Source organism: Actinomadura sp. NPDC048955 (assembly GCF_040649435.1).
Classification (GTDB): domain Bacteria; phylum Actinomycetota; class Actinomycetes; order Streptosporangiales; family Streptosporangiaceae; genus Spirillospora; species Spirillospora luteofluorescens.
The window spans coordinates 55,239-109,454 of sequence record NZ_JBEZJI010000028.1; the positions used below are offsets into that span (position 1 = coordinate 55,239).

The 54,216-nt window shown below is 69.7% G+C and carries 65 protein-coding genes and 1 tRNA gene (1 of these 66 cut by a window edge); 41 read left to right on the forward strand and 25 right to left on the reverse strand.

The annotated features are described in order from the left end of the window. Window positions 1–515: 515 nt before the first annotated feature. Complete coding sequence (locus tag AB0C84_RS25270) at window positions 516–1,232, forward strand: Shedu anti-phage system protein SduA domain-containing protein (protein ID WP_361070759.1); 717 nt, start codon at window positions 516–518, stop codon at window positions 1,230–1,232. Between the two features lie 204 nt (window positions 1,233–1,436). Here AB0C84_RS25270 and AB0C84_RS25275 read toward each other — a convergent pair whose 3' ends face one another. From AB0C84_RS25275 to AB0C84_RS25300, 6 genes are all read right to left on the reverse strand, one after another. Next, on the reverse strand, window positions 1,437–2,078 hold the full coding sequence (locus AB0C84_RS25275; protein WP_361070762.1) for a protein kinase family protein: 642 nt from the start codon (window positions 2,076–2,078) through the stop codon (window positions 1,437–1,439). Then, entirely contained in the window at window positions 2,060–2,608 is a 549-nt protein-coding gene (locus AB0C84_RS25280; RefSeq protein ID WP_361070765.1) for a hypothetical protein, read from the reverse strand. Before AB0C84_RS25280 ends, AB0C84_RS25275 begins: the two co-directional genes overlap by 19 nt. A 356-nt stretch (window positions 2,609–2,964) precedes the next feature. Continuing rightward, window positions 2,965–3,363: a DNA-directed RNA polymerase subunit alpha C-terminal domain-containing protein gene (locus AB0C84_RS25285; RefSeq protein WP_361070768.1), complete on the reverse strand. Its 399-nt coding sequence runs from the start codon at window positions 3,361–3,363 to the stop codon at window positions 2,965–2,967. After that, the gene (locus AB0C84_RS25290; RefSeq protein ID WP_361070771.1) at window positions 3,348–3,554 is read right to left on the reverse strand and encodes a hypothetical protein; all 207 of its coding nucleotides are present in this window, start codon (window positions 3,552–3,554) and stop codon (window positions 3,348–3,350) included. Before AB0C84_RS25290 ends, AB0C84_RS25285 begins: the two co-directional genes overlap by 16 nt. Further along, entirely contained in the window at window positions 3,538–3,930 is a 393-nt protein-coding gene (locus tag AB0C84_RS25295) for a hypothetical protein (protein ID WP_361070774.1), read from the reverse strand. The genes AB0C84_RS25290 and AB0C84_RS25295 overlap by 17 nt, the downstream gene beginning before the upstream one ends. Further along, complete coding sequence (locus AB0C84_RS25300; RefSeq protein WP_361070777.1) at window positions 3,927–4,172, reverse strand: hypothetical protein; 246 nt, start codon at window positions 4,170–4,172, stop codon at window positions 3,927–3,929. Before AB0C84_RS25300 ends, AB0C84_RS25295 begins: the two co-directional genes overlap by 4 nt. Window positions 4,173–4,526: 354 nt before the next feature. Here AB0C84_RS25300 and AB0C84_RS25305 point away from each other — a divergent pair, with 354 nt between their 5' ends. The 16 genes from AB0C84_RS25305 (at window position 4,527) to AB0C84_RS25380 (ending at window position 16,217) form a co-directional block, all read left to right on the forward strand. Then, a complete protein-coding gene (locus tag AB0C84_RS25305) occupies window positions 4,527–4,835 on the forward strand; it encodes an antibiotic biosynthesis monooxygenase (RefSeq protein WP_361070780.1) in 309 nt (102 codons plus the stop codon). After that, entirely contained in the window at window positions 4,832–6,034 is a 1,203-nt protein-coding gene (locus AB0C84_RS25310; RefSeq protein ID WP_361070783.1) for a helix-turn-helix transcriptional regulator, read from the forward strand. The genes AB0C84_RS25305 and AB0C84_RS25310 overlap by 4 nt, the downstream gene beginning before the upstream one ends. Before the next feature lie 314 nt (window positions 6,035–6,348). Continuing rightward, window positions 6,349–6,702, forward strand: coding sequence for a hypothetical protein (locus tag AB0C84_RS25315; RefSeq protein WP_361070786.1), 354 nt, complete (start codon window positions 6,349–6,351; stop codon window positions 6,700–6,702). Window positions 6,703–6,716: 14 nt separating this feature from the next. Next, window positions 6,717–8,057 carry an FtsK/SpoIIIE domain-containing protein gene (locus AB0C84_RS25320; RefSeq protein ID WP_361070789.1) on the forward strand — a complete coding sequence of 447 codons (1,341 nt, stop codon included), beginning with the start codon at window positions 6,717–6,719 and terminating at the stop codon, window positions 8,055–8,057. Window positions 8,058–8,147: 90 nt separating this feature from the next. Continuing rightward, the gene (locus tag AB0C84_RS25325; protein WP_361070792.1) at window positions 8,148–8,432 is read left to right on the forward strand and encodes a hypothetical protein; all 285 of its coding nucleotides are present in this window, start codon (window positions 8,148–8,150) and stop codon (window positions 8,430–8,432) included. Beyond that, entirely contained in the window at window positions 8,432–8,716 is a 285-nt protein-coding gene (locus AB0C84_RS25330) for a DUF2637 domain-containing protein (protein ID WP_361070795.1), read from the forward strand. The genes AB0C84_RS25325 and AB0C84_RS25330 overlap by 1 nt, the downstream gene beginning before the upstream one ends. Further along, complete coding sequence (locus tag AB0C84_RS25335) at window positions 8,661–9,260, forward strand: hypothetical protein (protein ID WP_361070798.1); 600 nt, start codon at window positions 8,661–8,663, stop codon at window positions 9,258–9,260. Before AB0C84_RS25330 ends, AB0C84_RS25335 begins: the two co-directional genes overlap by 56 nt. 20 nt (window positions 9,261–9,280) lie before the next feature. Next, window positions 9,281–9,691, forward strand: coding sequence for a hypothetical protein (locus AB0C84_RS25340; protein ID WP_361070801.1), 411 nt, complete (start codon window positions 9,281–9,283; stop codon window positions 9,689–9,691). Then, a complete protein-coding gene (locus tag AB0C84_RS25345; protein ID WP_361070804.1) occupies window positions 9,691–9,828 on the forward strand; it encodes a hypothetical protein in 138 nt (45 codons plus the stop codon). Before AB0C84_RS25340 ends, AB0C84_RS25345 begins: the two co-directional genes overlap by 1 nt. 17 nt (window positions 9,829–9,845) lie before the next feature. Then, a complete protein-coding gene (locus tag AB0C84_RS25350) occupies window positions 9,846–10,001 on the forward strand; it encodes a hypothetical protein (RefSeq protein WP_361070807.1) in 156 nt (51 codons plus the stop codon). Window positions 10,002–10,094: 93 nt separating this feature from the next. After that, window positions 10,095–11,519 carry a replication initiator gene (locus AB0C84_RS25355; RefSeq protein ID WP_361070810.1) on the forward strand — a complete coding sequence of 475 codons (1,425 nt, stop codon included), beginning with the start codon at window positions 10,095–10,097 and terminating at the stop codon, window positions 11,517–11,519. Continuing rightward, entirely contained in the window at window positions 11,501–11,680 is a 180-nt protein-coding gene (locus tag AB0C84_RS25360) for a helix-turn-helix domain-containing protein (protein ID WP_361070813.1), read from the forward strand. The genes AB0C84_RS25355 and AB0C84_RS25360 overlap by 19 nt, the downstream gene beginning before the upstream one ends. After that, window positions 11,680–12,903, forward strand: a complete 1,224-nt coding sequence (locus AB0C84_RS25365; protein WP_361070816.1) for a tyrosine-type recombinase/integrase — start codon at window positions 11,680–11,682, stop codon at window positions 12,901–12,903. Before AB0C84_RS25360 ends, AB0C84_RS25365 begins: the two co-directional genes overlap by 1 nt. Window positions 12,904–13,321: 418 nt before the next feature. After that, window positions 13,322–13,822 (forward strand): hypothetical protein, encoded by a 501-nt coding sequence (locus tag AB0C84_RS25370; protein WP_361070819.1) that lies wholly within the window; start codon window positions 13,322–13,324, stop codon window positions 13,820–13,822. 647 nt (window positions 13,823–14,469) lie between these two features. Next, the gene (locus AB0C84_RS25375) at window positions 14,470–15,024 is read left to right on the forward strand and encodes a DUF4365 domain-containing protein (protein ID WP_361070822.1); all 555 of its coding nucleotides are present in this window, start codon (window positions 14,470–14,472) and stop codon (window positions 15,022–15,024) included. Continuing rightward, window positions 15,021–16,217 carry a hypothetical protein gene (locus AB0C84_RS25380; protein ID WP_361070825.1) on the forward strand — a complete coding sequence of 399 codons (1,197 nt, stop codon included), beginning with the start codon at window positions 15,021–15,023 and terminating at the stop codon, window positions 16,215–16,217. Before AB0C84_RS25375 ends, AB0C84_RS25380 begins: the two co-directional genes overlap by 4 nt. A gap of 33 nt (window positions 16,218–16,250) precedes the next feature. Here the strand turns inward: AB0C84_RS25380 and AB0C84_RS25385 are convergent, their stop codons facing one another. Beyond that, a complete protein-coding gene (locus AB0C84_RS25385) occupies window positions 16,251–16,880 on the reverse strand; it encodes a 2'-5' RNA ligase family protein (protein WP_361070828.1) in 630 nt (209 codons plus the stop codon). After that, the gene (locus AB0C84_RS25390; RefSeq protein ID WP_361070831.1) at window positions 16,877–18,256 is read right to left on the reverse strand and encodes a hypothetical protein; all 1,380 of its coding nucleotides are present in this window, start codon (window positions 18,254–18,256) and stop codon (window positions 16,877–16,879) included. Before AB0C84_RS25390 ends, AB0C84_RS25385 begins: the two co-directional genes overlap by 4 nt. Window positions 18,257–18,686: 430 nt before the next feature. Here AB0C84_RS25390 and AB0C84_RS25395 point away from each other — a divergent pair, with 430 nt between their 5' ends. The 11 genes from AB0C84_RS25395 (at window position 18,687) to AB0C84_RS25445 (ending at window position 26,374) form a co-directional block, all read left to right on the forward strand. After that, entirely contained in the window at window positions 18,687–19,076 is a 390-nt protein-coding gene (locus AB0C84_RS25395; protein WP_361070834.1) for a hypothetical protein, read from the forward strand. 5 nt (window positions 19,077–19,081) lie between these two features. Next, a complete protein-coding gene (locus AB0C84_RS25400; protein ID WP_361070837.1) occupies window positions 19,082–19,309 on the forward strand; it encodes a hypothetical protein in 228 nt (75 codons plus the stop codon). After that, window positions 19,297–19,722: a hypothetical protein gene (locus AB0C84_RS25405; RefSeq protein ID WP_361070840.1), complete on the forward strand. Its 426-nt coding sequence runs from the start codon at window positions 19,297–19,299 to the stop codon at window positions 19,720–19,722. The genes AB0C84_RS25400 and AB0C84_RS25405 overlap by 13 nt, the downstream gene beginning before the upstream one ends. A 157-nt stretch (window positions 19,723–19,879) precedes the next feature. Continuing rightward, on the forward strand, window positions 19,880–20,611 hold the full coding sequence (locus tag AB0C84_RS25410; protein ID WP_361070950.1) for a GntR family transcriptional regulator: 732 nt from the start codon (window positions 19,880–19,882) through the stop codon (window positions 20,609–20,611). Between the two features lie 141 nt (window positions 20,612–20,752). Then, window positions 20,753–21,181 (forward strand): plasmid replication, integration and excision activator, encoded by a 429-nt coding sequence (locus tag AB0C84_RS25415; RefSeq protein WP_361070843.1) that lies wholly within the window; start codon window positions 20,753–20,755, stop codon window positions 21,179–21,181. Further along, window positions 21,181–21,459 (forward strand): hypothetical protein, encoded by a 279-nt coding sequence (locus AB0C84_RS25420; protein WP_361070845.1) that lies wholly within the window; start codon window positions 21,181–21,183, stop codon window positions 21,457–21,459. Before AB0C84_RS25415 ends, AB0C84_RS25420 begins: the two co-directional genes overlap by 1 nt. Continuing rightward, window positions 21,456–21,764, forward strand: coding sequence for a hypothetical protein (locus tag AB0C84_RS25425; protein WP_361070849.1), 309 nt, complete (start codon window positions 21,456–21,458; stop codon window positions 21,762–21,764). The genes AB0C84_RS25420 and AB0C84_RS25425 overlap by 4 nt, the downstream gene beginning before the upstream one ends. Window positions 21,765–21,853: 89 nt before the next feature. After that, window positions 21,854–23,311 carry an FtsK/SpoIIIE domain-containing protein gene (locus AB0C84_RS25430; RefSeq protein WP_361070852.1) on the forward strand — a complete coding sequence of 486 codons (1,458 nt, stop codon included), beginning with the start codon at window positions 21,854–21,856 and terminating at the stop codon, window positions 23,309–23,311. Beyond that, window positions 23,308–25,011, forward strand: coding sequence for a replication initiator (locus AB0C84_RS25435; RefSeq protein ID WP_361070855.1), 1,704 nt, complete (start codon window positions 23,308–23,310; stop codon window positions 25,009–25,011). The genes AB0C84_RS25430 and AB0C84_RS25435 overlap by 4 nt, the downstream gene beginning before the upstream one ends. After that, window positions 25,008–25,217: a helix-turn-helix domain-containing protein gene (locus AB0C84_RS25440; protein WP_361070858.1), complete on the forward strand. Its 210-nt coding sequence runs from the start codon at window positions 25,008–25,010 to the stop codon at window positions 25,215–25,217. The genes AB0C84_RS25435 and AB0C84_RS25440 overlap by 4 nt, the downstream gene beginning before the upstream one ends. Next, on the forward strand, window positions 25,214–26,374 hold the full coding sequence (locus AB0C84_RS25445; protein WP_361070861.1) for a tyrosine-type recombinase/integrase: 1,161 nt from the start codon (window positions 25,214–25,216) through the stop codon (window positions 26,372–26,374). The genes AB0C84_RS25440 and AB0C84_RS25445 overlap by 4 nt, the downstream gene beginning before the upstream one ends. A 79-nt stretch (window positions 26,375–26,453) precedes the next feature. Here the strand turns inward: AB0C84_RS25445 and AB0C84_RS25450 are convergent. Further along, window positions 26,454–26,526 (reverse strand) — tRNA-Thr (locus AB0C84_RS25450). Between the two features lie 183 nt (window positions 26,527–26,709). Between AB0C84_RS25450 and AB0C84_RS25455 the strand changes: the two genes are divergently transcribed. Together AB0C84_RS25455 and AB0C84_RS25460 are read left to right on the forward strand one after the other, a co-directional pair. Next, entirely contained in the window at window positions 26,710–27,057 is a 348-nt protein-coding gene (locus tag AB0C84_RS25455) for a YciI family protein (protein WP_361070864.1), read from the forward strand. After that, a complete protein-coding gene (locus AB0C84_RS25460) occupies window positions 27,054–28,226 on the forward strand; it encodes a sigma-70 family RNA polymerase sigma factor (protein ID WP_361070868.1) in 1,173 nt (390 codons plus the stop codon). Before AB0C84_RS25455 ends, AB0C84_RS25460 begins: the two co-directional genes overlap by 4 nt. Here AB0C84_RS25460 and AB0C84_RS25465 read toward each other — a convergent pair. From AB0C84_RS25465 to AB0C84_RS25495, 7 genes are all read right to left on the reverse strand, one after another. Further along, complete coding sequence (locus AB0C84_RS25465) at window positions 28,195–29,100, reverse strand: EamA family transporter (protein WP_258940642.1); 906 nt, start codon at window positions 29,098–29,100, stop codon at window positions 28,195–28,197. The two genes, AB0C84_RS25460 and AB0C84_RS25465, sit on opposite strands and share 32 nt — an antisense overlap. Before the next feature lie 40 nt (window positions 29,101–29,140). Continuing rightward, entirely contained in the window at window positions 29,141–30,055 is a 915-nt protein-coding gene (gene rlmB, locus AB0C84_RS25470; protein ID WP_361070873.1) for a 23S rRNA (guanosine(2251)-2'-O)-methyltransferase RlmB, read from the reverse strand. A gap of 125 nt (window positions 30,056–30,180) precedes the next feature. Next, entirely contained in the window at window positions 30,181–31,575 is a 1,395-nt protein-coding gene (gene cysS, locus AB0C84_RS25475; protein ID WP_361070876.1) for a cysteine--tRNA ligase, read from the reverse strand. Between the two features lie 80 nt (window positions 31,576–31,655). Next, on the reverse strand, window positions 31,656–32,480 hold the full coding sequence (locus AB0C84_RS25480; RefSeq protein ID WP_361070879.1) for an alpha/beta fold hydrolase: 825 nt from the start codon (window positions 32,478–32,480) through the stop codon (window positions 31,656–31,658). Beyond that, window positions 32,467–33,720, reverse strand: a complete 1,254-nt coding sequence (locus tag AB0C84_RS25485) for a sigma-70 family RNA polymerase sigma factor (protein WP_361070882.1) — start codon at window positions 33,718–33,720, stop codon at window positions 32,467–32,469. The genes AB0C84_RS25480 and AB0C84_RS25485 overlap by 14 nt, the downstream gene beginning before the upstream one ends. Continuing rightward, the gene (locus AB0C84_RS25490; RefSeq protein WP_361070885.1) at window positions 33,717–34,133 is read right to left on the reverse strand and encodes a YciI family protein; all 417 of its coding nucleotides are present in this window, start codon (window positions 34,131–34,133) and stop codon (window positions 33,717–33,719) included. Before AB0C84_RS25490 ends, AB0C84_RS25485 begins: the two co-directional genes overlap by 4 nt. A 46-nt stretch (window positions 34,134–34,179) precedes the next feature. After that, a complete protein-coding gene (locus AB0C84_RS25495) occupies window positions 34,180–34,920 on the reverse strand; it encodes a DUF6585 family protein (protein ID WP_361070888.1) in 741 nt (246 codons plus the stop codon). Between the two features lie 207 nt (window positions 34,921–35,127). On the opposite strand from AB0C84_RS25495, the gene AB0C84_RS25500 reads away from it, so the two are divergent. Together AB0C84_RS25500 and fahA are read left to right on the forward strand one after the other, a co-directional pair. Continuing rightward, entirely contained in the window at window positions 35,128–36,195 is a 1,068-nt protein-coding gene (locus tag AB0C84_RS25500; RefSeq protein ID WP_361070891.1) for a DUF2637 domain-containing protein, read from the forward strand. Between the two features lie 277 nt (window positions 36,196–36,472). Next, window positions 36,473–37,690: a fumarylacetoacetase gene (fahA, locus tag AB0C84_RS25505; RefSeq protein WP_361070894.1), complete on the forward strand. Its 1,218-nt coding sequence runs from the start codon at window positions 36,473–36,475 to the stop codon at window positions 37,688–37,690. A gap of 7 nt (window positions 37,691–37,697) precedes the next feature. Here fahA and ispF read toward each other — a convergent pair whose 3' ends face one another. After that, the gene (ispF, locus tag AB0C84_RS25510; RefSeq protein WP_339156563.1) at window positions 37,698–38,168 is read right to left on the reverse strand and encodes a 2-C-methyl-D-erythritol 2,4-cyclodiphosphate synthase; all 471 of its coding nucleotides are present in this window, start codon (window positions 38,166–38,168) and stop codon (window positions 37,698–37,700) included. Between the two features lie 34 nt (window positions 38,169–38,202). After that, complete coding sequence (locus tag AB0C84_RS25515) at window positions 38,203–38,685, reverse strand: CarD family transcriptional regulator (RefSeq protein ID WP_021599843.1); 483 nt, start codon at window positions 38,683–38,685, stop codon at window positions 38,203–38,205. A gap of 366 nt (window positions 38,686–39,051) precedes the next feature. Between AB0C84_RS25515 and AB0C84_RS25520 the strand changes: the two genes are divergently transcribed. The 3 genes from AB0C84_RS25520 (at window position 39,052) to AB0C84_RS25530 (ending at window position 41,605) form a co-directional block, all read left to right on the forward strand. Continuing rightward, entirely contained in the window at window positions 39,052–39,825 is a 774-nt protein-coding gene (locus AB0C84_RS25520; RefSeq protein ID WP_361070897.1) for a hypothetical protein, read from the forward strand. 143 nt (window positions 39,826–39,968) lie between these two features. Beyond that, window positions 39,969–40,946 carry a hypothetical protein gene (locus tag AB0C84_RS25525; RefSeq protein WP_361070900.1) on the forward strand — a complete coding sequence of 326 codons (978 nt, stop codon included), beginning with the start codon at window positions 39,969–39,971 and terminating at the stop codon, window positions 40,944–40,946. A gap of 197 nt (window positions 40,947–41,143) precedes the next feature. Next, window positions 41,144–41,605 carry a hypothetical protein gene (locus tag AB0C84_RS25530; protein ID WP_361070903.1) on the forward strand — a complete coding sequence of 154 codons (462 nt, stop codon included), beginning with the start codon at window positions 41,144–41,146 and terminating at the stop codon, window positions 41,603–41,605. Between the two features lie 546 nt (window positions 41,606–42,151). On the opposite strand, the gene AB0C84_RS25535 is transcribed toward AB0C84_RS25530, so the two are convergent. Both AB0C84_RS25535 and AB0C84_RS25540 read right to left on the reverse strand, forming a co-directional pair. Next, window positions 42,152–42,832 carry a response regulator transcription factor gene (locus tag AB0C84_RS25535; RefSeq protein ID WP_361070906.1) on the reverse strand — a complete coding sequence of 227 codons (681 nt, stop codon included), beginning with the start codon at window positions 42,830–42,832 and terminating at the stop codon, window positions 42,152–42,154. After that, window positions 42,829–44,037, reverse strand: a complete 1,209-nt coding sequence (locus AB0C84_RS25540; protein ID WP_179844303.1) for an ATP-binding protein — start codon at window positions 44,035–44,037, stop codon at window positions 42,829–42,831. The genes AB0C84_RS25535 and AB0C84_RS25540 overlap by 4 nt, the downstream gene beginning before the upstream one ends. A gap of 169 nt (window positions 44,038–44,206) precedes the next feature. Between AB0C84_RS25540 and phoU the strand changes: the two genes are divergently transcribed. Then, window positions 44,207–44,869, forward strand: a complete 663-nt coding sequence (phoU, locus tag AB0C84_RS25545; RefSeq protein WP_179844304.1) for a phosphate signaling complex protein PhoU — start codon at window positions 44,207–44,209, stop codon at window positions 44,867–44,869. 67 nt (window positions 44,870–44,936) lie between these two features. After that, window positions 44,937–46,031 carry an oxidoreductase gene (locus tag AB0C84_RS25550; RefSeq protein WP_361070911.1) on the forward strand — a complete coding sequence of 365 codons (1,095 nt, stop codon included), beginning with the start codon at window positions 44,937–44,939 and terminating at the stop codon, window positions 46,029–46,031. A 12-nt stretch (window positions 46,032–46,043) separates the two neighbouring features. Here AB0C84_RS25550 and AB0C84_RS25555 read toward each other — a convergent pair whose 3' ends face one another. Next, a complete protein-coding gene (locus AB0C84_RS25555) occupies window positions 46,044–46,457 on the reverse strand; it encodes a MarR family transcriptional regulator (protein WP_179844305.1) in 414 nt (137 codons plus the stop codon). 80 nt (window positions 46,458–46,537) lie between these two features. On the opposite strand from AB0C84_RS25555, the gene AB0C84_RS25560 reads away from it, so the two are divergent. After that, on the forward strand, window positions 46,538–47,704 hold the full coding sequence (locus tag AB0C84_RS25560) for an MFS transporter (RefSeq protein WP_361070914.1): 1,167 nt from the start codon (window positions 46,538–46,540) through the stop codon (window positions 47,702–47,704). A gap of 55 nt (window positions 47,705–47,759) precedes the next feature. Here the strand turns inward: AB0C84_RS25560 and AB0C84_RS25565 are convergent, their stop codons facing one another. From AB0C84_RS25565 to mshA, 3 genes are read right to left on the reverse strand one after another with little or no spacing between them, the layout of a single operon-like run. Further along, window positions 47,760–48,587 carry a phosphoglyceromutase gene (locus tag AB0C84_RS25565; RefSeq protein ID WP_179844307.1) on the reverse strand — a complete coding sequence of 276 codons (828 nt, stop codon included), beginning with the start codon at window positions 48,585–48,587 and terminating at the stop codon, window positions 47,760–47,762. A gap of 29 nt (window positions 48,588–48,616) precedes the next feature. Continuing rightward, the gene (locus tag AB0C84_RS25570) at window positions 48,617–49,108 is read right to left on the reverse strand and encodes a YbjN domain-containing protein (protein ID WP_361070919.1); all 492 of its coding nucleotides are present in this window, start codon (window positions 49,106–49,108) and stop codon (window positions 48,617–48,619) included. A 52-nt stretch (window positions 49,109–49,160) separates the two neighbouring features. Continuing rightward, on the reverse strand, window positions 49,161–50,471 hold the full coding sequence (gene mshA, locus AB0C84_RS25575; RefSeq protein WP_361070922.1) for a D-inositol-3-phosphate glycosyltransferase: 1,311 nt from the start codon (window positions 50,469–50,471) through the stop codon (window positions 49,161–49,163). Between the two features lie 175 nt (window positions 50,472–50,646). Here mshA and AB0C84_RS25580 point away from each other — a divergent pair, with 175 nt between their 5' ends. After that, window positions 50,647–51,405: an SDR family NAD(P)-dependent oxidoreductase gene (locus tag AB0C84_RS25580; RefSeq protein ID WP_361070925.1), complete on the forward strand. Its 759-nt coding sequence runs from the start codon at window positions 50,647–50,649 to the stop codon at window positions 51,403–51,405. On the opposite strand, the gene AB0C84_RS25585 is transcribed toward AB0C84_RS25580, so the two are convergent. Continuing rightward, on the reverse strand, window positions 51,393–52,214 hold the full coding sequence (locus AB0C84_RS25585) for a class I SAM-dependent methyltransferase (RefSeq protein WP_361070928.1): 822 nt from the start codon (window positions 52,212–52,214) through the stop codon (window positions 51,393–51,395). The two genes, AB0C84_RS25580 and AB0C84_RS25585, sit on opposite strands and share 13 nt — an antisense overlap. Window positions 52,215–52,344: 130 nt before the next feature. On the opposite strand from AB0C84_RS25585, the gene AB0C84_RS25590 reads away from it, so the two are divergent. Continuing rightward, a complete protein-coding gene (locus tag AB0C84_RS25590; RefSeq protein WP_361070931.1) occupies window positions 52,345–53,952 on the forward strand; it encodes an AMP-binding protein in 1,608 nt (535 codons plus the stop codon). Between the two features lie 55 nt (window positions 53,953–54,007). Next, window positions 54,008–54,216, forward strand: partial view of a TIGR03084 family metal-binding protein gene (locus tag AB0C84_RS25595; RefSeq protein WP_361070934.1) — the 5' end (the start) only. Its footprint extends 580 nt past the window's final position; only the first 209 of its 789 coding nucleotides appear in the window; the start codon lies at window positions 54,008–54,010; its stop codon lies beyond the right edge, outside the window.

Sequence of the window (54,216 nt, forward strand, 5' to 3'; positions counted from 1 at the left end):
GGTGCCTGAGGTGCGTCCGTGGCCCGTCGTTGCCGTCAATGTCGCCGTCACCAGTCGGCTCATCGACCGTCGCTGTTTCAACCGCCGAACATGTCGCTCGTGTTGGCCGGCGCGCCGTCACTGGGCGCGGGCGATGAGCAACGCCCGCGTGTCCGCCGCCTGCTAAGGGACGGCCGCTGGAGTAGGACCGAACACCACTCGATTCGTGGACAAGTCGGCCCGGAGCGGAGGGCTGGCTACGGCACCAGGCCCCGGAAGTGGCGTGTCAGCAGGGAGCCCCTCGCCCTCACCTCGTTTAGCCACGCACGGCGACCGCCTCAAAGCTCGATCACGGGACATGAGTCAAGCGTTCTGATACGGACGGATTCGCGCGGGAGTATCCTTCAGCTTGAAGGCTAGGGGCCGCGAGGCCCTCGCTTCGCTTACGCTCAACCGGTCTGAGGTCGCGGTCACCTTAATGTTCCGTTCTAGATAGACACAGCGCTCCAGGAAGACTTTGTGAAGGGTGAAATGATTTGAGCGATAATGAAGACGAGTTGCTCACCTCGAACAACTCCTTGAAGGCGCGCCCCATCAAGGATGTATTTGAAGAACGGCGGGCCAATGACCCACTACGCGACTTCTATGTTCCTTGGGATGATATCCGGCAGGGCGAGATTTCTGCTTTCGAGCAGATTCTTGAATCATCGGAGAGTGAACGTCCCCTACAAAGGTGGCTACAGGACCACCCCATCTTTCTCGTCCAACACCTTGGCGGCGGCCACGGCAGGTGGGTGATACCACAAAAGCGACTCGGTGCCGAGTTCATCCCCGATTTTGTTACCCTGGAGAGGTTCAGCGCCGGTTTCAGTTGGACACTGGTCGAACTCCAGAGCCCAAAAGTGAAGTTCTTCACTAATGTGCGGAGACCTAGCGAACAGCTAGACGAAGGAATCCGTCAGATTCTTGAGTGGCGCCGCTGGCTATCAGCAAACAGGGACTACGCTCGCAGAGATCGCACACAACATGGTCTTGGTCTCAGTGACATCGACGATAAGGCCACAGGGCTTTTGATAATCGGCAGAGAACAAGATCTAAGCACAGCAGACTCTGAGCAGATAAGGCAGCTCGGCTACGATCACAGGATCGAAATACATACTTATGATTGGCTTACACGTGAAGCCAAGCGTCGCCTCGAAGAGCTAGAGCGGAGCTTCAGAAGATTGCGCAATCGTCAAGATGAGAGCATCTAAGTCATGCTAAATTTCGGGTCCAGATCATTCGACTCCGCTGTTAGCCATTGCCCTAGTGTGCGCGCCACTCCCGGAGGATACGACCGCGCGAACGGCGAGACGGCCTGACAGACAGCTTTATGCGGGCATCTGCCACGTCTTGAGCACTGAAAGCTGAGGGCCGCAATAGAGACAGAGGATCGTATGCGGTACTACCAAGGACTTTCAGGCCGTGGCATCGCCTGGAGAAGCTTCGAGTCGCTCAACATCCATGATGATTGCACCTACGTCCAAATATCGCTGTGCGATATCATTAGTGGTGCACTTCAGAGTAATTTGACTTATAGGATCGGCGTCACTTGATAGCGACTCCTTATTCGTGAAGATATAGTGCAGTATCCAACCGATCGAGTACACTTCATTGGAAACGCTGTAATCTTTGAAGCTAGCAAGCATTGGGTCGAGTATTGTGCCGCGCATCCCGGTCTGCGTCCGAGTGAACTCTGATGCACGATCCTTGGCCAAGCCAAAATCAGAAAGCTTCACCAATACAGCATTGCTTGCGTAAACTTTCAGAAGAACGTTCTGAAGACTAAGATCGCGGTGTAGCAAGTTTTGGCTATGGATGTAATTAATGCCATAGAGGAACTGTAGAGCGATGCGCTTACGCGTAGCGAAGCTTAGTATGCTGTGCCGCTGGCGGATGTACTCTCGGAGCGTCTCGTCGCAGAACTCCATCTTGTACTGATTGCGACTTTCGTCATACTGATAAGCTTCCACAATGTACGGAAAGCTCAGCCTTTTTAGAATATTGAATTCTTCCTTAAAACGAAACAGATCTCGCTCACCTATGTCTTTTTGGCGCACTTCAAGGCGAATTTTATGCCGTAGTCTGGGTCTATGAAGGAGAAAACCTTGGCATAGGATCCTTCTCCGACTTTTTGGAGCTTCGCTGTCATGCTCTGCTTCTTGAGCATGATCATCGTTTCCGGACGAGTGAAGACTGGCTCGTATCTTATTATCTCGACTGACCTAAAGCCTTCCGGTACTTCACTTCCGTAAGTCATCGAAAGCCACGGCTTGCAACGCCGCACGCCTGTCTCGTAGCTCTTGGCGAAAGTGACATCCACTCCAGCTCGACGCAGTGTCGACATTGTTTCATTCAATTCATCTATAAGCGCAATGAATTCTCGACTGTTGGCGGCCCAGTAGTGGCGACTGGATCTAGCCCTGTCATTTATCGCAATGAAATGCTCATTCAATTGCTCATGAAGTTTCGCAAATATTCGGCCAAACTTTTCATCCTCGGTGTACAAGCGCAGAAAGGCTTCCGAGACGGATTCCTCTTCATACTTCTGTGTGAGGTCATTGAGCATTAGCTCCACTGGATCGGCCACGTCCTGACGGCCTCCTTGCCCCTGCTGTGCCGAGCGTTTCGCGATTCTAACAAGTGAGCAGCCGATCCACAGAAGGATTGTGGCTGGCCCGGTCTACCCGGTGCACCCGATATACCTTGCAGATCAGCTGATCTGTTAAGTGAGGCCGGTCGGCCGGGGCGGGTCGGCCCGAAGAGGCCGCATGCCCGGCCCGGACCGACCGGCGGCGGCCGCGAAGCGGGCGCCCTTGAAGACGTAGAGAAAGTTCTCATCCGGCGGGCGGTGCCCTCTGATGATCTTGGCTTCTGGACATGCGTCGGCCCCTGAGTTGCCTGGTCAGGAACCTTGGGGCGGCAGCTCAGGGGCCGGGTGCGGATCTAGAGCAGGTTGGTGTGGCGGACGTCGAAGCCTGTAGCGGTGAGGGCCTGGTGGACCTCTGCGAGGCTGCGGCGGCCGATGTTGCGGACCTCGGTCAGTTGGTCGGTTCGGATCATGCGGAGTAGAGCGCCGATGGTCCGCGGTGGGGTGTCGGCGTACTTCAGGGCGTTGATGACTCTGACGGACAGGTGAAGGCAGGACAGGGGGCAAGCCTCCGTGTGCCGGTCGTGCTGCCCGTCGTCAGGGTCGGTGATGTCTGGCCGAGCCATGCGGGCGGCTGCGCTGAGGAGGGCGACCATGTCGCCGACTGTGTGGACGCCGAGACAGGTCGTCGGGCATCTCGTGGTGATGCCTGGGTGGTGTGGGGAGTGGTCGGGGGCGTTCACCTCTGATGCCATGGCCACGCCTTCGTGAGGGTGATCTGCTCGCGCAGTTGGTGAACGTCGGGGGCCGAGAGTAGGCGGTCCCCGGTCGGTAGCGAGATCATCGCCCACCATTCCCCCGTCGCCTCGCCGTACCAGGCTTGGACCCCGGGGAACATCTCTGTGAGGACGCGGGCGGCCCGCCTGGTCTCAGCGTTGCCGCTCATGCCGTCGGGCCTTTCGGGGGCTCGGCTCGCGGAGCTGACCCCGAAGGATGCGCTCGACCTCGGTGACCGCCTGGTCCAGGTTGGCGCAGGGGATGGGTTGGGCGCTGCTGCGTGTGAGGTAGACCCAGCGGCCGAAGTGGGTGGCGCTGAGTTCCTCGGTGGCCGGCGCGTGTTTGGTGGGGCCGACGCGCAGTGTTGCCGGGGAGACGTGGAAGCGTCGTCTTGTGCGCCATCCATGGGCGGCGAGTGCTTCGGCGAGGCGGTCTAGGTGCCACATGGCCTTGCGGTCTTGGCGGTCTCTGGTGGCGAACCAGCGGACGAAGCGGCGGGCTCGGCGTCCCCATAGACGTAGGGTGACGGCGGATTCGTCGATCATGCGTCGCTCTCCTTGGTGAGGGCAAGGACGCGCCCGATGCGGTCGGCGGCCAGCTCGGTCTCCCACAGCGGGCACAACGGTTCCAGCTCTGGCTCGGATCCGCGGGTCGGGCCGGACCAGACCCAGTGCCACCACAGCTCGCAGTCGGGGGCGTGCGGGTGGCATCTGACTTCCTGGCGTAGGCCTGGGCTCAGCGCCTGGCCCAGGGCGTTGTCGGGTGCCGGCTCGCCAGCCAGGTTCACGGCCATCACCGCGGCGTGTCCCCATGGCTTGGCTGTTAAGCCGCGCTGATCCAGGGCGGCTATCAAGGCGAGTGCTGCGTCTCGCCATTCGCGTGGGTTGCCGCCTGGTGGACGTGGGTGGATGTCTGTCGCGTCCGGCGTCGGGGCGTCTGGGGGAACGGGCATAAGGGTTCCTTCGGACGGTCTACCGCGAGGTTGATCGGCCAGCTCATCGCGGTGATCTTGCTGGTCAGAGCCCCATCAACCTAGATTGGTATTCAAAGTACGGGTACAGTACTTCAAGTACAAGTCACTTCGCGTACTTGCGCCGCACAATAAGTACTGATCTCGTAGAGGCAACGAAGGAGGGTGCCGATGTTCGGCTTGATGGTCCGGTTCACCTGCAAGGACGTAGAGAGCGCCGGTAAGTTCGACCAGCTGGTGTCCGAGACGATCGGCAAGATCGAGACGGAAGAGCCGGGCACGCTGATCTACGCGGTGCACAAGGTCGACGGCCAGCCGCTGCAAAGGATCTTCTATGAGCTGTACCGGGACCGGGCGGCCTTCGACACGCACGAGGAGCAGGACCACGTCCGGCGGTTCCTCGGTGCCCGTGATGACCTGCTCGCCTCGGTAGAGGTCGACTGGTTGGGCCTACAGGTAGGCAAGGGAACGACAGGGTGAGCACTGAGTATCAAAGGGCGCTCGGACGACGGATCGCTCAGGAGCGCAAGCGGCGAGGGCTGTCTCAGCCTGAGCTGGCGCGGCTGATCGATCGGTCCGTTGCCTGGGTCTCCCAGGTGGAGCGCGGCGTGCGCAAGGTCGACCGCATGTCGGTCTTGGAGAAGGTCGCCGAGGTGCTGGAGCTTCCGCTCTCGGAGTTGGCGGCCGAAGCTCCGGTTGTCGCCGCGTCGAGTGAGGAAATGCCGGGGTCGGCCGGGCTGCGCCTGGTGTTGTCGGGTGCTCACTCGCTTCGGGCCATGCTGCACTCGGCTCCCGTCCCGCCGACGGCGGAGATCAAGCCGCGGGTGGATCGGGCTTGGGAACTGGCGCATGAAAGCCACTATGTAGAGCTGGCTGACCTGCTCCGGGGCCTGGTGCCTGCCCTGGAAACCGCGGTGCGTTCGGCGCCGGAGGAGCGGCGGGCAGAGCTGTTCAACCTGCTGGCGGCGACCTATCAAGCCTGCTCGGCTGCCCTGTCCAAGCTCAACGAACCGGAAGCCTCGTGGATCGCCGCTGACCGCGCCATCGTTGCGGCCGAGCGTGCGGGTGATCCGCTGATGATGGCCGCCGGCGCCTTCCGGCTCGGGTTCGTCTTCCTGGGAGCGCGGCACTTCGACCAGGCCGAGGAGAACGCCCGGACGGCTACTGATGCGCTGTGGTTCCTAGTCGACCAGGGCAAGCCGGAAGCCATGTCCCTATGGGGCGGGCTGACATTGCAGCGGGCTATGGCCGCGGCGCGGCTCAATCAGGCTGACGTGGCATATGCGCATCTAGCGAGGGCTCGTGAGGTCGCCGAACGTCTCGGAGGCGGTCGCAACGACTACAACACCGAGTTCGGCCCGGCGAACGTTGTCCTGCATGAGGTCACCGTGGCGGTAGAGCTGGGAGACGCCGGCCACGCTCTTCGGGCCGGGAGCGAAGTTGACACCTCGACGTTGTCCCGTGAGCGTCGGGCAAGGCTGCAAGTCGACCTCGCGCGTGCGCACGCCCAGCGGCGGCAGGTCGATGGTGCTGTTGCGGCCCTGCTGGAGGCGGAGTCGATCACGCCGGAGCAGGTACGGAATCATCGGGTCGTGCGTCAGGTCGTGTCCGACCTGCTGACCATGCAGGACCCGCCCTCCTCTGACCTGCGAGAACTCGCGGAGAGGGTGGGCGCGTAGAAAAAGTACGTCTACTAGTACTCCAAGTACTAGTAGAAACTCTGAGTACCGGGTAGCGTTCGTGTTGACGCTGAAGCACTCCTGATGGAGGTGAAGGCCCAACACGAACGCTCTTCGTGTTTCAGGGGCGGGAAGGCCGCTCTTGGACGGCGAAACAGGCCACTAATGAAAGTGGCCTGAGCGGGAGACCCGCCCAGGCCGGATGCGGTTAGCACCCTAGTTGGCGCTTCGATGCTACCTCGTTCGTCCTGATGGCGTGTGCTCCCTTCGGTCCGTAACGCCTGTTCAGCAGGCGGACGAGAGGTGTACTCAGCATGCGCAACATTCCTGTCGACGTCTCCACCCTCACCTTCGTGTGCGTGTCCGCGCCGCGTCCCAAGGTGCTCAACCAGGAGACCGGCGAGGTCAAGGTGGACCGCGACGGTCAGACGGTGTTCACGGTCGGGCTGTCGGCCGCCGACGCGATGGGGCGGGTCGACCTGCTCAACGTCGCGGTGACCGGCGACCAGTCGGTGACGATCGGGGAGGTCGTGACGCCGGTCGGGCTGGTCGCGTTCCCCTGGGAGGCGGTTCTCGGCGGTGAGAAGCGGTGGGGCGTCGCCTTCCGCGCTACTCGCGTCGTCCCCGTCTCCTCGGGGTCGGCTTCGGCTTCGTCGGACGTGGCCTGAACGGGGTCGCCGTCATGACTGATTTCGTCCTGGTGCTCGGGGTCCTGGCCGCTGCGGCGGCCGGGCTCTGGGCCTGGCGCCGGTTCCACCCGGTGTCGTTCTGGTACGGCGTCGGATTCCCGCTCCGAGCGGCGCTGGTCTACCTGACCTGGCATCACGTCGCCTCCGGGTGCAAGCTCACCCGCAACCGGCGCCGGTTCCGCCTCACCCTCGACGCCATCCCCGTGGTCGGGCCCGCCTCCCGGTCTGCTGCGACGGTAGTCGAGCACAAGCGGCGGGTGCGGCGGGTCGACGTCGAGCGCTCGCCCCGCCTCGGGCTGCTGCGGCCTACCCGGCTGGGGTGGCGGATGCGGCTGCGCCTGCACGACGGCCAAGTCCCCGCCGACTACGAGAAGGCCGCGGAGGGGATCGCGCACGCTTGGCGCGTCCACTCGGTGCGGGTGGTCGACGTCCGGCCTGGTCGCGTCACCTTGTGGGCGACGATGCGTGATCCGCTGGTCGAGGTGGTCACCGTGCCGGAAACCGGTGAGCTGCTGACCGTGCGTCCGGGGAAGCTGGAGAACGGCCGTGACTGGGTGATCGACTTCCGGACCGTGCCGCACTGGCTCAACGTGGGTGCGACTCAGTCGGGGAAGTCGAACCTGGCCAATGCTCTGCTCAAGGGGTTGGCGCCGCAACCGGTCGCCCTGGCGGGCTTCGACCTCAAGGGCGGGGTCGAGTTCACCCCGTACGCGCCCCGCCTCTCGGCACTGGCCACGACCCGCAAAGAGTCCGTCGACCTGCTGGCCGACCTGGTAGGCGAGGTCGAGAACCGCATGGCCACCTGCCGCGCCTTTGGTGCGCGCAACGTGTGGACGCTGCCGGAGGATCTTCGGCCTATGCCCATCGTGGTCCTGGTGGACGAGGTCGCCGAACTGTTCCTCATGGCCGACAAGAGCGAGAAGGACGAGGTGTCGCGGACGGCTACCGCCCTGCTGCGGGTGGCCCAGCTCGGGCGGGCGTTCGCGGTCTACCTGGTCGTGTGCGGGCAACGCGTCGGCTCCGACCTCGGCCCCGGCGTGACCGCGCTGCGGGCCCAGTTGTCGGGGCGGGTGTGCCACCGGGTCAACGACCCGGAGACGGCGAACATGGCGCTTGGCGACCTCGACCCGGCCGCGCTGGACGCCGCCCGCGCCATCGCGGCCGAGACTCCGGGCGTGTGCATCGTCGCCGGGCAAGACGGCTCGTGGCACCGGGCCCGCTCGGTCTACGTCCCCGAACACGAAGCCGAGCAAGCCGCGCGGGACTACGCGCACCTGACCCCGGCCTGGGAGACCCTCGTCGGCTCCACCCCGATCGTCCGCCCCGCCGCCTAGACCCCCTCCCCTCCCTCCTGGCTCGGCGTGAGCCCTGATCGCGCCACGTCCCTACCCGACCCATGTCCGAAACCGGTCCTGGAGGTTCTCGTGGCTACCCGCGTCCTCGCCGTTCGTCCTCGGCCCGTCCCCGTCCTGTCCGCCTCGGCCCCGGCATCGTCCCGGCCGTCCGCCCTCTCGTCCTCGTCGAGCCGCCGGCCGGTGCGCGTCGTGTGGGACGAGTTGTGGAGCCTGGACGTCGCGGTCTGTGGCTCCTGCACCGAGTCGTTCACCTCGTCGCGGTCCGGCGAGGTCGATACCTGGGCCGACGCGCACACCTGTGATGCCGAACTGGTCGCGCTGCTCGCCCTCGTCACTTCCCGGCGGGCGGCGTGATGCGGCGACTTGCCGGGGCGGTGGCCGACTCCGCGCCGGTCGTCGTCCTGGCCGGGATCGCGGCGGCCGGATCGTTCACCCACATCCGCGACACCGCCACCGAGCACGGACAGCGCGGATGGATGGCGTGGGCCATCGCGCATCGACCTCACCTGCGTCATGGCCGCCGCCGAACGCCAACGCGACAAGAACACCGGACGCGACACCGGACCGCTGACGTGGCCCACCGTGGTCCTGGTCGGCGGAATCTTGCTGTCGCTCGCCGCCAACCTGGCCCAAGCTGACCCGTCGGTGTGGGGGTGGATCACCGCGGGCACTCCGGCGGGCGCGTTTCTGGTTGCGGTGTCGATGCTGGAGCGCCGAAAGGCCGGCACCCCAGCGGCGGCTCACACCTCACCCGTCCCTGAGTCCTTCGGCCGTCCCGACCCGGCCCCGGCCCCGGCCGTCTCGTCCTCGTCCGACTCGTCCTCGTCGTCGTCCCCGTGGGTGGTCTGGGAGGACGAAAACCCCACCGTTCCTGCTGCCCAGGACGAACCCCGCGACCGCGACCGCGAGGAGCAGGACGGCCAGACCTCCGTCCTCGTCCCCGCCGACCAGTCCCCCGCGGCGCCGTCCGCCCCGCCGTCCGCCGCGGCTTCGTCGCCCGGTGCGGCGGGGCCGTTGGTCGACTTCGCGCGCCGCGTCGCCGCCGAGCACGAAAGCCGCCACGGGCGCCCGATCACCCGGGACGCGCTGCGCGCCCGGCTCGGCGTCTCCAACCAACTCGCCTCCGACCTGCTCCGCCAGCTCCGCACCGAACAGCCCCACGCAACCGCGTCCGTCTCCTAACCCGCCTGGAGGAACCCGCCATGACCACCCACACCGACGCGACCGGCCAGCCGTCCTCCGTCGTGCCCGGCGACCTGTTCGCCCGCCACCAGACCATCGCCGGCCTGCGCGCCCTGGCCGACTTCCTGGAGGCCAACCCCGCCGTCCCGGTCAACGAGTACGGCAGGGAGTACAACGTCTACGCCCGCGACGAGGACGCGGCCGCGGCGGTCGCCATGGTCGACAAGGTCGCCGCGCTGCTCGGCGCCGAAGTCATCGACAAGCGTGCCAACGGCGGCCACTACAGCGCCGAAAAGACCTTTGGCCGCATCACCTACGGCATCGTCCACGTCCCCAAGCGACGCCAGGACGAATACGAGGCCTACACCAGCTACCGCCACAACATCCGCCTCGACCCCGACCAGGACGGCGACGAGAGGCGTGCGGCCTGATGACCGCCGACCAGAACCCGGAGCCCTCCTTGCTCTCCCGGTCGGTCGTGGGCTGGGTGTGCGGGACGTGCGGCGGGGGCGGGATCGCCTCCGACGGGTCCACCTGCCCCGACTGCAACGGCCACGGCCACACCTGACAGAAGGGAGCCGCCCGATGTTCCTGCGCCGCTGCGCCTTCGCCTGCTTCTGGCTGGTCCTGGGCCTGTTCGCGGTCCGGCATCCCGAGCGCGCCGCCGCAACCGTCCGCGTCGTCGCACACGGCCTGGCGCTCGTTGCCGATGGGCTCGCCCGGCTCACTTCGGCCTTGTAGTTCCCGGCGTGGCCGCTGTCGCCGGCAAGCAAGTGCGGCCACGCCGGGCCCATCACCCGATCCATCCGCAGACGGATAGGAGACCCGTTCATCGTGCCCGATCCCGCCCCGGCCCCGCACATCACCGGTGTGGCCGCGCGTGACATGGCCAACCGGTACAACCGCGCCGACTTCCGCGCCTGGGCCCGCCGCGCACACACCACCGGCGGCTGTGCCCAACCCGTCCACCTCCGGGGCCGCGTCACCCACCTGGACCCACAGACCGGCGAGATCCTCCGGCACTACTCCACCGCCCAAGAGCCGGGCGGGACGCTGCGGGTAGCGTGCAAAACCCGGCGGGCGTCGCGGTGCCCGGCGTGCGCAGAGACCTACCGCGCTGACACCTACCAACTCGTCCGGGCGGGCCTGGTCGGCGGCAAGGGCGTACCGGACACCGTCACCCGACACCCGGCGGCCTTCGTCACCCTCACCGCGCCCTCGTTCGGGCCGGTCCACTCCCGCCGCACCGGCAAGGCCGGCGGCGTGGTCGCATGCCGTCCCCGGCGCGACAGCGGGACGTGTCCGCACGGGCGGCCCGTCTCCTGCACCATCCGGCACGGCGACGGTGACCCGCGCCTCGGTCAACCGATCTGCCCGGACTGCTTCGACTACGCCGGTGCGGTGCTCTGGAACGCGCACGCTCCTGAGCTGTGGCGCCGATTCGCGCTGGCCTTCCGGCGCTACGTCGCCCGGTCTGCGGGCCTGCGCGTGGCCGACCTGCGGGACGTGCTGACCGTGTCGTTCGCCAAGGTCGCCGAATACCAGCGGCGCGGCCTTGTCCACTTCCACGCCGTCATCCGCCTCGATGGACCCGGCGGCCCAGATGCCTCTCCGCCCGCTTGGGCCACCCTCGGCCTCCTCAAAGCGGCCGTCGACCATGCGGCGGGCGCGGTCACCGTCTCGACCCCCGCGGCCCGAGACGTCCCGGCCCTGACACACGCGTGGGGCTCACAGGTCGACGTCCGACCGATCACCACCTCCGGGGAACTCACCGATACCGCCGTGGCGGGCTACATCGCCAAATACGCCACCAAAGCCGCCGAATGCGTCGGAACCCTCGACCGCCGAATCCGACCCACCGACGACCTGGCCGACCTTCCTGTAAGCGGCCACGCGCGGCGGCTCATCGCCGAATGCCTCCGACTGGGCGTCATCGCGGAGTACGCGGGGCTGCGGCTGGCTGAGTTGGCTCACATGCTCGGCTTCCGCGGCCACTTCTCCACCAAGTCACGCCGGTACTCCACCACCCTCGGTGCGCTGCGCGCGGCACGTATCGAGCACAACCAGCACCAACACGACGAGATCACGACTGGCCGTCTGCCCTTCGATGACGACCAGGTCCTCGTCGTCGCGCACTGGCGCTACCTCGGCCAAGGGATGACACCCGGCGAAGCGCTCCTCACCGCTGCCCTGACCGGCAAGCCCATGCCGACCCTCACCACCGATGAACGGAGTTTCGCGTGCCCAAGCTCCTGCTGACCGTCCCCGAAGCGGCCAAAGCCCTCGCGATCTCGCGCAGCAAGCTCTACGAACTCCTCGCCTCCGGGGCCGTCCGCTCCGTCCGCATCGACGGTGCGCGGCGCATCCCGCCCAACGCCCTGAACGACTACGTCAACGCCTTGATGGAAGAGGCTGCCTGATGACCAAGACCGCCCTTGCCAACCCCGAAGAGCCGCGCAGGCCCGGCAAGTCCAAGCTCCGTGACGGAGTGATGAAGCGCGGCAAGACGTGGTCTTACGTCATCCGCGTCACGGACCCGGAAACAGGCATCTCGAAACCCAAATGGGTTGGTGGCTTCCCGACCGAAGACGCCGCCAAGGAAGCCCGCGACGAGGCACGCGTGAGGGCACGGCGGGGCGAGTACATCGACCGCAACGCCATCACCGTGGGCGAGTACCTGGACGAGTGGCTCGACGCCCACGCGGTCGAGATCAAGCCCAAGACGCTCGCCAACTACCGCTATCTGATCGACCGGCACGTCCGACCCAACATCGGCGGCCTGCGGCTTCAAGCCGTCCGACCCGGTCAGATCACCAAGCTCTACCGCGACCTCGTCACCGTGGGAGGCCGAAAGGGTGCGGGGCTCTCGCCTCGGACGGTCGCGCACGTGCACTCGGTGCTCCGGAAGGCATTCGGCGACGCTGTCCGGGTTGATGAGCTGATCGCGTCCAACCCCACGGAACGCGCGAAGCGGCCTCGGCTCCATCACGGTGAGCCGGGGAAGGTCTGGACGCCTGCGCAGCTTCGGGTCTTTCTCGCCTCCGCTGAGGGCCATCGGTTGTCGGCGTTCTTCCACCTGGCCGCCTACACCGGTGCTCGCCGCGGTGAGCTGCTCAACCTGCGGTGGCCGGACGTCGACCTCGACGGGGCCTCGATCCACATCAAGGGGTCGGTGGGGTTCGTCGCCGGCGAGCGCATCGAGGGGACGACCAAGAGCGGCCGGTCCCGCGTCGTGAGCCTCGACCCCGGCACGGTCGACGTCCTCAAGGCCCACCGCAAGCGCCAGCTCGCCGACAAGCTCAAAGCGGGCGAGTTCTGGAAAGGCACCGAGGACGGCCACGTGTTCACCACGGGATGGGGTGAGCCGGTCCACCCGGACACGGTCTCGTCCCTCATGGCAACGCTGATCAAAGAGCACAACGCGGCGGACGGCGTCGCCCCTCTCCCCCACGCAAGGCTCCACGACCTCCGCCACGTCCACGCGACGACTCTGCTCCTGGCGGGCGTTCCCGTACACGTCGTCGCCGCGAGGCTCGGGCACGCTGACCCGGCGATCACCCTCCGGGTCTACGCGCACGTCGTCAGCGAGCAGCTCGCCGAAGCGGCCACGATCTTCGCCGACAGGATCGGCGGCGCGGCGTAGTCGGCTGTTAGCAAGAGCGTTAGCAAAAGCCCCCTTCCAGCGCTGGGAAGGGGGCTTTGAGCTGGGAGCCGGCGAGGGGACTTGAACCCCTAACCTTCTGTTTACAAGGTCCCCAAACGATCACTGGCCCCGTCCAAATCAGTCCGCACGCTGGGACAATGACCTGCGCACCGTCCGAACTCGTTCACCCTGGTTCAAGATCATCCATTCGCGTGGCTCCCACCGTGGCTCCCGTGGATGCCCGACCGGTTGACCGTGTTCCAAGCGTTTCGATCACGGTCAAGGTGGCTGGCTCGCTACTCCGTGCTGACCTCGGGCTTGAGAGCTGATTACGTGTGGCGACGTTTGCAGGTGTTGCTGTCACTGCTGTGAGTGCTCGCCCCATCGCCTGTCAGACCGCTTCCCTATGATCCCCAACGTGGCTGATCTCTTGGATTCGGTAGTCGAACCTTATGGCGCAGCGGATCACCAGATGTTCGGCATCTGCGATGCACGGGCCTTCGTCGAGCGTGACCTCGCTGCACCGGTGCCTGGGCATGGCTGGCTCGGCGTGGGGAGATCTGCCGTGCTGGTCCGAGTAGTGATGGACTTTCTCGGGCTTCACGTCGGTGTCGAACGTTGGAACGGCGAGCCGCCGGAGCCACAAGACCCTGAGGTCACCGACACCGCATTCCTGCACTTCCCAACAGGCTCACTGACGTACGACGCGGTTGCAGCCGGCGGCAGACGCGGCTTCTTCACCGTGCCTCCTGGGACGTACAAGGTCCGCATCTCGGGCTGGGGACGCGCAGATATCTGGGACAGGTGGAGTGAGATCAACGACGATCTCGACGGCGATGAAGCGGAGGAAGCCACTCGGGCACTTCGGGGCCACGAACGCTACCTCCTCCAACTCTGGCCCTCCACGCCCGAGCGCTGAGCGGTCTTCGATCACGCCCCGTCGCCCGAAAGACTAGGCCGGATGCAGGCTCTTGAGGATCTGCCTGAGCACCATCGACCGTCACAGACGCACCAGCCTGTCCGGAGGGTGCTCTCGCGCGAATGGCGCGCGCCCCGTGACAGACAGATTCGCGCGGGAGTGCCCTCCGGCTCCAGGAGGGGTCTGGGGAACCACGGGGTTCCCCAGTAGCGCCCGCCCAGCCGATATTCCGGCAATCTCCCCCGCGGCTCCAATAGTGCTTGACCACTGGTACGCCCTGGGGCTCGTCGCCGAACGGTCTCAGAGGCTCCAGCGTCGACTCCTCGGGGCGGTGGCGCGCCCCTGCGGGGAGCGGTCGGGGCGGGGCCGGAGGGTGTGGTGCGTCGCGCGGCCCGGCGCGGCCGGCCGGTGACCGGCGCCCACGCCGCACGCTCCGGGCGGCCTGGCGCGGGGCCGCGCAGCGGCCTGAGCGCCGCCGCCCCTTGATCCCAAACAGCCAAATTCGGCAAAGGACGCCGCACTACCCCTCGCGATGCATGGGTAGTCCGCTTTGCTAACCCCGCCGGGGCCAGGTGTGGCCAGTGTGTCACCGACGATGCATGAAGTTCTCTCTTTTGCGAGCGCCCACCGAGAGTTACCATCACGGCATGACAGATCCACAACTGAAGGAAGCGCCGAAGCGTGAGGTGATTAGAGGATATCCGAACCGCTATACCAAGATGATGGAACAGTTTCAAGAGAGCTATATACGTGCTGTCGCAGCTTCCGCCGGTTGCATTATTGCTCGATTCGAAATAGATGATGGCATCGACCTATTGCTAACCCATAAGTCGGACCGCCATATGGGCGACAAGGTTGCGCGACTTGAAGTGCAACTAAAAGCCACTTCGGATTACGTTGGCAGAGATACAGATTTCTTGACTGCAACAATGAGGCGTGACCGGTGGGAATACTATCGAACCAAGGATTGCACGATCAATAAGATTGTGGTAATCATGTCTATGCCTGCACTGCAAGATGACTGGATACTTGCCGGACATAAGGCGCTGTCCATGCACCATTGCGCTTACTGGGTGAATCTACATGGGGCGAAGTTCACAAACGCGGAAAATCCAACCGTTAGGGCGTCAAAAGACCACATATTTGACGACATTGCGCTATGTGAAATGATGGTACGCATAGGTCAAGGGGGTCGACCGTGAGCTCGCCCAGCCCGCCAGAAGTAGAGACCGAAACCCTAACAGCTCTCTTGAGATATTTCGACTGGGCTCCGCGTTCGAAAGTTCCAGGACGTTACGAAGTCTGGAGCGCCGATGAGTCAGACGATAAAGAATTGATTATCCCCTTAAACCCCAGTATGGGTGATTATAATGAACTCCTGATTCGCGCTCACAGATTTGTGATCTCCCAATACGGTCGCGCTGCCCGTGAACTATCGCGTACCCTCAACCTGCGCTTCCGAGCAGGGCTGAACTCAACGCAATGGAAGAAGGAGACTAATCTTGAAGGCGGGATAATTGGCTGGGAAGAGGGGGAGGACCTTTATGAAGCTGCCCGCGCGCAACTGGTTGCCTCCGCAAAAGCAACCAGAGAGAGACGCCGCTACCATGGAAATTCCAGTGCCTACGTAGCGAAGAAATTTCTAGAGAACAGCTTTATGGGCCAAACCGAAGTGGGCAGCTTTATCATCACTGCGTACACTCCATCAAATCAGCGCTTCCATGTCTCCAAGCATTCCGAGGAGATTCATCTAATTAAGCCGAGAGAAGCTGAGACGCTTCCCGGTAGTGCAGTTACTGAAACTTTCGAACGTGCACTCAAGGCAATACGGGTTGGCTTGGAGGAGTACAAGAAGCGACCACGGCCTGAACTATTCCTCGAAACCGTGCAAGAGGGTGTCTCATATGAGTTCACAAAGGCACTGAGTCAGATCACTCACGGCGGTGACTCGGAAATAGAAATTCTCCATCACTCGCACTCCTCCGACCGCGATTACAAGGTGCAAGTAGCATTTGAGGCAGTTGAATCCCCGATTCTATCGCAAGTGGCTAACGTATTTGCTCTAGATCCAGAGCCGCAGGACGTCACACTTATCGGAGAGGTCACCCTGCTAAGCAGATCAACAGATTCATCGGATAGAGTAATTCGTTTGAACGTAGCCGACGGCGCAGATGTCCGTAAGGCTCGGGTACGACTGAATGCCGATCAATACGACGTTGCGATGGAAGCTCACAGACTTGAAGCTAACCTAAAGATCAGCGGAAGTCTCGAAAAAGAGGGCAGGCTATATTGGCTCTACCATCCGCGTGACCTTTCCATCGTGCGTGACGAAGAACTGGAGGATCTTACCGCTCCTCCGAATTGGCAAACAACCATGTTTGATCCACCTAGCTAGCAAGTAAATTGGACTCAGCGCGTAGAGGTCACGCTAATGGCAACCAAGGGCGACGGTCCCGATTGGGCGCCAGTCCCAAAGGCGTTCAGGACCTTGTTGTGCCACTAGGGTCACGGTGTTGATATTAAACTCGGCGGCCTGAACCTTTCGGCCGAGTGCGGCGATTATCGGGTCGGCGGGTTGGTCAGACTCGCTATAGGCAAGAGTCATGTGTGGCGTCCACTGAGCGGAACCTTCGGTGTGCCCTTCGTGGCCGGTAACATTGAGCGTGGCTGTCTGGACAGCGGCGCGGATCTGTCTCAAGGGGTCTGATGGGTGGGCTGCGACAGCGATCGCCTCGGGGTGGTAGAGAACGCGGCTGAGTGTCACGGTGACGGGTGGGAGTGCGGCCAGCAGTTGGGATGCGGCGGTGAGCATCGTGCGCTGCTGCTCGGTGGTGGTCTCCCCGGTAGGGCCGACTACGAGAGTGGTGATGTGGAGCCACTCAATCGGCGTCATGTGGAGCCCACGGAATCCTGCAAGTCGCTTCTGAGCAGTGTGGGCGAGGTCGCGTGCCTCGGGTTGGTCGCCTACGAGGATGTGCCAGTAGAGCGTGCCTTGGCCGGGGCCGGGTTCCTGGCGGTTCTGCCAGCGGTTGACCATGCGGGTGGGCAGGGGGCTCATGAGCGCTCCATGTCGGGGTCGTCGGTCAGGGCGGCGGCATTGAAGTCGCGGATTTGCGCTCTGAGTTGGACGGCTAGCGAGGTGTCTCGGTAGCGGGGGTGGCTGAGTCGGCGGTCGAGGTCGGCGACGTACCGCGTGACGGTGGTCAGGCGCATGCCCGGGTCGAGTGTGAGTAGCTGGGCGAGTTGTTCGGCGGTGCCTTCAAGGTCGCCTTTGAGTAGGTGGGCTACTCCGGTGCCGACGCGGATTTGGGCCCAGATCGCTGGGGCGACGGGTGCGCCTGCTGCCCATGCGGTGTCGGCCATTTCGGCGGCTTGGAGAGCTCCGTCCGGGTCGCCTGTTCGGGTGGCCACCGCTAGCGCGAAGAGGGCGCGGCGCTCGGTGGGGAATGACCAGACGGAGCGGTCGGTGGGGCTGTCGTGGATGGTCTCGGCGGTCTGCTCGGCTCGTTTGACGGCCTGGCGGGCTCTGGTCTGGTCTCCGAGGAGGGCGGCGGCGTTGGCCTCGTACCAGGCGAGTTGCGTCTTCATCGGTGTGTGCGGGCTGGCTTCGTAGCCTTGCCGGGCGAAGTCGGCGGCTTCGATGAGGCGGTCTTGCCATCGGGCCGTTTTGGCTTGGGCGTACCAGGCGAACGCCTCGTTGGTGCCGGCTTCTCGGGCGAGCATGAGGGCGGCGGCTGCGTACTGCTCGGCGTGGTGGTCGAGGTTGACGTCACCGAAGATCACGGCTGCGTGTGCGAGGAGATCGGCGTCAATGCGTAGTAGTTCGCGGGTGTGGCGGGGGCGGGGCCGGCTGCTTTCCAAGAGGTCTTGCGTGCGGCGGTGAAGGCGAAGCACCTGGGACAGCAGGCTTTTCGCAGGGACCTGGGTGTGTGCGCTGGAGAGTGACGTGGTCGAGCGGGCAAGGCTCTCGATCGTCTCGTCTGCCGTGTCGCTGGTCGTCAGCCATCGCGTCAGCCGGGAGAGGTCCGTTGTGGTGGCCGGGTCGGACGGGTCGGCTCCGGTCGGTCTGGGGTCGGTGCGCACGATCCCCGTGCGGGCCTGGGGTTCGGGGGATCTGGGGGCCGGTACGCCGGGGTGGGTTCCTGGTGCGAGACCGAGGGCCATGCGGGCGTTGTCGGGCATCTGGAGGCCGTCGGCGATGCGCTCGAACACGTGCAGCTCGGTGACGCGGCGCCCGTTTTCCTTCATGTGCTCGCTGACTCTGCCTTGGGTCAGGGTGCAAGCGATCGCCATCTGAGTCTGAGTCACGCCTGCGTACTGGTTCAGGAGATGGAAGACAGTCCCGATTTCGCGGGCATTCAGTGCCTGGATCATCTGCGGGCGTTCCCACAGTTCATCGGGGATGACGATCGGGTCTGAGGCCCGTCGCGGCATGGGTTCTCCCTCCGTGTGACCAGACGTTGCCGAGCGTATATCCCACTGTGAGATACCGCCTGGGGATGGGCAGGGGCCGGGGCTGGGGCGGATCGTGTGCGGCATGACGCAGCAGCAAGATGCGGGCAAGCCGGACTGCGGGTCCTGTGGTGGTCGGGGGTGGAAGTTCGTTCACCCTCGGCGGGCGGTCCTGGTGGGGCTGCCGGGTGGTTCGGGGCCGCCGGTCGACCGCAAGCCGTGTTGGTGGTGTGTGCCGGTGCGTGAGGAGCGCGCGGCGTAGTCCAGAAAGCTGCGGGGCCGGCGTAGGCGGTCAGGCGGATAAGGGTGTGATCGTCCGGCGCGGTGCGGTCATGCCTGCCGGGGGTGGTGGTGCGCCCCTGGGCCGTCGTTCGTCGGTCCCGCTCTCTTCTTCCCTATGGAGGTGGTGGCTGTGGGTGATGAGGTGAGGACGTGGGCGGCTGACGTAGTGCGGCAGTCGGCTGCTGTGGCGCTGGTGGCCGATCTGGAGCGGCGGGGTCTGGCGGCCGAGGTGATCGACCATGGCGCGGTGCGGGCGCGCAACCCGGTCGGTGAACCGGACGTCGGGGATCCGCGGGCGCGGGCGCTGAGTCCGGGACTGCGGCAGGAGGTGGTGTGCCGCACTCACCGGGGCGCGTTGTGGTGGTGGTGGGTCTGGTCGGGGCCGGACCGCCGTGCGCTCTCGGAGTTGGAGCCGCTGTGCCCGGCGGCCAACACCGCGTTCGCGGGTGAGCGGATCGCGCGGGTGCTGGCCGTCCCCTTCGCGAGCTCGCCGGATGCGGCGTCGGGCGAGTGCGAGTGATGGGCGTGTCATGGGCGGCAGCGGCGTCGATGTCGCCGGAGATCAGTCGGCGGCCGGTGGCGGCGCAGATCGAACGGGAGTTCTCTGGGGTGGTGGCCTGGTACGGCACCGTCACCCAAGCATGGTGGGCCATGGTCCGGGTCCGCGGTAAGCACCTCCTGGTGGAGGCCAAGGGTCCGAGCGAGCTGCGGGAGGCGATCGTCACCGCGCGGGGCTGGACATGGCCGGCATGACGAGCGGGCCGAGCAGGGGCGGGCCGCACGCGGTGGGACACGACCGGATCGGGCTTGAATGCCCGGTCACGTGTCTCGGGGTGTGGACGGTCGGTGACTTGCTGGCCCTGCTTGTGGAGGCGGGGCGGGTGTCCGGGCTGCCTGCTGCTCCTGCCGATGCGGGCCTTGGTGCGCACAGGCATGAAGGCGGGCGCCTGTCTCGGGCGTGTCCGCTGGCGTGTTTGCAGTTGTCGACCAGGGTCCGCAACGCCTTGCGCAACGATCGGAACTGCACCGCGAAGACGGTGGGTGACCTGCTGGATCTGCTCTGGTCGCGTGATCTGCATGAGGTGCGGTTGATGGGTACGCGGGGAGTCGGCGAGGTGCATGCGGTGTTGCTGGCGGCAGGGTTCTCGGTGCCACGGCTGGGGTGAGCTTCGCGGCGGTCGGCGTCCCTTGCTGCTGCGGGGGTGGTGGCGCGATAAGTGTGGGTCGGAGCGGTCCGGTAGCCGTGACGTAGGCGCGCATGGGCGCTACTGTGCGGTGAAGTGCGCTTATGCGGTCAAGCGCCAGAGTCGTCAGGTGGTCGTCATGTCGGGTTTGGAGTTCGAGCCCCCCAAGTACGCGCGGGTGGTGCTGGAGTTGCGCCGCCGGATCGAGAACGGGGACTACGCGCCCGGCACCATGCTGCCCTCGGAATCTCAGCTTCTGCGGGAGTTCGCGGTGGGGCGTACCACGGTGGTCCGGGCGCTTCAGATGCTCCAGCAGGACGGATGGATCACTCGCGAGCACGGGCGCGGCTCGTTCGTCAAAGGCCGGCCCGCCTCGTCGGCGCTGCCATCTCGTCCGGGCCTGGCGGTGCTGGACCAACCCGAAACCGCGGCCGGGGTCTCACTGGTCGACGTCGGATCTGTGCATGCGCCCGCTGCGGTCGCCAGCCTGCTGGGCGGGGACCCCGGGCGTGTGGTGGCGCGGCGTTGGGTGACCGTCCGGGACGGTGTCGCCTCGGAGGTGGTGACGTGCTGGTTCCCGCAAGAGCTGGTGTACGGCACCGACCTGGACAAGGATGCGCGACTTCCGGTGGGGCTTCGAGCGCACCTGCGCACGGTCAAGGGCCTGCGCATCGATCACATCTCTGAGCGCATGACCGCGCGACTTCCCGTCGGCGACGAACCCCGCCTTTTGCAGATCAAGAAGTCGGAGCCGGTGCTGTCGGTGCTGGCCGGGCTGCATGATGCCTCTGACGCAGTGCGGTTCGTCGCCGAGATCGTGATGCCGGGGTCACTGCATGAGTTGGAAGACGTCTACAGCGTCCCCGAATGACTCAACCCTCCTGACCTGCCGATACTTCGGATGTGACATAGGTCACTCTTCTCAGAAGTTGTCCGGTCGAGTGGCTGAGGTACTTTCTAGGCATGCACTCGTCCGGACAAGCGGACGGGTGAACGTCTGGAGGTAGCCCCAATGGCGGTAAAGGGTCCGTTCAAGGTCGCGTTCGGGGACATGTTCCCCCACGGCGCGTTCGTCAAGGGCGGTGTGGAGGCGGTGCGCGACTTCGACGCGTCGACCAAGGAGAACTTCGTTCAGGCGCGGGACAAGGACACCGGCGAACTGGTGTGGGCCGTGGAAGTGGTCGACGGCGACCCCGAGTCCAAGGGGACCTTCAAGGTGAAGCTGACCGCGCCGGTTCAGCCGATCGTTCCGACGGCTCCGGCGGAGTTCCCGTTCGTGCCGGTGGAGTTCGAGGGCCTGGCGGTCACGCCGTACGTCAACTCCGGTACCGGGCGGCTGGCCTACAGCCTCAAGGCGTCGGCGGTCCTTCCGGCCAACTTCAAGGGCGGGGGCCGCACCGCGAGCAAGGACAGCGGCGCGGCTGCGAAGGATGCGGCCTGATGGCGGGCGGGCGGATGTCGGCGCTGTCGCTGCCGATCGATGCCGGGGCGTCGGTGGAGTTCAAGCCGTTCCGGGCGCGTACGCCGCTGTTCACGGTCTCGGCCGGTCGGGTGCTGGTCACCCTGACCCTTCCCGAGCGTGTGAGCGCGGGTGATGTGGAGTTCGCGCGGGGCCTGGCCTCTCAGGCTGCGGCGTATGCGTTGGAGGTGGAGCGGCTGTACCGGTCGGGGCGTCGCCCCTGTTCGGGCCGTTCCTTGGGCAAGGGAAAGGCGGCGTGATGGAGACCTCGTACAGCTTCACGACGGTGAGGGTGGACCCGGACGGCACCTCGGCCATCTCGGTCCACCTGATCCCGGACCGGCAGATGTCGGTCTACTGCTCGGACGGCGGTCACCGCGCGCAGATCGCGTTCATTCACGCTGGCGCGAACGTGACCATCACGCCGACCAACCCCGAGGCCCCGACCGCCGAAGACCTGGTGACCGCGCGCCGTCTGGCGGAGTTGTTCGGGCGGTACGCGGCCGAGGTGGAGCGGCTCCACGTCCTCAACGGCGCTTCGATGCCGGGCGAGTCGGCGGCCTGAAAAGCAGGTGGGGCGGCTGGAGCTGGAACCTCCGGCCGCCCCGCTTTCCCCTCCCCGCTGAACAGCGCATAGAAGAGGTGAGACCCATCATGGCATGGGAGTTCCGCAAGCTCGGTCCCGGTGAGAACGTCGCCGTAGAGGCCCAACGTGATCCGTTCGCCGCCCCGAAGTGGGCGCCCCCGGTGTGGCACATGCCGGAAGGGCTCGTGCTCTTGGTCAACCTCGTCCGGGTCATCGTCCGGACGGTTGTGTTCCTGGTCCGCAACATCGTCCCCGTCTCGGTCCTGTCCGGCTTGGCGTGGCTCGGCTACCGGTTCGGGTGGACGGTCCCCGTCGTGGTCCTGGCCCTCGTCGTATTGGGCCTGTCCGGGTGGGTGCTGGTGGACCGTCCGTCGTTCGTGCGGTGGGTGGGTCGTCCGGCCCTGGCCCGGTGGCGGCTGGTCACGGTGTACCGGCGGAACTGGCAACCGGTCCTCGTCACGGCGGGCCTGACCCAGGTTCACAAGGGCCGCGAGTACCTTCCATCGCTGGTCCGGGTCCGCTGCGGCCCGACGTCCGATCGCGTCCTGGTGAAGATGCTCAAAGGGCAGGCGCCCGACGCGTGGGAGGACGTCACTCCCAACCTGGCGCACGGGTTCGGCGCTGCCCTGGTCCGGGTCCGGGTCGGGGACCGTCCGGGGCGCGTGTGGCTGGAGTTCGTCCGCCGTGACGCCCTCGCCGTCCCGATCCCCGCGCTGCCCGTCCCTGACGCGTCGGCGGTGGACCTGTCTGGGGTGGAGATCGGACGGCAAGAGGACGGCTCGCCCTGGCGGCTGCGGCTCCTGGGGACGCACGTGCTGATCGCGGGCGCGACAGGTGCCGGCAAGGGGTCGGTCATCTGGTCGACCATCCGCGCTTTGCTGCCGCTCATGCTCGCGGGCCTGGTGGAGGTCTGGGCCGTCGACCCCAAACGCATGGAGCTGTCCTTCGGGCGGCCGTTGTTCGAGCGGTACGGGCGGTACTCCTCCGACCCGTCCGGCGGCATGGTCGCGCTCCTGGAGGACGCTGCGGCGGACATGAATGCTCGCGCGGAACGGTTCGCGGGCGTTACCCGGTCGTTCACGGCCACGCGTGAGCACCCCTTCCGGGTCATCGTGGTGGATGAGCTGGCCTTCCTGACCGCCTACTGCCCGGAGCGTGATCTGCGCAAGCGGGCCGAGTCGGCGCTTGCCGTGCTCACCAGTCAGGGCCGGTCGGTCGGTTACTGCGTGATCGGCGCCCAGCAGGACGCGCGCAAAGAGGTAAACAACCTCCGCAACCTATTCCCCGACCGCATCGCCCTGCGCCTCGACGAAGACGAGCAGGTCGACATGGTCCTCGGTGACGGTGCCCGCGACCGTGGCGCCCTCGCAGACCAGATCTCGTCCATCCCTGAGATCGGGGCTGGGGTCGGGTTCATCCGGCTGGAGACCACCCCCGACCCTGTCCGGGTGCGGGCGGCCTTCGTCTCCGATGACGACATCCGGGAGATGGTGGCGCTCGGCTTCCCTGATGTGGAGGCGGCGTGACGGTGCAACTGACCCTCGACGGTTCGCCTTCGGAGTCGGCTCCGGCTGGCGCGGGCTCGGAGGCGGGCGCGGTGGTCAAGACGCTTCCTCCCCTGGCGCGGGGCGTGCTGGAAGCGGTCGCGGTCGAACACGGCGTGTGCATCCGGCCCGTGCCGATGCGGCGGGTGGACCTCAACACCGGTGCGGCCGAGGTCGTCTATGTGCCGTGCGGTCACACGCTGGCCTCGGTGTGCCCGTCGTGCGCTGAGCGGAAGCGCAAGCTGCGGGCCGTGCAGTGCTCCCAGGGCTGGCACCTGACCGAGGAACCGGTCATCACGCGCGCCGACCCGAACGACGAGCAACGCGCCTGGATGGAACTGCGGGCGCAAGCGGCGGCGGCCCGTGACAAGGCGGCCGAGGAGGGTTCGGCGGACGGGGAAGACGTCGGGTTCTGGGACGCGGTCGTGCGTGACCTCGACAACGAACTCGAACGCACTGGAGTCCGTGGTGGCCTCAAGTCGGGTGAGGAGAGCAAAGGCCGGCGGACTCGTTCCACGCGGCGGCGGCAGGATGCCCCTGACCTTCCTCGGCGTCCGGTCGACTCCCGCACCCTCGGCAAGGTCTACCGTGGCCGCGACGGCAAGACGTTCCGGCCCTCGATCTTCCTGACGCTCACGCTGGACTCTTACGGGCGGGTGCGCTCGGACGGGACACCGGTCGACCCGAACGGCTACGACTACACGCGGGCCGCTCGGGATGCTCTGCACTTCTCCAAGCTGGTCGACCGGTTCGTGCAGAACCTGCGCCGGTTCGTCGGCTACGACGTCCAGTACTTCGCCACCGTCGAACCCCAACGGCGGCACGCGCCCCACCTGCACATGGCCATCCGCGGAACCATCTCCCGCGCCGAACTGCGCCAGGTCGTGGCGGCGACCTATCACCAGGTGTGGTGGCCCTCGATCGGTCGCGTGGTCTTCGAGGGGGATCACCTGCCGGTCTGGGATGACGTCGCGGGTGAGGACGGCGGCGGCTACCTCGATCCCGCTACCGGGGAAGTCCTTCCGACCTGGGATGACGCGCTGGACGCGCTCGGCCTGGACGACGACGCCGAACCGCTCCACGTGGTGAAGTTCGGGCGGCAGATCGACGCGCAAGGCGTCATGCCCGACTCGCCCCAGTCCCGCAAGCTGATCGGCTACCTGACCAAGTACCTGGTCAAGGGCGTGGCCGAATGCCACCAGGCCGAGACTGCGGCGCAGCGTGAGCACGTGGACCGGATGGCTGAGGCGCTCCGGTATGAGCCGTGTTCGCCCACGTGCGCGAACTGGCTGCGCTACGGCATCCAGCCCAAGAATCCGCGGGAAGGCATGGCCCCGGGCTTCTGCAAGGGCAAAGCACACCGACGCGAACACCTCGGCTACGGCGGACGTCGCGTCCTGGTCTCCCGCAAGTGGTCCGGCAAGACCCTCGCCGATCACAAAGCCGACCGCAAAGCGTGGGTCCTGGCACGGCTCGCTGAGGCTGGCATCCCCGTGCTCAACCCGGCTGACCCGAACGCCGTCCACGTCTGGGAACGCGCAGGCCCGGCCGATCCCGACGTCAAGCCGACCGAAGCGCGGCTCCTGCACCTGATCAACGAACGCATCCAACGGCGCCGCCAACTCGACGCCGCCACACAGAACAACACCCCCCAACTCTCGGCAACTGCGGAGGCAGCGTGAGCACTGCGGCGAACGGAGTGGACGAACCGCTCCTGTGGAAGCCGGAACAGGCGGCCGTGAAGCTCGGCATCGGACGAACCAAGGTCTATGACCTGATGCGCGCCGGGGCGCTGCGGTCAGTCCGGCTCGGTGGCTCTCGACGGATTCCGGCAAAGGCGCTGGCGGAGTTCGTTGCCCAGCTCGAAGAGGAAGCGGACGCAGCATGACCAAGCGACGGGGCAACGGCGAGGATTCGATCTACAAGGACGGCGACCGTTGGCGGGGCGCGGTCTCCGTGGGCTACGACGACAAGGGACGGCGCATCCGTAAGAAGGTCTCGGGCCGGACGCGTGCGGAGGTCGCTCGCAAGCTCAAAGAGGTCCGCGAGGCAGTCGATACGGGCACGGTGCCGGACGACCGGATCACGGTGAAGGCGTTCCTTGAACGCTGGGTTTCGGTGAACCTACCGGGCACCGTGGCAGAGTCCACGGAAGACGACTACGCCGACATGGTTCGTCTGCACCTGGTCCCGGCCTTGGGCCGCAAGAAGCTCAACAAGCTCACGGTGGCAGAGGTCGATCGGCTCTGGAACGCCAAGCGAGAGGCCGGCTACGCCGCGAACTCCCGCAAGAACATGCGCAACGTCCTGCGTCGCGCACTCGCACAAGCAGAGCGGGAAGGGCTCGTAACACGCAACGTCGCCGCGCTTTCGGCAGCTCCCCGCGCAGCCCAGCGGGAGGGCCGGACGCTCACGCTCGACCAGGCGAAGAACCTTCTGAGGTCGGTGGAAAGCCACCGCTACGGAGGTGCGATCACCATCGCCTTGGCGTACGGCCTTCGCCGCGGCGAGGTGCTCGGGCTCCTCTGGAGGAACCTCGACTGGGAAGCCGGGACGCTGCGGCTCACGCACGCGGTGAAGCGAATCAAGGATCGTGACAAGAACAGCGGTCGCAAGACGCGCATCGTGCTCAGCGAGTTGAAGACGGCCAAGTCACGGCGGACTCTCGTGCTTACGCCAGAGATCGTGAGCAAGCTCCGCACGCTGCATGCCGACCAGGCGAAGGCACGGCTCGCGCTCGGCGAAGCCTGGCAGAATCACGGGCTGATCTTCCCGTCCGAGGTGGGCACGCCTACCGACCCGGACAACTTCTCGCACACGTTCTCCAAGCTGGCCCAGCGAGCGGGCCTGGGTCACTGGCATCCGCATGAGCTGCGGCACTCGGGGGCCTCGCTGATGCTGGCGCAAGGCACGCCGCTGCATGTGGTCTCGGAGATCCTCGGGCACGCGGGCATCGCCATCACGAAGGACACATACGGTCACCTGATCGTGGACGACAAGCGCGCAGCGGCCGAAGCCATGAGCGGCGCACTGTTCGGCGGCTGATTCCCGTGGCTCCCACGGTGGCTCCCACGGTGTTAGCAAAAGCCCCCTTCCAGCACTGGGAAGGGGGCTTTGAGCTGGGAGCCGGCGAGGGGACTTGAACCCCTAACCTTCTGTTTACAAGACAGATGCTCTGCCAATTGAGCTACGCCGGCGGGCTCGTCCCGCATCGTAGTCGACTTGGGGGCTCGGGGGGATACGGGGAGTTCTTCTGGGGTGGGTGTCGATCTGGCGGGGGGCCGTTCGTCTGGGGGTGGGGGCGCCTTGGTCGTGTTGGGGGTGCGCACGGGCGGGCATCGCGGGGAAGGAGAGGGGCAGGGGTTCGTGGAGGAGGAGAGATGAAGTCCTACGTGCTCAACATCATCCAGCCGGTGGGGGAGGTGCCGCCGCCGGAGGTGTTGGAGCCGATCATGGCGCGGCTCGCGGAGGTTCGGCGGGATCTGGAGCGGCAGGAGTGCTGGGTGTTCGGGCGGGGGCTGGAGCAGCCGGAGGCGAGCACCGTGGTGTCCACGCGGGGGGACGAGGTGATCGCGACGGACGGGCCGTGGACGGAGGGCAAGGAGCACATCGGCGGCCTCGCCGTCATCAGGGTGGCGGACCTGGACGCGGCGCTCAAGGTGGCGGCCAGGTTCACGCAGGTGACCGGGTTGCCGATCGAGGTGCGGCCGTTCCAGGGCGAGGGGTGATCGAGCAGGTCTTCCGGGAGGAGCACGGGCGCGCGGTGGCCGTGCTGGTCCGGGTGTTCGGCGATGTGGACGTCGCCGAGGAGGCGGTGCAGGAGGCGTTCGCGGAGGCGGTGCGCCGGTGGCCGGGCGAGGGGACGCCGGCCAGTCCGGCGGGCTGGATCATCACGACGGCGCGGAACAAGGCGATCGACCGGCTTCGGCGGGAGGCCGCGCGGGCCGGGAAGTACGCGCAGGCCGTGCTGGTCAACGCGGCGGAGCCGGTCGAGGCGTCCGTCGTGGAGGACGATCGGCTGCGGCTCATCTTCACGTGCTGCCATCCGGCGCTGCGGATGGAGGCGCGGGTCGCCCTGACGCTGCGGCTGCTCGGAGGGCTGTCGACCGCGGAGATCGCGCGGGCCTTCCTGGTGCCGGAGAAGACGATGGCGCAGCGGCTGGTGCGGGCGAAGGCGAAGATCCGGGACGCCGGGATTCCGTACCGGGTGCCCGAGAAGGAGGAGCTGCCCGGGCGGCTCGCCGGCGTGCTGGCGGTCGTCTACCTGGTGTTCAACCAGGGGTACGGGGGGCGCGAGGAGTCGGGGGCCGAGGCGATCCGGCTGGGGCGGGTGCTGCGGGAGCTGATGCCGGACGAGCCCGAGGTGCTGGGGTTGCTGGCGTTGATGCTGCTCGTCGAGTCCCGCAAGGACGCCCGGCGGCGGGACGGGGAGCTGGTGCTGCTGGCCGAGCAGGATCGCGGGCTCTGGGATCGGGAGCTCGTGGAGGAGGGGCAGGCGCTCGTCCGGCGGTGCCTTCGGATCGGACGGCCGGGGCCGTACCAGATCCAGGCGGCCGTCAACGCGGTGCACGGTGATGCGGCGGACGCCGAGGACACTCGGTGGGATCAGGTGCTCCAGTTGTACGACCAGTTGATGGTCGTGGCGCCGAGTCCTGTGGTGGCGCTCAATCGGGCTGTGGCGGTCGGTGAGGTTCAGGGGGCCGGGGCCGCGCTGGAGCTGGTCGAGCGGCTCCAGCTGGGCCGGTACTACCTGTTCCACGCGGTGCGTGCTGATCTGCTGCGGCGGCTGGGGCGGGACGCGGAGGCGGCCGAGGCCTATGGCGAGGCGATGAGGCGTACGGAGGACGAGGCCGAGCTCGCGTTCCTCAGGAGGCGGCGGGCTTCGGTCTCCGGTTGAGGGTCTGGCCGGCGACGAGGGCGCCCAGGGCGATGGTGAAGCCGGTGACCTGCCACGGGGTGAGGGTCTGGCCGAGGATCGCCAGGCCCGCGAGGGTGGCGACCATCGGGTTGGTGAGGCCGAGGAGCGAGACGGACGTCGGGGGCAGGCGGTCGATGCCGCGGAACCACAGGGCGTAGGCGATCGCGGTGCCGACGATGCCGAGGTAGGTGAAGCCGAGGAGGTTCTCGCCGGTCAGGGAGGACGGGGCGCCTTCGAGCACCAGGGTGAGCGGCAGGAGGACGATGCCGCCGACGGTGAGCTGCCAGCCGGTCATGACCAGGGGCGATTCGGGGCGTCCCCACTTCTTCGCCAGGACGATCGCGGTGGCCATGAGGGACGTCGCGGTGAGCATGGCGGCGATGCCGAGGGGGTCGAGGCGGGCGTCGGCGCCGAGGGTCAGCAGCGCGACGCCGCCGGTGCCGGCGAGGGCCGAGTACAGGACGGCGCGGGCCGGGCGGATCCGCAGGACGCCGATCGACAGCAGCGCCACGACCAGGGGCTGGACGGAGCCGATCGTCGCGGCGACGCCGCCGGGGAGGCGGTAGGCGGCGAAGAAGATCAGCGGGAAGAAGGCGCCGAAGTTCAGCAGGCCGAGGACGATCGACTTCCACCACCAGTCGCCGCGCGGGAGGCGGCGGGTGGCGGCGAGCAGCACCAGCCCGGCGGGCAGGGCCCGCATCGTGGCGGCGAGCAGGGGGCGGCCGTCGGGCAGGAGGGTGGTGGTGACCACGTAGGTGGTGCCCCAGCTCGCGGGGGCGAGGGCGGCGAGGACGAGGTCGGAGGCGTAGCGGGTGCGCAGGGCCGGTGCCGGGAGGGCTGTCGTCTGGTTCACCTCAACGTCAATTATCTGAACGTTGAGATTATTTCCGATCTCAGGCGCGCAGGCGGCTGATCTCGTACAGGGCGATGCCCGCGGCGACTCCGGCGTTCAGCGACTCGGCCCTGCCCGGCATCGGGATCGTGACGAGCATGTCGCAGGTGTCGGCGACGAGACGTCCGAGACCCTTGCCCTCCGAGCCCACGACCAGCACGAACGGCCCCGAAGCGAGTTCCAGGTCGGCGACGGTCACACCGCCGGCGGCGTCCAGGCCGGCGACGAAGCAGCCGGCCTTCTGGTAGGCCTTGAGCTGGCGGGAGAGGTTCGTGGCCTGCGCGACCGGGATGTTCGCGAGGGTGCCGGCGGACGACTTCCAGGCGCCGGCCGTGACCCCCGCCGCGCGACGCTCCGGGACGACCACGCCGGTCGCGCCGAACGCGGAGGCGGACCGCACGATCGCGCCGAGGTTGCGGGGGTCGGTGATGCCGTCCACCGCGACGACCAGGGGGGCCTTGCCCTTGAGCAGGTCGTCCGGGTGCGCGTACCGGTAGGGCTTGACCTGCAGCGCGATGCCCTGGTGGACGGAGCCGTCGGTCAGCCGGTCCAGCTCGTTCTTGCCGGTCTCCAGCAGCGGGATGCGGCGGTCGGCGGCGATCTGGATCGCCTCGCGCACCCGCTCGTCGGTGCCGGACATGACGTACAGGGCCGTGCCGGGGACGCCCGCGCGCAGCGCCTCGACGACCGGGTTGCGGCCCGTGACCAGCTCGGGGACCTCGCCGGTCGCGCGGCGCGCGCCCGCGGGACGCCCGGCCGGACGGTTCTCGGCCTGGCTCTGGGCGCGCGCGCCCGGCCCCAGCGTCGGGGTGCCGGTGCGCTTGGAGCTCTTGACGGCGCGGGCCTTCTGGCGCTTGCCGTGCCAGTGCCGGTCCTCGGCCTTGGGGGTGGGACCCTTGCCCTTGTTCTTGGCCATTGTCGGTTACGCCCCTCGCGACGATTGCGTGCTCGCCCCTGCCGGGCGGCTCAAGATCTCAGCGGACGGCGACGAACCCCCGCGAACGCTCGATTTTATCCGCCGCGCGGGTGCGCCATGCACGGTCAGCCGCGCTTCAGCTCCCAGCGGGGACCCTGCGGGGTGTCCTCGACGAGGACGCCGGCCTCCGACAGGCCGTCGCGGATCGCGTCGGCCGCCGGGTAGTCCTTGCGGGCGCGGGCCGCCTGCCGCTGCTCCAGCGCCACCTTGACCAGGGCGTCCACGACGGGGCGCAGGTCGTCCTCGCCCGCGGTCCGCCACTGCGGCGAGAGCGGGTCGATGCCGAGGGCGTCCGCCATCGCACGGACGGCCGCCAGGCGCTCCCGCACCGCGTCGCGGTCGCCGGACGCCAGGGCGCTGTTGCCCTCCCGGACGTTCTCGTGGAGCGTCGCGAGCGCCTGCGGGACGCCCAGGTCGTCGTTCATCGCGGAGGCGAACGCCGCCGGGACGGAGGCCGGCGACCCGGCCCCCACCAGTTCCGATGCCCGCGTCACGAAGCCCTCGATGCGCTGGTAGGCGGAGACCGCCTCGGCGAGGGCGTCGTCGGTGTAGTCCATCAGCGACCGGTAGTGCGCCGAGGCGAGGTAGTAGCGCACCTCGACCGGACGGGCCTTGCCCAGCAGGTCGGGCAGCAGGACGACGTTGCCCACCGACTTGCTCATCTTCTCGCCGTCCACGGTGAGCAGGCCGTTGTGCAGCCAGTAGCGCGCGAAGCCGTCGCCCGCGGCACGGGACTGCGCGATCTCGTTCTCGTGGTGCGGGAAGATCAGGTCGACGCCGCCGCCGTGGATGTCGAACACCGGGCCGAGGTAGCGGGTCGCCATGGCCGAGCACTCCAGGTGCCAGCCGGGGCGCCCGTCCCCCCAGGGCGTCTCCCAGGACGGCTCCCCCGGCTTCGCGCCCTTCCAGAGCGCGAAGTCGCGCGGGTCGCGCTTGAGCTCCTCGTTGGGGGTGTCGCCGGCGGAGCGCATGTTCTCCAGCCGCTGGTTCGACAGGGCGCCGTACTCGTCCGCCCAGGACTTGACGTCGAAGTACACGTCGCCGCCCGCGGCGTACGCGTGGCCCTTGTCGATCAGCCGGCGCATCAGGACGATCATCTCCGGGACGTGCCCGGTGGCGCGCGGCTCGATCGTCGGCGGCAGGCAGCCGAGCAGGTCGTAGCCCTGGGTGAAGGTGCGCTGGTTGCCCTCGGCGACCGCGAACCACGGCACCCCCCGCTCCGCCGACACCGCGATGATCTTGTCGTCGATGTCGGTCACGTTGCGCGCGAACGTCACCTCGTAGCCGGACGCGCGCAGCCAGCGCAGCAGGACGTCGTAGATGACGCCCGAGCGCAGGTGCCCGATGTGGGGGGCCGCCTGCGGGGTCGCACCGCACACGTACATCCCCACGCGGCCCTCTTCCAGGGGCTCGAACGTGCGGACGCTACGGGTACCGGTGTCGTAAAGGCGCAGGCTCACGGGTTCAGGTTATTGGATCGGCGTCCGGCTACGTGGCGCATCGCACAGGCCGGACTCTGCCATCCGGCCGTGCCGCGGGGTCACTCCACCGGGAACGTCTCCGCCAGCCGGGCGGCGAACGCGGCGGCGTGCGGGCCGAAGCCGCCGTGGTCGCCGGGATAGATGTCGGCGGACGTTCCGAGCCGCTCCGCCAGCTCCAGCGCGGCCCGATGAGGCGGCTCGCCCGCGGACTCCGCCCCCGCCGCCGGGACGATCCGGACGGACGACCCGCGCAGCGCCTCCACATCGGGCTCGTACCGCCCGAAGCCCGGCACCTCGTACCCGACGAAGAAGTCGGTGTTCTTCTCGAAGCGGGCGAACATCTCCCGCATCTCCGGGCTCGGCGGCTCCTGCTCCGCGGGCCCCTCCTCCTCGCCGCCGCCCATGCCCAGCGCGGCGCCGAACGTCCCCATGGCGGGGCCGACACCACCGTCGCGGTAGGCGCGTTCCACGTCCGCCATGACGGTCTCCCAGTGGTCCGCGTCCGGCAGGAGCGTCAGCAGAGGCGGTTCGTGGGCGACCACCGCGCGCACCTGCCCGGGATGGCGCGCGGCGAGCTCCAGCCCGATCTGCGCGCCCGAGCTGTTGCCGAACACGAAGGCGGGGCCTCCGGCGACCTCGGCGAGCAGCCGGGACGCGTCGTCCGCGTGCGTCTCGACGCGCTGCCGCTCCGGCGGCCCGTCGATCGGGCTGCGCGAGTTGCCGCGCCGGTCGTACGTCACGACCGTGTACCGGTCGGCGAGCGGCCCGGCGAGGCCGGCGAAGCCCGCCGCGTCGTAGATCCCGCCGCAGATCAGCAGCAGGACGGGCCCGGAGCCGCGCACCTCGTAGTAGAGGGTCGCGCCGGGGACCTCAAGCTTTCCCATCGCAGTCTCCTTCGTTGAGCCGGGCGGCGCGGGACTCGAGGTAGCGCCGCTCGGGCAGGCTCGTGGTGCCGCGGGCGGCGTCCCGGTACGCCTCCCGCGCGGCCGGCGCGTCGCCGGCGGCCTCCAGCAGGTGGGCCCGGACGGCCGCCAGCCGGTGATGCCCCTCCATCCGGGTGTCGCCGTCCAGCGCGCGCAGCAGGTCGAGGCCGGCGGACGGCCCGTCCACCATGGCCAGCGCGACGGCCTCGTTCAGCGTGACCATCGGGTTCGGCGCCAGGTGGGCCAGCACCCGGTACAGCGCGAGGATCTGCGGCCAGTCGGTGTCCTGCGGCCGGGCGGCCTCGGCGTGCACGGCGGCGATCGCGGCCTGCACCTGGTACGGGCCGGGCGGCGACCAGGTGAGCGCGTCGGTGATCAGCTCGGCGCCCTCCCGGATCTGCTCGGGGTCCCAGAGCGTCCGGTCCTGCTCGGTGAGCGGGACCAGGAGCCCGCCGCCCGCCGTGCGGGCCGCGCGGCGGGCGTCGGTGAGCAGCATCAGCGCGAGCAGCCCGGTCGCCTCCCCGTCGCCGGGCAGCAGCCGGTGCAGCGCCCGGGCGAGCCTGATGGCCTCGGCGGTGAGGTCCGCGCGTCGCAGGTCGGGCCCGCTGGAGGCGGTGTACCCCTCGTTGAAGATCAGGTACAGCGTGTGCAGGACGGCCCGCAGCCGCTCGTCCCGCTCGTCCGGCGGCGGGGCCGCGAACCGCGCCCCCGCCGCCTTGATCTTCTGCTTGGCGCGGCTGATCCGCTGCGCCATCGTCGCCTCCGGGACGAGGAACGCGCGGGCGACCTGCGCCGTCGTCAGGCCGCCGACGGCCCGCAGCGTCAGCGCGACCTGCGAGGACGGCGTCAGCGCCGGATGGCAGCACAGGAACAGCAGCGTCAGCGTGTCGTCGCGGTCGGCCGCACGGTGTTCATCCGGGCCGGGCTCGGCGGGCTCCTCCGCGGCCACCGCCGCCTCGCGGTCGCGGCGGGCCCGCTCGCTGCGCCACTGGTCGGTGAGCCGCCGGGTCGCGACGGTCAGCAGCCAGCCGCGCGGGTTCTCCGGAACGCCTTCCCCCGGCCACTGGACGGCGGCGGCGAGCAGCGCCTCCTGGACGGCGTCCTCGCACGCGTCGAAGGCGCCGTGCCGCCGCACGAGCGTGCCGAGCACCTGCGGCGCGAGCTCGCGCAGCAGGTCCTCGACGGCCGGGGGCGTCCTCACATCTCCGTCCCGGAGTCCTGCATGATCGCCCGGACCTCCAGGTAGCCGCCGTACTTGACGTCCGGCCAGCGGGCGGCGATCTCCAGGGCCCGCTCCTCGGTGTCGCAGTCCACGCTGACGTAGCCGGCGAAGTGCTCCTTGGCCTCCAGGAACGGGCCGTCCGTCACGGCCGGCCGCCCGTCCCTGACCGCCACGGTCCTGGTCAGGGACGGGTCGGCCAGCGCCGCCCCGCCGACCAGCTCGCCCGACTCCGACAGCTCGGTCATGATCGCCTCGACCTCGCCGAACAGCGCGGTCCGCTCCTGCTCGGTCAGCTCCTCCAGGAAGCCGGGACGGTTGTAGATCATCAGCATGTACTTCACGGTCGTCTCCTCGTCGTCGTGCGGCCCCGTCTCCGGGCCCGTTCGCAACACGATCGGAGCGGCCGGCCGGTTCTCGACATCCCCGCCGAAAAAATCTTCAGAAATCTTCGACCAGGTCTCTGACCTGGTGACACAGGACATTGAACGCTAGCGCGTCCGGCATCCGGGAGGCGACCGTCGCCAGATCCGCCCGGCCCGGGCGGGCGTGCACGGTCACCATCCCGCTCCCGATCACCACGTCCCGGACGGCGCTCCACGGCAGCCGCTCGCCGTCCTTCTCGACGCCCTCCAGGTCGACCGCGAAGGGGCCGATCCGGACGGACTCCCCCGCCTCCACCGACGTCAGGAGGCGCGGGACGATCCGGGCGGTCACCTCCTGGGCGACGGCCACGCCGAGCGTCCGGACGTCGGGGATATCGTCGCCGAGCCGCAGCACGCTCCCGTCGTCGGCGACGACCGTGAAGCACCACCGGACGCGCCCGCCGGGCCCGCCCGGAACGCCGGCGACCGTCACCGAGACGAACTCGTCCCACGTGCGGGCCCCGCCGCCCGGCCCGGTGACCGCAAGGCCCCCGGTGTGGAGGGCGGCGACGCGGCCCCGGAAGCGCGGACGGTCGCGCCCCGCGATCCATCCGGCGGCGGCCGCGTACCCCATCGACAGGAGCAGCGCCGGGACGCCCACCCACCACACGCGGGCGTGCAGGTACACGACGGCCGCCGGGACGAGCGCCGCGGCGGCCAGGCACAGCAGAGCCAGCCACGCCCAGGTCCGGCGGGCGGCGGCCCGCCCGTCGAAGATCCGGACCGGTTCGCCGAGCCGGTCCCGAGGGGACGCCACGACGCCGCTACCCGGCCGCGCGGGCCCGCGTGACACGCACGAACCTGCCGCACGCCATCACTGCCTCCCTTGCCCTGTCATCACCAATACCGTACGTCTCCCCACTTATAGTGCGCAGCGTCACAGTGATCACGAAGAACTTGCGGTTCGGCGGCGTCCCGGCTGGTTAATCTCGGCGGAGGACCCCTCCCATCCGGAACGAGAGACATGCCGACTGACCCGACCCGGCCCTCCTACACGCCCGTGCAGCGGCGGCTGCTCACCGCCGTCGCCGGTCTCGTCGTCGCCGCGCTCGCGGGCGGCGCGTTCGCGCTGACCTACGACGTGCTGCGCGAGCTCGCCGTCGCCGGCGGGGTGAGCCGCCGGTGGGCGCCGCTGTACCCGGCGATGGCCGACACCCTCACCGCCGTGACGATCCTGTCGCTCGTCGTGACCCGCAACGCCCGCTGGTGGACGCGGCTGCCGCGCTGGACGCTGCTGGTCCTGCTGCTCGCCGGGGGCGCCGCGGTCTCCGTCCAGCACTCGGTCCGCGGGTTCGGCCCGCTGCCGGACGACGCGGTCCGCACGGGCGTGGCGGTGGCGCCGCACGCCATGCTCGTGATCGCCGTCTGGCTGTGGCTGACGATGGTCAAGCAGATCCGGGTGGCGCGGCCCGCCGCCGGGGACGAGGCGCCGGTCGAGGCGCAGCGCGGCCACGTCAAGGTCCTCGGGCCCGCGGCGCCGCCGCTCGCGCTGGAGGCGCCCGCCGAGCCGGAACCAGAGCCGGAACCGGAACCGGAGCCGGAACCGGAGAGCGAGCCCGAGCCCGAAATGCGGCGCGGGCCGATCCTGCCGTTCAAGGACGAGCCCGAGTGGCCCGCCGCCGAGAAGCCCGCACCCGTGCCGGAGGAGTTCACCCCCTTCGCCGCCGACGAGAGCCTGTCGTCGGAGCCGGCGCCGCCGCTGGACCCGCTGCCGCAGCCGCGCCCGCCGCTTGACGCGGTACCGGACCTGCTGCCGACGGACGTCGAGCTCGTCCGGGGCCGCGACCGCTCCGCCGAGGAGCCCCCGGCCGCCGCGACCACCCGCCCCGACCTCGTGATGCCCCCGCCCCGGGACGCCGACGAGGACGCCGACGAGGACGCCGACGAGGACGAGCACGACGGCCCGCCCGCCGACCGCGCCGAAGACCCCGACGCCGGAGACTCAGGCGCGGACGACCGCGCGGGCAGGGACGACTGGAACCCGCCGCCGTCCGGCAACTTCCGCAGCGGCCCCGTCCCACCCGCCGACTAAGGCTGTGTTGAATTCAGTCCCGGCCCACTTCGCTCGCCTGGCGACTCGCTACGTGACCTGGCCTGGGCGAACGCGGCATCGCTTCGCGATCTGCCCGGTTCCGCTCGCCTCCGGCTTCGCTCCACCGGGCAGGTCACGCGTTCGCGCGCAACCTAGGCCCGCCGAGACCGGCTCTCTCCGGGGCCTTTGCCCTGATCTGGAAGTCTTCTTTTCCTTCCGCGGGGGCTGATCAGGTCGCACCGGGTGAAAGGGAGGCGGCGGGGGAAGGTATGGGTCCATGACGACCGTTTCGTGGGTCGAGAGCGGCCAGGGCGGCGGCTTCGGCATCGAGAACCTGCCGTACGGGGTCTTCTCGCGCCCGGGGGAACTGCCGCGCGTCGGCGTGGCCATCGGCGACCGCGTCCTCGACCTGGCGGAGATGTCGGCCGCGGGGCTGGTGGAGGACCGGCGGTACTTCGCCTCCGGGTCGCTGAACGCCTTCATGGTCGCGGGACGCGCCGCCTGGCAGGCGAACCGGGAGCGGGTGACCGAGCTCCTCACCGACGAGGCGTACCGCGGCCGGGTCGAGCCGCACCTGATCCCGGTCGCGGACGTGGAGATGCAGAGGCCGTTCGAGGTGGCCGACTACGTCGACTTCTACTCCTCGGAGCACCACGCGACGAACGCGGGACGGATCCTGCGGCCGAAGGGCGAGCCGCTGCCGCCGAACTGGAAGCACATGCCGGTCGCCTACCACGGCCGCTCCGGGACCGTGTACCCGACGGGAACGCCGATCATCCGGCCGTCCGGGCAGCGGCGGGCCGCAGACGCCCCGGAGCCGGCCTACGGCCCGTCACGGCGCCTGGACTTCGAGGCGGAGGTCGGCTTCGTCGTCGGCGTCCCCTCCCCCGCCGGACGCGGCGTCCCGGCCTCCGCGTTCCGCGACCACGTGTTCGGGTTCGTGCTGGTGAACGACTGGAGCGCGCGCGACCTGCAGATGTGGGAGTCGCAGCCGCTCGGCCCGTTCCTCGGCAAGTCGTTCGCGACGTCGGTCTCGTCGTGGGTGGTGCCGGTCGCGGCGCTGGAGCCCGCACGCGTCCCGCCGCCCGTCCAGGACCCGGCGCCGCTGCCCTACCTGCGCTGCGACGAGCCGTGGGGCCTGGACCTGCACCTGGAGGTCCTGATCAACAGCCGGACGGCGGCGCGGCCGAAGTTCGCGTCGATGTACTGGACGCCGCCGCAGCAGCTCGCGCACGCCACGGTGAACGGCGCCCCGCTCCGCACGGGCGACCTGTTCGCGTCGGGCACGGTCTCGGGCCCCGAGCGCGGGGAGCGCGGCTGCATGCTGGAACTCAGCTGGAACGGCCAGGAACCCCTGCTGCTGGACGACGGTACGGAGCGCACGTTCCTGGAGGACGGCGACACCGTGACGCTCCGAGCGCAGGCTCCGGGCGCCTCCGGTTCCCGCATCGCCCTGGGCGAGGTGACGGGCACCGTCCTCCCGGCCCTGGCGTAGGCGCCCGTTACGGGGGAGGGAGGACGAGAGCGTTGGCGATGGCGGCGAGGCCCTCGCCCCGCCCCGTCAGGCCCAGGCCGTCGGTGGTGGTGGCGGAGACGGTCACCGGGGCGCCGGACAGGGCCTCGGTGAGGGTCTTCTCCGCCTCGGCGCGCCGTTTGCCGATCTTGGGACGGTTGCCGATGACCTGGACGGCGACGTTGCCGATGGTGAAGCCCGCCTCGTCGACGAGGCGGGCGACCTCGCGCAGGAGGACGACGCCGGAGGCGCCGGACCAGCGCGGGTCGGAAGTGCCGAAGACGGCGCCGAGGTCGCCGAGACCGCAGGCCGACAGGAGCGCGTCGCAGGCGGCGTGCGCGGCGACGTCGCCGTCGGAGTGCCCGGCGAGACCGTGGCCCTCACCGGGCCATTCGAGCCCGGCGACCCACAGGGGCCGGGGCTCGGACGAGAACGGGTGGACGTCGGTACCGACGCCCACCCGAGGGAGCCGTTGGTTCAACGCGGTCGGCCGCTCAGCTGGCCAGGACCTCGTCGAGCAGGGCCTCTGCCTTGTCCTCGTTGGTCTTCTCGGCGAGCGCGAGCTCGCTGACCAGGATCTGGCGCGCCTTGGCGAGCATCCGCTTCTCACCCGCGGACAGCCCGCGCTCCTTGTCGCGCCGCCAGAGGTCGCGAACGACCTCCGCGACCTTGTTGACATCGCCGGAGGCGAGCTTCTCAAGATTCGCCTTGTACCGGCGCGACCAGTTGGTGGGCTCCTCGGTGTAGGGTGCGCGAAGCACCTCGAACACCTTCTCCAGCCCGTCCTGGCCGACGACGTCCCGGACGCCCACGTCCTCGACGTTCTCGACCGGGACCCGTACCGTCAGGTCACCCTTGTCAACCTTCAGGACCAGGTAGGTCCTGTCCTCACCCTTGATGGTGCGAGTCTCGATGGCCTCGATCCGAGCAGCCCCATGGTGGGGGTAGACGACGGTGTCGCCGACCTGGAAAGTCATGTGACAAGTACCCCTTCCGCTAGAACCAGGGTAGCACGGAAACGAGCGTGCCCGAACCCGCCTTCCCGACAAATGCGCAGGTCAAGCCACATATTGAGGTATTGACAAACCCCTTTATTGGTGCATCGCCGACCAGTTCTCCCCACCGAGCGTAGCCGGAAGAACACCGCGATCTCGCCCCCGCGCCTTTACCGGTAAGCGGCCCCCGGTTACAAGCATCGTTCCGCCGGCGGTGCGGACGGGTTCCATACTGGGATGTGAGCACCCTGGGCCGCGCGGGTACGAAGCGCCCGGAAGAGTCTTAATAGGACACGGCATGGGGACGCGCGTCCCGCGGGAACACCGGATCGGCGAGGGAGGTGCCGCGTGAGGCCGGACGGCGGCGACCCGGAGCCCGACGACTACGGGCTCCCACGCGTTGACGTCGTCGTGCCCGATGACGCCCGCGAGCTGGAGCGCGACGTCGCCGCCTACCACCGGGAGAGGCGCCGGCGGCGCCGCAGGGCCCGGGTGCGGCGGCTGTACCGTCCACTGACCCGGTTCGGGGTCGCCGTCCCGATCATCGCGGGCGCGCTGCTGGTCGCGCTGCTGAGCGGCGTCCTGATGACGGCGTTCGGCCCCCGTCCCGCGCCCCGGCCGACGACCGCCCAGCTGGCCCCGCGCCCCACCGCGAGCCCCGGAAGGGTCGGCGGGCTGCTGCCCGACCGCCGGGTCGACCTCGTGACCGCCGGCCGCGCCTCCAGGCCCCTGCGGGACCTGCGCCCCGGCGTGATCGCCGTCGTCCCGCCCGGGTACCGGTGCGAGGGCCTGGTGGCGGAGCTGGCCGGACGGACGCAGGAGTACACCCTCACCTTCTGGCTCGTCGCCGACCCGCGCCCGGCGGGCGACAGGAAGCCCATGCCGCTCAAGGACCTCAAGGCGTGCGCGGGCACCGCCCACAACGGGACGCCGCAGATCCTGGAGGACCGCGCCGGCGTCCTGGCCGGCGCCTACTCGCCCGCCCCCGGCACGCCCGGCCCGACGGGCACCGGCATCACCGCCGTCTTCGTGCAGCCGGACGGCCTGGTCACCGAGGTCGTCCGCGCGCCCCGGCCCGGCCCCGAGCTCACCGGGAAGATCAAGAGTCTCGGCTCCGGTTAGGCATCTCGCGCCAGGCGTGTCGGCCACCCCGGGGAGGGGTCACCGGCAGGACCTCGCTACGCTTCCCCTGGCGTATCTCACGCCAGCCTCACAACTTCCTGAAGCCACCTCTTCATCTGATATTTCGCGAGGAGACCGCCGCCGTGATCCGAAACAGCCGTCGAATGGTCGTGCTCGCCGTCGCGGGCGCCGTCGCCATCGCGCCGGTGGTCTCCGGCTGCGGCGCCGGCGAGAAGCCCCAGTCCGCCGCCCCCACCCAGCTCACCGAGGGCGTCAACGTGTCGGTGCCGAAGGACAAGCCGGGCGCGGCGCAGATCGACCTGCGCCACATGTTCCTGCTGGCTCCCGAGGCGGGACGCCCCGTCCCCGCGGGCACGTCCCTGGCCCTCTACGGTGTGGTCATCAACCAGGTGAAGGGCCGGCAGGACCGCCTGGTCTCGGTCAGCAGCCCGGCGTTCGGCGCCGAGGCGAAGATCCAGGGCGGCGCGCTCACGCTGCCGCCCGCCGCCCCGGACGGGACGGGCAGCTTCACCAAGCTGCTGGGCAAGCCTTCCGCGACCCCCACCCCGCAACAGCAGCAGGGCGGCAAGAAGAAGACGCAGCAGCCGGGCGCCACCCCGACCGGCGGCACCCCCTCCGGCCCGGCCGCGCCTTCCGGCGGCGCCACCCCCGAGCCGACCGGTCAGGGCGCGACGCCGAACGTGTCCGAGACCCCCACCTCGCAGAACACGACCGGCCCGCAGGGCGGCGGTCCGTCGGCCACGCCGGGCACCGGCGGGGAGCAGCCGCTGATCGTGCTGCCCCAGCTCGGCAAGGAGCTGCTCGCCGGGGCCACGGTCCCGCTGACGATGCGGTTCGAGCGCGCCGGGTCCGTCGAGTTCCAGGTGCCCGTCGTCGCGCGGCAGGACGAGTTCAGCGGCTACCCGCTGCCCATGACCCCCGCCACGCCGCAGTCCCCCGGCGGCCAGCAGTCCCCCGGCGGCCAGCAGTCCCCTGGCGGCCAGACGCCCGGCCAGACCCCCGGCGGTGAGGCGAGCACGTCGCCGTCCCCGGGCGCCGAGCAGGGCGGGCCCGAGTCGTCGCCGACCCCGGCCACCACGGAGACCCCGGCCGCCGGCTGACCCCGCCGCCCCGGCACTCACATACAAGAGAACGGCCCGTCCCACCCGGGACGGGCCGTTCCTCATTTCCGCCGCCGATCGAACTTCGACATCGGGACGTGGCCGGAGTCATGGATGCGCGATCCCCTCGCCTTGGGACGGTAGATGCCGGATCGAGTCGCGCGCACCTGCGCGTGCCACAAACCGGGAGTCATCCAATGACGAAATTCATGATCGTCCGCAGCGCCGTCTTCATCCGCGGCGCTGTCATCGGCGCCGTCCTCGTCATCGCGGCCGCCATCATCACCGGCGTCTGCGCCGCCGTCATGAGCAACGGCGACCAGCACAGCGTCCTCGGCACCAGCGGCGTCGTCGCCATCGCCGTCAGCGCTGTCGCGGGCGCCGTCATCCTCGTCGTCGTCAACGGCATCGTCAACGTCGTCGATGGCGTCGGCTTCACCTGGCCCAACGCGCTCCTCCCCAGGGAGATCCGCGTCGCGGTGGTCCTCAACCTCGCCGTCGGGGCCGTCGTCGGGGCCGTCTGCGGGGTCGCGTTCTTCGACCGCGTCCTCGCCGACGATCTCCTCTTCAACGCCTACGCCGGCGGCTGGCTCGGCCTCGGTTGTGCCTGCGCCATGGGCATCGGCGGCCTCGCGGCCATGACCTGGACCAACCGCTAGACCCACCTGCGGGGACCCGGCGGCACGCCGCCGGGTCCCCGTCCTCGTCTCCAGGCTCGAACTCGTGGTGCGCGCCGGCCGCCTCGCTCGCCGATGGCGCTGGCCTCCGCCGTCCGACCGGCCCACCGTGCCGGTCGAGATGGCTCTTGCTTCTACTCACCGGCCTCGTCGCCCACAACGCTCGGGTCGAGCGTCGGCAGCACCGCAACTGCACCGAAGCCTGCTGGTGTCAGACGCGCATCGGTCGTCATGCGGTCCGCAAGACCATCGGAGTCCCGGAGACGCCTGAGGACGGGATGCACGTCCTTCGCCGCACGGCAGCCTCGGCGTGGCTCGCTGCGGGTGTCGACGTCCGCACCGTGGCCGCGTCCCCCGGGGCACGCTGACCCTGAGGACGTACGCGCATCCGATGCCCGATGCGGCCGACCGTGCCCGCCTGGCCATGGATCAGTTCTTCGACCAGGCGGGCAAGATCGAAACCGCAGGTGCCCTGAATGTGCCCTCACGGCCATGCCCGCGGCAGAGAACGCAGGTCACGGCGTTCGGCTAGGGCTCGAACTTGTAGCCGAGGCCTCGGACGGTGACGATGAAGCGGGGGGTGGACGGCACTTCCTCGACCTTGGCGCGGAGCCGCTTGATGTGGACGTCCAGTGTCTTGGTGTCGCCCACGTAGTCGGCGCCCCACACGCGGTCGATCAGCTGCATCCGGGTGAGGACGCGCCCGGCGTTGCGCAGCAGCACCTCCAGCAGCTCGAACTCCTTGAGCGGGAGCTGGACGGCCTCGCCGCCCACGCTGACCACGTGGCGTTCCACGTCCATCCGGACCGGGCCGGCCTCCAGCGTCGCCGGGGCCGGCTCCTCGACCTCGCCCTGGCGGCGCAGCACGGCCCGCATCCGGGCGATCAGCTCCCGGGTGGAGAACGGCTTGGTGACGTAGTCGTCGGCGCCGAGCTCCAGGCCGACGACCTTGTCGACCTCGCTGTCCTTGGCGGTCAGCATGATGACCGGGACGCTGGAGCGGGCGCGCAGCTCGCGGCACACCTCGGTGCCGGGCAGCCCGGGCAGCATCAGGTCGAGCAGCACGAGGTCGGCACCGTTGCGCTCGAAGATGTCCAGCGCGTCGGGGCCCGTGGCGGCGACGGCCACCTCGAAGCCCTCCTTGCGCAGGTTGTACGACAGTGCGTCGCTGAAGGACTCCTCGTCTTCCACGACGAGCACGCGGGTCACGGTGTTGCCTCCCGGGCGGTGTTCTCTGGGGCTTGATAGGCGGTCGCGCCGGCCGTCCGGCGGCGGGGCGTGTCGATCAGGGGGAGCCGGATCGTGAACGTCGACCCGTGCCCCTCCTTGCTCCACACCGTGACGTCGCCGCCGTGCTTGCTGGTGACGTGCTTGACGATGGCGAGGCCGAGGCCGGTGCCGCCGGTCTGGCGGGAGCGGGCGGGGTCGACCCGGTAGAACCTCTCGAAGATCCGCTCGATCTCGGCCTCCGGGATGCCGATGCCCTGGTCGGTCACGTTGATCTCGACGTGCGTCTCGTCGCACCGGCGGGTCGACACGACCACCCGGGTGTGCTCGGGGCTGTAGGCGACGGCGTTGTCGACGAGGTTGCGCAGCGCGGTGACCAGCAGCTCCTGGTCGGCGCGGACCCGCAGCCCGTCCTCGCCGCCGGACGCGAGCTGGATGTCCTTGGCGACCGCCTTGATCTGGCAGCGGTCGAGCGCCTCGGCCATCACCTCGTCGAGGGTGATGGGGGTCAGTTCGGGCAGCGGCTCGTCGCCCTGGACGCGCGACAGCGTCATCAGGTCCTGGACGAGGTTGTTCAGCCGCACCGACTCGTACTGCATCCGGCCGGCGAACCGGCGGACGGCCTCGGGGTCGTCGGCGGCTCCCTCGACGGTCTCGGCCAGCAGGGACAGGGCACCCACCGGGGTCTTCAGCTCGTGGCTGACGTTCGCCACGAAGTCGCGGCGGATCGCCTCGGTGCGGCGCATGTCGGTGAGGTCCTCGGCGAGCACGAGGACGAGCCCGTGCGAGCCGAGGGGCGCGACGCGGACCGCGAACCAGCGCCCTTCGGCCCGGCGGCGGCCGCCGCTCGGGCCGACCTGTATCTCGATCTCGCGGATCTCCCCGTCGCGGCGGACGAGCCGGGTCATCGCGATCACCTCGTCCACCACCAGGTGGTCGCCGCTGACCAGGCCGTACGCCCGCGCCGCCGAGCTGGCCCGCAGCACCCGGTCCTCGCCGTCCACCACGACGGCAGAGGACCGCAGGACGCTCAGCACCGAGGCGACGCCCGGCGGCAGGCTGCCCACCGGGTTCGTCGCAACCGCCGTCCGCTGGGCACGCTCGCTCACCCGCACCGCCAATCCAGTCGCGAGCCCGATCGCGAGCCCGGCGAGCCCGGTGAGGCTCGCGACAATCTCGACCTCCACACCTCGGATCGTAAGCGGCGTTCGGAGCGACGCTTCCCGCCTGGCCTGGTCAGCGCCTTCTCGTTACCCGAAAGTTCACCTTTCCCTCCGGATGCGTTCACGCCCGTGGGGCAAAGTGTGGCGTGGGCGAGTCCGCCCTGCCCGCCCGTTCACATCGAAGGATTCTCAAGTGCGCGACGCCTACCACGAGGAACTCGACTCCCTCACCGACAGCCTGGTGGAGATGACCCGCCTCGTCCGGTCCGCGATGGCCCGCGCGGTGACCGCCCTCCTGGACGCCGACCTGCGGCTGTCGGAGGAGGTCATCAGCGGGGACGAGCACGTCAACAAGATCGACGCCGCCATCGAGGCGACGGTGTTCGACCTGATGGCCCGCCAGCAGCCGGTCGCCGGCGACCTGCGGACCCTGATCACGGCGCTGCGGATGAGCGGTGACCTGGAGCGCATGGGCGACCTCGCCGTGCACATCGCCAAGACGGCCCGCCGCCGCCACCCCGAGTCGGCCGTCCCGCCCGAGCTGCAGGCGATCGTCCTGGAGATGGGGCAGATCGCCGAGCGGATGATCGCCAAGACGGGCAGCGTGATCGCGTCCCAGGACGTCGAGATGGGCCTGGAGCTGGACGCCGACGACGACCAGATGGACCGCCTGCACCGCCGCCTGTTCGACATGCTGCTGTCCCCGAAGTGGCGGCACGGCGTCGAGCCGGCCGTCGACATCACGCTCGCCGGGCGCTACTTCGAGCGCTTCGCCGACCACGCCGTGCACGTCGCGGAGAACGTCGTCTACCTGGTGACCGGCCAGCGGCCCGAGGAGATCATCGACTCGGCCTGACCCGGCCGGCGCGGCCCGGCCCCCGTGGGTCTGGACGGCTTGATCAACGTTCGTTAGCTTGCGCGTCATGGGACCGATGCGGGCGCTGGGCCGGGCGATCACGGTGGCCGGGGTGTGCGGGGCGGTGACGGCGGCCGCCCTCGGGGTGCCGGGCGCCGCGTCGGAGCGGCCGTCGCCGGGGGCCCGCGGGCCCGCCTGGCGGCTCACGCCGACCGGGAGCGAGGCGCGGTTCCGCGGCCTCGCGGCGGTCGGCCGCGAGACCGCGTGGCTGGCGGGCAGCGGCGGGACCGTGCTGCGGACGACGGACGGCGGCCGCACGTGGCGCGACGTCGCCCCGGCTGGCGCGGGGGGCCTGGAGTTCCGCGACGTCGAGGCGTTCGACGCGCGGCGGGCGGTCGTGCTGGCCATCGGCGAGGGCGACGCGTCCCGCGTCTACCGGACCTCGGACGGCGGCGCCACCTGGACGCTCGGCTTCGAGAACGACGATCCGAGGGCGTTCTACGACTGCGTCACGTTCTTCGACTCCCGGCACGGGCTGGCCGTCAGCGACCCCGTGGACGGCCGGTTCCGGATCATCTCCACCGGCGACGCGGGCCGCAGCTGGCGGGTCCTGCCGTCCGAGGGCATGCCCCCGGCGCTGGAGGGCGAGGCCGGGTTCGCCGCCAGCGGGCAGTGCCTGGTGAGCCACGGGTCGCGGGACGTGTGGCTGGCGACGGGCGGGGCGTCGCGGTCGCGCGTGTTCCACTCCGGGGACCGCGGCCTCACCTGGACCGTCGCCGGCACGCCGCTGCCGTCCAGCGCGTCCCAGGGCGTGTTCGCGGTGGCGTTCCGCGACTCCCGGCACGGCGTCGCCGTCGGCGGCGACTACCGGCCGGGGCAGCCGTCCCCGGCGGCCGCGGCGACGACCAGCGACGGGGGCCGCACGTGGCGGGCGGCGCGCCGCCCGCCGGCCGAGTACCGGTCGGGTGCGGTGTGGCCTGCGTATGCGGGCCCGGCCGCGCTGGCGGTGGGCCCCACGGGCAGCGACGGCACCCTCGACGGAGGCCGCACGTGGACCCGGTTCGACACCGGGAGCTTCGACACCGTCGACTGCGCGCCCGACGGTGGCTGCTGGGCGGCGGGCGAGAAGGGCCGCGCCGCCCGCCTCACCTTCACCCGCTAGCCGGGTCGCCGGCTAGGCGGACTCTCCCAGGAGCGACCGGAGGAGGTCGCGTAGGGACTCCTGCTGGGCCGGGGCGAGCGCGGTCAGCGGCGAGTCGGCGTCGAGCCGTTCGAGGACGTCGGCGCGGCAGCGTTCGCCGTCCGGCGTGAGGACGATCTGCTTGGCGCGGCGGTCGGTGGGGTGGGGGCGGCGCTCGACGAGGCCCTGCCCTTCGAGGCGGTCGACCAGGAAGGTCGCGTTCGACGCCTCGCACGCCATGCGGTGGGCGAGCTCGCGCGCCGTGATCGGCTCGGACAGCTCGCGGAGCGCGACGACCTGGGCCGCGGTCATGCCCACCTCGTCGGCGACCCGCCGGGCGTGGACGTCGAGCCGCTGCGCGAACCGGTGGACCAGCTTGCACACGTCCCGTTCCATCTGCTCGCGCATGCCCCGAGTGTAGCGCCTGTACTTCGAATCATGATATTGCTAATTCGCATCATCCGAGTTCGAAGTAAATGGAGCCGCGCGTGCCCCCTTCTCTCCTGTCCCTCATGCTGGTCGTCTTCGGCCTGACCACCGGCGAGTTCGTCATCGCCGGCATCCTGCCGGACGTGGCGGCGGACCTCGGCGTCTCGGTGCCCGCCGCCGGACGCCTGGTGAGCGCCTACGCGCTCGGCATGATCGTCGGCGGTCCGGTCGTCACCGTGCTGACCGCGCGGGTACCGCGCAAACCGCTCGTCACCGGCCTCATCGCCGTGTCGGTCCTCGGGAACCTCGGCTCCGCCCTGGCGCCGAACTACCCGGTGCTGCTCGCGGCGCGGTTCGCCGCGGGGCTGGTCGTGGCCACGTTCTTCGCCGTCGCCATCGCCACCGCCGCCTCCATGGCCCCCGCGGGCCGGGAGTCCTCGACCATCGCGAAGGTGGCGCTCGGGCTGAACCTCGGCATCGTCCTCGGCGCCCCGCTGGGCACCGTGATCGGCCAGACCCTCGGCTGGCGGGCGACCTTCGGCTCGGTCGCCGCGCTGACCACCTTGGGCCTGCTCATGGTGCTGCGGTTCGTGCCCGCCCTTCCCGCCGCCGCGACCGGTCCGCTCTGGGGCGAGTTGCGCGTGTTCGCGGGACGGGACGTCCGCCTGGCCATCGCGCTCACCGCCCTGGGCAACGTGGGCGTGGTGACCGTCTTCACCTACATAGCCCCGCTGCTCACCGAGGTCGGCGGGTTCCCCGAGGGCGCCGTCCCGGTGCTGCTCCTGGTGTACGGCGCCGGCGCGGTCGCCGGCAACTTCCTCGGCGGCAGGCTCTCGGACCGGGCCCTGATGCCCTCACTGGCCTGGCTCCTCGGCGCGCTGGCCGCCGCGCTGGCGCTGTTCTGGGCGGTCGGCGGGGCCCGGCCGCCGGCCGCCGTGATGACGTTCGCGCTCGGACTGCTGGCCTTCGCGATCCTCCCGGGCATGCAGACCCGCGTCCTGACCTCGGCGGGCGCGGCCCCGACGCTGGCGGTGGCCGTGAACGCCTCCGCGTTCCAGGTCGCCGCCGCGTTCGCCGGCTGGCTCGGCGGGACGCTGATCGACGGGCCGGGCCCGCGCTCTCTCCTGCCCGTCGCGGCCGCGCTCACCGTCGCCGGGCTCGCCGTTGCCGTGCACATTCACCGCGGCGACCGCGCGGCCGTTCCCGCGAGCACCGGCTCCGGATGACCTCGCCGGTCCGCGTCCGGCATGCGAGGGGCCGCCGGGGGCGGCCCCTCCGTGGCTACTTGCGCTTGCCGCGCCTGGACTTGCGCTCGTCCTTCGGCTCGGGGGCCTTCGCGGCGGGCTTGGCGGCGCTCCCGCCCTTGGCGGCGCCCTGGTTCTTGACGGCCTCGATGGCGGCCTTGGCGGCGGCCGGGTCGAGGTACTCGCCGCCGCGCTTGAGCGGGGAGAAGTCGTCGTCCAGCTCGTAGACGAGGGGGATGCCGGTGGGGATGTTCAGGCCGACGATCTTCTCGTCGGAGATGTCGTCCAGGTGCTTGACCAGGGCGCGCAGGGAGTTGCCGTGCGCGGCGACCATGACGGTCTTGCCGGCGGCCAGGTCGGGGACGACCGAGTCGTACCAGTACGGCAGCATGCGGTCGACGACGTCGGCGAGGCACTCCGAGCGCGGGATGAGCTCGGACGGCAGCTCGGCGTAGCGCAGGTCGTTGACCTGCGACAGGGGGTCGTCGTCCTTGATGGGCGGCGGCGGGGTGTCGTAGGAGCGGCGCCAGGTCATGAACTGCTCTTCGCCGAACTCCTCGCGCGTCTGCGCCTTGTTCTTGCCCTGGAGGGCGCCGTAGTGGCGCTCGTTGAGGCGCCAGGAGCGCTTCACCGGGATCCAGAGCAGGTCCGCCACGTCGAGAGCGATGTTGGCGGTGCGGATGGCCCGCTTCAGCAGGGAGGTGTGGAGCACGTCGGGGGTGATGTCGGCGTCGAGCAGCAGGTCGCCGCCCTTGGTCGCCTCGCTCTCGCCCTTCGCGGAGAGGTCGACGTCCACCCAGCCGGTGAACAGCCCTTCCGCGTTCCAGACGCTTTCGCCATGCCGGAGCAATACCAGGGTCGCCATGGCACCAGAGCCTAGCGGCCCCGCACGGGTCACTCGCGGTTGGCCGGGTCCGCGAAGGAGGCGAAGGCCTGGAGGTTGGCGAGGCTCTCGCCGCGCTTGACGCGCCAGTCCCACTCGCGCTGGATGGACGACTTGAACCCGCGCTCCAGCGCCTTGTCGAAGTTCTCGTCGGAGTAGGTGAGGACGCAGCCGAGGAGGCGGTCGATCTCCTCCGGGGACACCGATTCGAGCGGGACCTTCCCGACGAGGTGAACGTCGCCGACGTCGTCCAGCGCGAAGGCGACCCCGTACATGCGGCCGTTCTTCTCCAGGAGGAACCGGTAGAACTCGGCGTGGTTCTCGTCGGGGCGGCGGCAGAAGAACGCCTCGACGTGCAGCGAGTGGTCGCCGGCGATGAGCCACGTCATGGTGGCGAGCTTGTGCTGCCCGGGGAGCCTGACGAAGAACGCGTCCTCGCGCGGCTCCTCGAACTCCAGCTCGTTGGACCTCAGCGTCTCGCGGATGGTCTCGGCGATGGTCATGTGCGCTCCCCCCTCTGGGGGGCGGCTCCCCCGCGCCCCCGGTCGGCTCGGCTCATACGGTGGCCCGCACGGCCGCGGCCGGCGCCGGCATGGCACCGGTATACACGTCGAGCAGCCGGTCGACGGTGGCGTCCCAGCCGAAGTCGCGCGCGTGGCGGACGGCGCCGCGGGCGAGGCGGGCGTGCAGGCCGGGCTCGGCGTGCAGGCGCCGCAGGACGGCGGCGTAGTCGGCGGGGTCGTGGCCGGGGATCAGCACGCCGGACTCGCCGTCGGCGACCGCCGTGCACAGGCCGCCGACGCGGGACGCCACGACGGGGGTCCCGCAGGCCTGGGACTCGACGGCGACGAGCCCGAACGACTCGCTGTGGGACGGGACGACGGTGACGTCCGCGGCGCGGTACCAGTCGGCCAGCTCGTGCTGCGGCGACGGCGGCTCGAAGCGCATGACGTCGGAGATGCCGAGTTCGGCGGCGAGCAGTTGCAGGCCCGCGGGGCGGCACAGCCCGGAGCCGCTCGGGCCGCCGACGACGGCGACGACGAGCCGCGAGCGCAGCGCCGGGTCGTCGGCGAGCATGCGGGCGACGGCGCGCAGCAGCACGTCGGGGGCCTTCAGCGGCTGGATGCGGCCGACGAACAGCAGCACGTAGGCGTCGCGGGGCAGGCCGAGGCGGCGGCGGGCGGGGCCGGTCCGGTGCGGCAGGAGGCCGGCGCCGCGCGCGATGAGGGGCGATTCGGGGCGGAACAGCGAGAGGTCGACGCCGGGGCTGACGGTCGCGACGCGGGCGGGGTCGGCCCCGTAGAGGCCGACGAGTTCCCCGGCCTCCTTGGCGGTGTTGGCGACGAGGTGGTCGGCCGACGCCACGACCTGCTCCTCGCCGAGGACGCGTTCGGCCGGCTCGGGCTTGTCGTCGTCCGCGAGGGCCGCGTTCTTGACCTTGGCCATCGTGTGCATGGAGTGGACGAGCGGGACGCCCCACCGTTCCTTGGCCGCCCAGCCGGCCTGGCCGGAGAGCCAGTAGTGCGTGTGGAGGAGGTCGTAGTGGCCGGGTTCGTGGGCCGCCTCGGCGCGCAGCACCCCGGAGGTGAAGCCGCACAGGTGGCGGGGGAGCTCGGCCTTGTCGAGCTCCTCGAACGGCCCGGCGACCACGTTGCGGACGAGGACGCCCGGCGCGAGTTCCACGGCGGGTGGGAGGGCCCGCGAGGTCGCGCGGGTGAAGATGTCCACCTCGACGCCCCTGGCGGCGAGCCGCTTGGCCACCTCGACGACGTAGACGTTCAGGCCGCCCGCGTCGCCGGTGCCCGGTTGGTCCAGAGGGGACGTATGCACACTCACTGTCGCAACCCGGCTGATACGACGCGACACCCGACACCACCTCCGACAGTGCAACCTATCGACCGGGTTCCGTGTTCCCTCAGCTAGGGCGGCAAGCGCGGCCGCCCGCCACAGTGACGCACCTCACCCGTGCCCGGCGCGCGGATAGGCTGCCGTTCTGGCTTACTCTGCCGATCCACGCTCACCCACCCGGAAGACTGGACGCATGCGCAAGACGGCGATTGTGACCGGAGCAAGCAGCGGTATCGGGGCGGCCACGGCGAGGCGCCTGGCGGCCGAGGGGTTCAACGTCGTGCTCGCCGCGCGGCGCCGCGACCGGCTCGACGCCCTCGCCGGCGAGATCGCCGAGAGCGTGCCGGGCGCGGGGCGGATCGCGGCGTTCACCCTGGACGTGACCTCGCAGGAGTCGGTGGACGCGCTCGCGGCGGCCGTCGGCGCCTGCCACGTCCTCGTCAACAACGCCGGCGGCGCGCTCGGCCTTGACAGCGTCGCGACCGCCGACCTGGACGACTGGAGGTCGATGTACGAGAGCAACGTCATCGGCCTCGCCCGCGTCACCAAGGCGGTCCTGCCGAAGCTGGTCGAGAGCGGCGCGGGCCACATCGTCAACATCACCTCGCTGGCCGGGCACGCCCCCTACGAGGGCGGCGGCGGGTACAACGCCGCCAAGTACGCCGCCTACGCGATCAACGAGGTGCTGCGCCTGGAACTGGTCGCCGAACCGGTCCGGGTCACCGAGATCGCGCCGGGCCTGGTGAAGACAGAGGAGTTCTCGCTGGTCCGCTTCCGCGGGGACGAGGAGAAGGCCGCCAAGCCCTACGAGGGCGTCCCCGAGCCGCTGGTCGCCGACGACGTCGCGGACTGCGTCGCCTGGGCCGTCACCCGTCCGCCGCACGTCAACATCGACCGGATCGACGTCCAGCCGCGCGTCCAGGCCGCGCCGCACAAGCTTCACCGCGAGTAGGGCGCGACGGCGCTCCAGGGAAGCGTGACCTCACCGAGGCGCCACCGGTTCCGGCCGCCGTACGGGGGCCGCGCCAGGACGGGATGTGTCCGCGCCAGCAGCGACGCGGCCTCGACCCAGCGCGCGCGGGGACCGAACACCGAGTGGGGCGCCGCGGTGTCCCAGCAGCGGTCGAACGCGGTCAGCAACTCGTGGACGGGCTCGCCCGGCACGTTCCGGTGGATGAGCGTCTTGGGCAGCCGTTCGGCCAGCGCGGTCGGCCGTTCGAGCGAGCGCACGTGGGCCGCGAACGTGATGGTCCGCGGGCCGTCCTTGGTGAGCGTCACCCAGACGGCGCGGCGCCCGATCTCGTCGCAGGTCCCTTCGACCAGGACGCCGGTGGGGGCGAGGCGCGCGCGCAGGTCGTCCCAGGCGCGCCAGGCCGCCGCCTCGTCGTACTGCCGCAGGACGTTGAGCGCCCGGACCAGCACCGGCGGGCGCGGCACCGGCAGTTCGAAACCGCCGCGCCGGAACGACAGCCCTTCGTGGGGGCCGGTCGCGGCGGCGAAGGCGACCCCGGCGGCGACCCGGGCCGGCTCGATCTCGATGCCGACGACCTCCAGGCGCGGCGACACCGGGCGGAGCCGCGAGTACAGCTCGAAGGTGGTGACCGGGGACGCGCCGTAGCCGAGGTCGACGGCCAGCGGCCGCGCGTCCGAGCGCAGCGCGGCGGTCTGGGTGGCGGCGATCCAGCGGTCGATCCGGCGCAGCCGGTTGGGGGCCGTGGTGCCGCGGGTCACCTCCCCCCGCGGCCTCGGAACAGGGGGCACGGGGTAATTGTCGGGGGTCCCGCCCTATGCCTCGTACGTCAGTTCACTTCGTGAGATCCCACCCGCTGAACCGGATTCGGTAAGTCATCGGTTACGGTGCTGCCGACGCCCGTCCCCCGGAGGAGTGCCGATGCTCGACCTGGCGACCCTGCACGAGGCCATCGCCGCCGCGATCCCCGACCGCGAGTGCCTGGTGTGGCGCGAGCGCCGGATGACCTGGCGCGAGGTCGCCGACCGGACGCGGCGGCTGGCGAACGTCCTGCACGACCGCGGCCTCGGCGTGCACGGCGGCGGCGCGGCCCGCGAGCCGTGGGAGTCGCCCCACGACCATCTCGCGCTCTACCTGCACAACGGGCCCGAGTACCTGGAGGGCCTGGTCGGCGCGCACAAGGCACGGGTCGCGCCGTTCAACGTCAACTACCGGTACGTGGACGACGAGCTGGCCCAGCTGTTCGCCGACGCCCGGCCGGCCGCCGTCCTCTACCACGCGCGGTTCGCCGACGTGATCGGCCGGGTGGCCGGCAGGCTCGGCACCGGCGCGCTCCTGCTCCAGGTGGCCGACGACTCGGGCGCGGCCCTCCTGCCCGGCGCGCTCGACTACGAGGACGCGCTCGCCAAGGCGTCCCCCGAGCCGCTCCCCGTCCGTCCGGGCCCGGACGACCTGCACATCCTCTACACCGGCGGCACGACCGGGCTGCCGAAGGGCGTGCTGTGGCGGATCGGCGACCTGATGACCGGGCCGCTCGGCATGCGGCGCCGCGACGGCGCGCCCGTCACCGACCTCGGCGAGGCGGTCGAGCGGGCCGTCCGCGGCGACGTCCGCGTGCTGGTCGGCCCGCCGCTCATGCACGGCGGGGGCACGTGGTCGGCGCTCGGCGGCTGGTGCGGCGGCGGCTGCGTGGTGTTCCCCGACCGGGTGGACGGCCTGGACGCCGCCGACCTGATGGCCACCGCCGAGCGCGAGCGCGCCACCCGGATGCCGCTGGTCGGGGACGCGTTCGCCCGCCCGATCGTCGCGGCCCTGGAGGCGCGCCCGCACGACCTGGGCTCGCTGCGAACCCTGATCAACTCCGCCGCCGGCATCAGCCCCGGCGTGAAGGCGCGGCTCCTGGAACTCCTCCCGCACGCCCGGCTCGTGGACGTCCTCGGCTCCTCGGAGAGCGGATTCCAGGTCACCCGGCACGGCCCGGAGGCGCGGACGTTCCGCGCGGCCGCGGGCACGGCCGTGCTCAGCGCGGACCGGACCCGGCGGCTCGCGCCCGGCGAGGACGAGCTCGGCTGGCTGGCGAAGGGCGGCGACGCGATCCCGCTCGGCTACCTCGGCGACCCGGCGAAGACGGCGGCCACGTTCCTCACCGTGGACGGCGAGCGGCTCGTCGTCGCGGGCGACCGGGCCCGGCTCCTCGCCGACGGCACCGTGGAGGTGCACGGGCGCGAGGCCACCACGATCAACACCGGTGGCGAGAAGGTGTTCGCGGAGGAGGTCGAGACGGTCCTGCGCGGCCTGCCCGGCGTCGCCGACGCGCTGGTGGTCGGCCGCCCGAGCGAGCGCTGGGGCACCGAGATCGTCGCGGTGGTCGGCCCGTCCGGCGCCCCGTCCGACGAGGAGCTGCGCGCCGGGTGCGCCGCCCGTCTCGCCCGCTACAAGATCCCGAAGGCGTTCGTCCGCACCGACCGCGGGCTGCGGCTGCCGAACGGCAAGGCCGACTACGCCGCCGCCCGCGCGCTCCTCGGCTGAACGGTTTCCCGCGCGGCCCTGTACCCCGGGCCCCGCGACGCGGGATCATGGCGGGATGCCGGACCTGACGCTCCTGCTCGCCGACCTCGCCGCCGAGGGCGACTCCGTCGACGCCCTGGTCGCACCGCTGGCCGCCGGCCGCTGGGCGGACCCGACCCCGGCCGAGGGCTGGACGATCGCGCACCAGATCGCGCACCTGGCCTGGACGGACGCGCAGGCGGTCGTGGCGGCCACCGACGCCGCCGCGTTCGCGGGGATCGTCGA

Excerpts from the sequence above, each read along its gene's own strand:
- AB0C84_RS25285 (WP_361070768.1), bottom strand. The coding sequence starts at position 3,363 with ATGGCATCAGAGGTGAACGCCCCCGACCACTCCCCACACCACCCAGGC.
- AB0C84_RS25290 (WP_361070771.1), bottom strand. The coding sequence starts at position 3,554 with ATGAGCGGCAACGCTGAGACCAGGCGGGCCGCCCGCGTCCTCACAGAG.
- AB0C84_RS25295 (WP_361070774.1), bottom strand. The coding sequence starts at position 3,930 with ATGATCGACGAATCCGCCGTCACCCTACGTCTATGGGGACGCCGAGCC.
- AB0C84_RS25305 (WP_361070780.1), top strand. The coding sequence starts at position 4,527 with ATGTTCGGCTTGATGGTCCGGTTCACCTGCAAGGACGTAGAGAGCGCC.
- AB0C84_RS25315 (WP_361070786.1), top strand. The coding sequence starts at position 6,349 with ATGCGCAACATTCCTGTCGACGTCTCCACCCTCACCTTCGTGTGCGTG.
- AB0C84_RS25320 (WP_361070789.1), top strand. The coding sequence starts at position 6,717 with ATGACTGATTTCGTCCTGGTGCTCGGGGTCCTGGCCGCTGCGGCGGCC.
- AB0C84_RS25330 (WP_361070795.1), top strand. The coding sequence starts at position 8,432 with ATGCGGCGACTTGCCGGGGCGGTGGCCGACTCCGCGCCGGTCGTCGTC.
- AB0C84_RS25340 (WP_361070801.1), top strand. The coding sequence starts at position 9,281 with ATGACCACCCACACCGACGCGACCGGCCAGCCGTCCTCCGTCGTGCCC.
- AB0C84_RS25345 (WP_361070804.1), top strand. The coding sequence starts at position 9,691 with ATGACCGCCGACCAGAACCCGGAGCCCTCCTTGCTCTCCCGGTCGGTC.
- AB0C84_RS25350 (WP_361070807.1), top strand. The coding sequence starts at position 9,846 with ATGTTCCTGCGCCGCTGCGCCTTCGCCTGCTTCTGGCTGGTCCTGGGC.
- AB0C84_RS25365 (WP_361070816.1), top strand. The coding sequence starts at position 11,680 with ATGACCAAGACCGCCCTTGCCAACCCCGAAGAGCCGCGCAGGCCCGGC.
- AB0C84_RS25375 (WP_361070822.1), top strand. The coding sequence starts at position 14,470 with ATGACAGATCCACAACTGAAGGAAGCGCCGAAGCGTGAGGTGATTAGA.
- AB0C84_RS25385 (WP_361070828.1), bottom strand. The coding sequence starts at position 16,880 with ATGAGCCCCCTGCCCACCCGCATGGTCAACCGCTGGCAGAACCGCCAG.
- AB0C84_RS25390 (WP_361070831.1), bottom strand. The coding sequence starts at position 18,256 with ATGCCGCGACGGGCCTCAGACCCGATCGTCATCCCCGATGAACTGTGG.
- AB0C84_RS25405 (WP_361070840.1), top strand. The coding sequence starts at position 19,297 with ATGGCCGGCATGACGAGCGGGCCGAGCAGGGGCGGGCCGCACGCGGTG.
- AB0C84_RS25410 (WP_361070950.1), top strand. The coding sequence starts at position 19,880 with ATGTCGGGTTTGGAGTTCGAGCCCCCCAAGTACGCGCGGGTGGTGCTG.
- AB0C84_RS25415 (WP_361070843.1), top strand. The coding sequence starts at position 20,753 with ATGGCGGTAAAGGGTCCGTTCAAGGTCGCGTTCGGGGACATGTTCCCC.
- AB0C84_RS25420 (WP_361070845.1), top strand. The coding sequence starts at position 21,181 with ATGGCGGGCGGGCGGATGTCGGCGCTGTCGCTGCCGATCGATGCCGGG.
- AB0C84_RS25430 (WP_361070852.1), top strand. The coding sequence starts at position 21,854 with ATGGCATGGGAGTTCCGCAAGCTCGGTCCCGGTGAGAACGTCGCCGTA.
- AB0C84_RS25445 (WP_361070861.1), top strand. The coding sequence starts at position 25,214 with ATGACCAAGCGACGGGGCAACGGCGAGGATTCGATCTACAAGGACGGC.
- AB0C84_RS25455 (WP_361070864.1), top strand. The coding sequence starts at position 26,710 with ATGAAGTCCTACGTGCTCAACATCATCCAGCCGGTGGGGGAGGTGCCG.
- rlmB (WP_361070873.1), bottom strand. The coding sequence starts at position 30,055 with ATGGCCAAGAACAAGGGCAAGGGTCCCACCCCCAAGGCCGAGGACCGG.
- AB0C84_RS25480 (WP_361070879.1), bottom strand. The coding sequence starts at position 32,480 with ATGGGAAAGCTTGAGGTCCCCGGCGCGACCCTCTACTACGAGGTGCGC.
- AB0C84_RS25500 (WP_361070891.1), top strand. The coding sequence starts at position 35,128 with ATGCCGACTGACCCGACCCGGCCCTCCTACACGCCCGTGCAGCGGCGG.
- fahA (WP_361070894.1), top strand. The coding sequence starts at position 36,473 with ATGACGACCGTTTCGTGGGTCGAGAGCGGCCAGGGCGGCGGCTTCGGC.
- AB0C84_RS25515 (WP_021599843.1), bottom strand. The coding sequence starts at position 38,685 with ATGACTTTCCAGGTCGGCGACACCGTCGTCTACCCCCACCATGGGGCT.
- AB0C84_RS25530 (WP_361070903.1), top strand. The coding sequence starts at position 41,144 with ATGACGAAATTCATGATCGTCCGCAGCGCCGTCTTCATCCGCGGCGCT.
- AB0C84_RS25550 (WP_361070911.1), top strand. The coding sequence starts at position 44,937 with ATGGGACCGATGCGGGCGCTGGGCCGGGCGATCACGGTGGCCGGGGTG.
- AB0C84_RS25555 (WP_179844305.1), bottom strand. The coding sequence starts at position 46,457 with ATGCGCGAGCAGATGGAACGGGACGTGTGCAAGCTGGTCCACCGGTTC.
- AB0C84_RS25565 (WP_179844307.1), bottom strand. The coding sequence starts at position 48,587 with ATGGCGACCCTGGTATTGCTCCGGCATGGCGAAAGCGTCTGGAACGCG.
- AB0C84_RS25570 (WP_361070919.1), bottom strand. The coding sequence starts at position 49,108 with ATGACCATCGCCGAGACCATCCGCGAGACGCTGAGGTCCAACGAGCTG.
- AB0C84_RS25580 (WP_361070925.1), top strand. The coding sequence starts at position 50,647 with ATGCGCAAGACGGCGATTGTGACCGGAGCAAGCAGCGGTATCGGGGCG.
- AB0C84_RS25590 (WP_361070931.1), top strand. The coding sequence starts at position 52,345 with ATGCTCGACCTGGCGACCCTGCACGAGGCCATCGCCGCCGCGATCCCC.